The 56,412-nt window shown below is 72.3% G+C and carries 55 protein-coding genes and 2 riboswitches (2 of these 57 cut by a window edge); of the genes, 26 read left to right on the top strand and 29 right to left on the bottom strand.

Translation table 11 applies throughout. The features are described 5' to 3' along the window. Positions 1-273 carry the beginning of a folate-binding protein gene (locus AB0I89_RS20800; protein ID WP_357129046.1) on the bottom strand. 840 nt of this gene lie to the left of the window's left edge, so the window shows 273 of its 1,113 coding nt (coding positions 1-273); it begins with the start codon at positions 271-273; the stop codon falls past the left edge of the window. Continuing rightward, the gene (locus AB0I89_RS20795; protein ID WP_357129042.1) at positions 270-698 is read right to left on the bottom strand and encodes a Fur family transcriptional regulator; all 429 of its coding nucleotides are present in this window, start codon (positions 696-698) and stop codon (positions 270-272) included. Before AB0I89_RS20795 ends, AB0I89_RS20800 begins: the two co-directional genes overlap by 4 nt. Before the next feature lie 69 nt (positions 699-767). Here AB0I89_RS20795 and AB0I89_RS20790 point away from each other — a divergent pair, with 69 nt between their 5' ends. Then, complete coding sequence (locus tag AB0I89_RS20790) at positions 768-1,649, top strand: aminotransferase class IV (RefSeq protein WP_357129039.1); 882 nt, start codon at positions 768-770, stop codon at positions 1,647-1,649. A 4-nt stretch (positions 1,650-1,653) separates the two neighbouring features. Here AB0I89_RS20790 and AB0I89_RS20785 read toward each other — a convergent pair whose 3' ends face one another. Next, the gene (locus AB0I89_RS20785) at positions 1,654-2,244 is read right to left on the bottom strand and encodes an FABP family protein (RefSeq protein WP_355050865.1); all 591 of its coding nucleotides are present in this window, start codon (positions 2,242-2,244) and stop codon (positions 1,654-1,656) included. A 7-nt stretch (positions 2,245-2,251) separates the two neighbouring features. Continuing rightward, positions 2,252-2,356: a small membrane protein MtfM gene (gene mtfM / locus AB0I89_RS20780; RefSeq protein ID WP_267897534.1), complete on the bottom strand. Its 105-nt coding sequence runs from the start codon at positions 2,354-2,356 to the stop codon at positions 2,252-2,254. 12 nt (positions 2,357-2,368) lie between these two features. Here mtfM and AB0I89_RS20775 point away from each other — a divergent pair, with 12 nt between their 5' ends. From AB0I89_RS20775 to AB0I89_RS20765, 3 genes are all read left to right on the top strand, one after another. Further along, positions 2,369-2,743: a DsrE family protein gene (locus AB0I89_RS20775; RefSeq protein WP_357129035.1), complete on the top strand. Its 375-nt coding sequence runs from the start codon at positions 2,369-2,371 to the stop codon at positions 2,741-2,743. Between the two features lie 71 nt (positions 2,744-2,814). Continuing rightward, on the top strand, positions 2,815-3,195 hold the full coding sequence (locus AB0I89_RS20770) for an SCP2 sterol-binding domain-containing protein (RefSeq protein WP_357129032.1): 381 nt from the start codon (positions 2,815-2,817) through the stop codon (positions 3,193-3,195). Further along, positions 3,192-5,246: a glycogen debranching N-terminal domain-containing protein gene (locus AB0I89_RS20765; protein ID WP_357129029.1), complete on the top strand. Its 2,055-nt coding sequence runs from the start codon at positions 3,192-3,194 to the stop codon at positions 5,244-5,246. The genes AB0I89_RS20770 and AB0I89_RS20765 overlap by 4 nt, the downstream gene beginning before the upstream one ends. 9 nt (positions 5,247-5,255) lie before the next feature. Here AB0I89_RS20765 and AB0I89_RS20760 read toward each other — a convergent pair whose 3' ends face one another. After that, positions 5,256-6,116 (bottom strand): hypothetical protein, encoded by an 861-nt coding sequence (locus tag AB0I89_RS20760; RefSeq protein ID WP_357129026.1) that lies wholly within the window; start codon positions 6,114-6,116, stop codon positions 5,256-5,258. A gap of 151 nt (positions 6,117-6,267) precedes the next feature. On the opposite strand from AB0I89_RS20760, the gene AB0I89_RS20755 reads away from it, so the two are divergent. The 3 genes from AB0I89_RS20755 (at position 6,268) to AB0I89_RS20745 (ending at position 11,819) form a co-directional block, all read left to right on the top strand. After that, positions 6,268-10,653: a S8 family serine peptidase gene (locus AB0I89_RS20755; RefSeq protein WP_357129024.1), complete on the top strand. Its 4,386-nt coding sequence runs from the start codon at positions 6,268-6,270 to the stop codon at positions 10,651-10,653. A gap of 241 nt (positions 10,654-10,894) precedes the next feature. Beyond that, complete coding sequence (locus AB0I89_RS20750; RefSeq protein WP_357129021.1) at positions 10,895-11,080, top strand: hypothetical protein; 186 nt, start codon at positions 10,895-10,897, stop codon at positions 11,078-11,080. Continuing rightward, positions 11,070-11,819 carry a hypothetical protein gene (locus tag AB0I89_RS20745; RefSeq protein ID WP_357129018.1) on the top strand — a complete coding sequence of 250 codons (750 nt, stop codon included), beginning with the start codon at positions 11,070-11,072 and terminating at the stop codon, positions 11,817-11,819. Before AB0I89_RS20750 ends, AB0I89_RS20745 begins: the two co-directional genes overlap by 11 nt. Before the next feature lie 67 nt (positions 11,820-11,886). Here AB0I89_RS20745 and AB0I89_RS20740 read toward each other — a convergent pair whose 3' ends face one another. The 5 genes from AB0I89_RS20740 to AB0I89_RS20720 form a co-directional block, all read right to left on the bottom strand. Beyond that, on the bottom strand, positions 11,887-12,207 hold the full coding sequence (locus AB0I89_RS20740; protein WP_357129015.1) for a DUF1416 domain-containing protein: 321 nt from the start codon (positions 12,205-12,207) through the stop codon (positions 11,887-11,889). Positions 12,208-12,209: 2 nt separating this feature from the next. Continuing rightward, complete coding sequence (locus AB0I89_RS20735) at positions 12,210-13,058, bottom strand: sulfurtransferase (RefSeq protein WP_357129012.1); 849 nt, start codon at positions 13,056-13,058, stop codon at positions 12,210-12,212. A gap of 209 nt (positions 13,059-13,267) precedes the next feature. Continuing rightward, entirely contained in the window at positions 13,268-13,345 is a 78-nt protein-coding gene (locus AB0I89_RS20730; protein WP_310503780.1) for an Ms5788A family Cys-rich leader peptide, read from the bottom strand. Positions 13,346-13,461: 116 nt separating this feature from the next. Continuing rightward, complete coding sequence (locus AB0I89_RS20725; RefSeq protein WP_357129009.1) at positions 13,462-14,259, bottom strand: DUF2993 domain-containing protein; 798 nt, start codon at positions 14,257-14,259, stop codon at positions 13,462-13,464. 105 nt (positions 14,260-14,364) lie between these two features. Then, positions 14,365-15,417, bottom strand: a complete 1,053-nt coding sequence (locus tag AB0I89_RS20720; RefSeq protein ID WP_357129006.1) for a hypothetical protein — start codon at positions 15,415-15,417, stop codon at positions 14,365-14,367. 241 nt (positions 15,418-15,658) lie between these two features. On the opposite strand from AB0I89_RS20720, the gene AB0I89_RS20715 reads away from it, so the two are divergent. The 7 genes from AB0I89_RS20715 (at position 15,659) to pstB (ending at position 22,746) form a co-directional block, all read left to right on the top strand. Next, a complete protein-coding gene (locus AB0I89_RS20715) occupies positions 15,659-16,378 on the top strand; it encodes a response regulator transcription factor (protein WP_357129003.1) in 720 nt (239 codons plus the stop codon). Positions 16,379-16,560: 182 nt separating this feature from the next. After that, positions 16,561-17,394: a polysaccharide deacetylase family protein gene (locus AB0I89_RS20710; RefSeq protein WP_357129000.1), complete on the top strand. Its 834-nt coding sequence runs from the start codon at positions 16,561-16,563 to the stop codon at positions 17,392-17,394. 87 nt (positions 17,395-17,481) lie between these two features. Continuing rightward, positions 17,482-18,408: a mycothiol synthase gene (gene mshD / locus AB0I89_RS20705; RefSeq protein ID WP_357128997.1), complete on the top strand. Its 927-nt coding sequence runs from the start codon at positions 17,482-17,484 to the stop codon at positions 18,406-18,408. Positions 18,409-18,621: 213 nt separating this feature from the next. Beyond that, positions 18,622-19,731: a phosphate ABC transporter substrate-binding protein PstS gene (gene pstS, locus AB0I89_RS20700; protein ID WP_357128994.1), complete on the top strand. Its 1,110-nt coding sequence runs from the start codon at positions 18,622-18,624 to the stop codon at positions 19,729-19,731. A 41-nt stretch (positions 19,732-19,772) separates the two neighbouring features. Further along, a complete protein-coding gene (gene pstC, locus AB0I89_RS20695; RefSeq protein WP_357128991.1) occupies positions 19,773-20,867 on the top strand; it encodes a phosphate ABC transporter permease subunit PstC in 1,095 nt (364 codons plus the stop codon). Beyond that, the gene (pstA, locus tag AB0I89_RS20690) at positions 20,864-21,952 is read left to right on the top strand and encodes a phosphate ABC transporter permease PstA (RefSeq protein ID WP_357128988.1); all 1,089 of its coding nucleotides are present in this window, start codon (positions 20,864-20,866) and stop codon (positions 21,950-21,952) included. Before pstC ends, pstA begins: the two co-directional genes overlap by 4 nt. A gap of 17 nt (positions 21,953-21,969) precedes the next feature. Next, positions 21,970-22,746 carry a phosphate ABC transporter ATP-binding protein PstB gene (pstB, locus tag AB0I89_RS20685; protein WP_099848932.1) on the top strand — a complete coding sequence of 259 codons (777 nt, stop codon included), beginning with the start codon at positions 21,970-21,972 and terminating at the stop codon, positions 22,744-22,746. 36 nt (positions 22,747-22,782) lie between these two features. Here the strand turns inward: pstB and AB0I89_RS20680 are convergent, their stop codons facing one another. Next, a complete protein-coding gene (locus tag AB0I89_RS20680; protein WP_357128985.1) occupies positions 22,783-23,616 on the bottom strand; it encodes an NUDIX hydrolase in 834 nt (277 codons plus the stop codon). Between the two features lie 232 nt (positions 23,617-23,848). Between AB0I89_RS20680 and AB0I89_RS20675 the strand changes: the two genes are divergently transcribed. Next, complete coding sequence (locus AB0I89_RS20675; RefSeq protein WP_357128982.1) at positions 23,849-24,817, top strand: Gfo/Idh/MocA family oxidoreductase; 969 nt, start codon at positions 23,849-23,851, stop codon at positions 24,815-24,817. A gap of 51 nt (positions 24,818-24,868) precedes the next feature. Here AB0I89_RS20675 and AB0I89_RS20670 read toward each other — a convergent pair whose 3' ends face one another. The 4 genes from AB0I89_RS20670 to AB0I89_RS20655 all read right to left on the bottom strand — a co-directional run bounded on the left by AB0I89_RS20670 (position 24,869) and on the right by AB0I89_RS20655 (position 28,147). After that, on the bottom strand, positions 24,869-25,876 hold the full coding sequence (locus AB0I89_RS20670) for an inorganic phosphate transporter (RefSeq protein ID WP_357128979.1): 1,008 nt from the start codon (positions 25,874-25,876) through the stop codon (positions 24,869-24,871). Between the two features lie 4 nt (positions 25,877-25,880). Then, entirely contained in the window at positions 25,881-26,507 is a 627-nt protein-coding gene (locus AB0I89_RS20665) for a DUF47 family protein (protein WP_355050883.1), read from the bottom strand. 127 nt (positions 26,508-26,634) lie between these two features. Further along, on the bottom strand, positions 26,635-27,585 hold the full coding sequence (locus AB0I89_RS20660) for a PPK2 family polyphosphate kinase (protein WP_357128975.1): 951 nt from the start codon (positions 27,583-27,585) through the stop codon (positions 26,635-26,637). A gap of 55 nt (positions 27,586-27,640) precedes the next feature. Continuing rightward, positions 27,641-28,147, bottom strand: a complete 507-nt coding sequence (locus AB0I89_RS20655) for a DUF402 domain-containing protein (protein ID WP_357128972.1) — start codon at positions 28,145-28,147, stop codon at positions 27,641-27,643. 88 nt (positions 28,148-28,235) lie between these two features. Here AB0I89_RS20655 and AB0I89_RS20650 point away from each other — a divergent pair, with 88 nt between their 5' ends. Beyond that, positions 28,236-30,425, top strand: coding sequence for an ATP-dependent DNA helicase (locus AB0I89_RS20650; RefSeq protein WP_357128969.1), 2,190 nt, complete (start codon positions 28,236-28,238; stop codon positions 30,423-30,425). Between the two features lie 133 nt (positions 30,426-30,558). Here the strand turns inward: AB0I89_RS20650 and AB0I89_RS20645 are convergent, their stop codons facing one another. Next, a complete protein-coding gene (locus AB0I89_RS20645) occupies positions 30,559-31,857 on the bottom strand; it encodes an AI-2E family transporter (protein WP_357128966.1) in 1,299 nt (432 codons plus the stop codon). 158 nt (positions 31,858-32,015) lie between these two features. On the opposite strand from AB0I89_RS20645, the gene AB0I89_RS20640 reads away from it, so the two are divergent. Continuing rightward, complete coding sequence (locus AB0I89_RS20640) at positions 32,016-32,354, top strand: co-chaperone GroES (protein ID WP_357128963.1); 339 nt, start codon at positions 32,016-32,018, stop codon at positions 32,352-32,354. 84 nt (positions 32,355-32,438) lie between these two features. Then, positions 32,439-32,606: a hypothetical protein gene (locus AB0I89_RS20635; protein ID WP_355050889.1), complete on the top strand. Its 168-nt coding sequence runs from the start codon at positions 32,439-32,441 to the stop codon at positions 32,604-32,606. A 36-nt stretch (positions 32,607-32,642) separates the two neighbouring features. On the opposite strand, the gene AB0I89_RS20630 is transcribed toward AB0I89_RS20635, so the two are convergent. Beyond that, positions 32,643-34,124 (bottom strand): PrsW family intramembrane metalloprotease, encoded by a 1,482-nt coding sequence (locus AB0I89_RS20630; RefSeq protein ID WP_357128960.1) that lies wholly within the window; start codon positions 34,122-34,124, stop codon positions 32,643-32,645. Between the two features lie 23 nt (positions 34,125-34,147). After that, positions 34,148-34,268: riboswitch (SAM riboswitch) on the top strand. 70 nt (positions 34,269-34,338) lie between these two features. On the opposite strand from AB0I89_RS20630, the gene AB0I89_RS20625 reads away from it, so the two are divergent. Continuing rightward, on the top strand, positions 34,339-35,583 hold the full coding sequence (locus AB0I89_RS20625; RefSeq protein ID WP_357129248.1) for an aminotransferase class V-fold PLP-dependent enzyme: 1,245 nt from the start codon (positions 34,339-34,341) through the stop codon (positions 35,581-35,583). 9 nt (positions 35,584-35,592) lie between these two features. On the opposite strand, the gene AB0I89_RS20620 is transcribed toward AB0I89_RS20625, so the two are convergent. Further along, positions 35,593-36,795: an FUSC family protein gene (locus AB0I89_RS20620; RefSeq protein WP_357129244.1), complete on the bottom strand. Its 1,203-nt coding sequence runs from the start codon at positions 36,793-36,795 to the stop codon at positions 35,593-35,595. Between the two features lie 140 nt (positions 36,796-36,935). Between AB0I89_RS20620 and AB0I89_RS20615 the strand changes: the two genes are divergently transcribed. Next, positions 36,936-37,586, top strand: a complete 651-nt coding sequence (locus AB0I89_RS20615; protein ID WP_357128957.1) for a metal-dependent phosphohydrolase — start codon at positions 36,936-36,938, stop codon at positions 37,584-37,586. Here the strand turns inward: AB0I89_RS20615 and AB0I89_RS20610 are convergent. Next, complete coding sequence (locus AB0I89_RS20610) at positions 37,564-37,839, bottom strand: DUF4031 domain-containing protein (protein WP_357128955.1); 276 nt, start codon at positions 37,837-37,839, stop codon at positions 37,564-37,566. The genes AB0I89_RS20615 and AB0I89_RS20610 overlap by 23 nt on opposite strands. Before the next feature lie 56 nt (positions 37,840-37,895). Here AB0I89_RS20610 and AB0I89_RS20605 point away from each other — a divergent pair, with 56 nt between their 5' ends. Beyond that, positions 37,896-39,296, top strand: coding sequence for an FAD-linked oxidase C-terminal domain-containing protein (locus tag AB0I89_RS20605; RefSeq protein WP_357128952.1), 1,401 nt, complete (start codon positions 37,896-37,898; stop codon positions 39,294-39,296). 10 nt (positions 39,297-39,306) lie between these two features. Here the strand turns inward: AB0I89_RS20605 and AB0I89_RS20600 are convergent, their stop codons facing one another. Beyond that, the gene (locus AB0I89_RS20600) at positions 39,307-39,843 is read right to left on the bottom strand and encodes a hypothetical protein (protein ID WP_357128949.1); all 537 of its coding nucleotides are present in this window, start codon (positions 39,841-39,843) and stop codon (positions 39,307-39,309) included. An 89-nt stretch (positions 39,844-39,932) separates the two neighbouring features. Further along, entirely contained in the window at positions 39,933-41,762 is a 1,830-nt protein-coding gene (locus tag AB0I89_RS20595; RefSeq protein ID WP_357128946.1) for a glycerol-3-phosphate dehydrogenase/oxidase, read from the bottom strand. Positions 41,763-41,917: 155 nt separating this feature from the next. Here AB0I89_RS20595 and AB0I89_RS20590 point away from each other — a divergent pair, with 155 nt between their 5' ends. The 3 genes from AB0I89_RS20590 (at position 41,918) to AB0I89_RS20580 (ending at position 45,854) form a co-directional block, all read left to right on the top strand. Next, positions 41,918-44,557, top strand: coding sequence for a S8 family serine peptidase (locus AB0I89_RS20590; RefSeq protein WP_357128943.1), 2,640 nt, complete (start codon positions 41,918-41,920; stop codon positions 44,555-44,557). A 39-nt stretch (positions 44,558-44,596) separates the two neighbouring features. Next, the gene (locus AB0I89_RS20585; RefSeq protein WP_357128940.1) at positions 44,597-45,532 is read left to right on the top strand and encodes a GNAT family N-acetyltransferase; all 936 of its coding nucleotides are present in this window, start codon (positions 44,597-44,599) and stop codon (positions 45,530-45,532) included. A 76-nt stretch (positions 45,533-45,608) separates the two neighbouring features. Continuing rightward, positions 45,609-45,854: a hypothetical protein gene (locus AB0I89_RS20580; RefSeq protein ID WP_357128937.1), complete on the top strand. Its 246-nt coding sequence runs from the start codon at positions 45,609-45,611 to the stop codon at positions 45,852-45,854. A gap of 58 nt (positions 45,855-45,912) precedes the next feature. On the opposite strand, the gene groL is transcribed toward AB0I89_RS20580, so the two are convergent. From groL to AB0I89_RS20565, 3 genes are all read right to left on the bottom strand, one after another. Next, positions 45,913-47,535 carry a chaperonin GroEL gene (groL, locus tag AB0I89_RS20575; RefSeq protein ID WP_357128934.1) on the bottom strand — a complete coding sequence of 541 codons (1,623 nt, stop codon included), beginning with the start codon at positions 47,533-47,535 and terminating at the stop codon, positions 45,913-45,915. Positions 47,536-47,807: 272 nt separating this feature from the next. Next, a complete protein-coding gene (locus AB0I89_RS20570) occupies positions 47,808-49,025 on the bottom strand; it encodes a hypothetical protein (RefSeq protein ID WP_357128931.1) in 1,218 nt (405 codons plus the stop codon). Between the two features lie 114 nt (positions 49,026-49,139). After that, positions 49,140-49,343, bottom strand: a complete 204-nt coding sequence (locus AB0I89_RS20565) for a cold-shock protein (RefSeq protein WP_124815530.1) — start codon at positions 49,341-49,343, stop codon at positions 49,140-49,142. A gap of 284 nt (positions 49,344-49,627) precedes the next feature. Between AB0I89_RS20565 and AB0I89_RS20560 the strand changes: the two genes are divergently transcribed. Then, positions 49,628-50,158 carry a GNAT family N-acetyltransferase gene (locus AB0I89_RS20560; RefSeq protein WP_357128927.1) on the top strand — a complete coding sequence of 177 codons (531 nt, stop codon included), beginning with the start codon at positions 49,628-49,630 and terminating at the stop codon, positions 50,156-50,158. A 91-nt stretch (positions 50,159-50,249) separates the two neighbouring features. On the opposite strand, the gene paaN is transcribed toward AB0I89_RS20560, so the two are convergent. The 4 genes from paaN to AB0I89_RS20540 all read right to left on the bottom strand — a co-directional run bounded on the left by paaN (position 50,250) and on the right by AB0I89_RS20540 (position 55,698). Next, positions 50,250-51,923, bottom strand: a complete 1,674-nt coding sequence (gene paaN, locus AB0I89_RS20555) for a phenylacetic acid degradation protein PaaN (RefSeq protein WP_357128924.1) — start codon at positions 51,921-51,923, stop codon at positions 50,250-50,252. A gap of 50 nt (positions 51,924-51,973) precedes the next feature. Then, entirely contained in the window at positions 51,974-52,993 is a 1,020-nt protein-coding gene (locus AB0I89_RS20550) for a GNAT family N-acetyltransferase (protein ID WP_357128921.1), read from the bottom strand. Between the two features lie 236 nt (positions 52,994-53,229). Next, entirely contained in the window at positions 53,230-54,516 is a 1,287-nt protein-coding gene (gene thrC, locus AB0I89_RS20545; protein ID WP_357128918.1) for a threonine synthase, read from the bottom strand. Positions 54,517-54,526: 10 nt separating this feature from the next. Continuing rightward, positions 54,527-54,662: riboswitch (SAM riboswitch) on the bottom strand. Positions 54,663-54,729: 67 nt separating this feature from the next. After that, on the bottom strand, positions 54,730-55,698 hold the full coding sequence (locus tag AB0I89_RS20540) for a DMT family transporter (RefSeq protein ID WP_357128915.1): 969 nt from the start codon (positions 55,696-55,698) through the stop codon (positions 54,730-54,732). 91 nt (positions 55,699-55,789) lie between these two features. On the opposite strand from AB0I89_RS20540, the gene AB0I89_RS20535 reads away from it, so the two are divergent. Continuing rightward, positions 55,790-56,095: a metalloregulator ArsR/SmtB family transcription factor gene (locus tag AB0I89_RS20535; protein WP_357128912.1), complete on the top strand. Its 306-nt coding sequence runs from the start codon at positions 55,790-55,792 to the stop codon at positions 56,093-56,095. Positions 56,096-56,203: 108 nt separating this feature from the next. On the opposite strand, the gene AB0I89_RS20530 is transcribed toward AB0I89_RS20535, so the two are convergent. Next, on the bottom strand, positions 56,204-56,412 hold the final stretch of the coding sequence (locus AB0I89_RS20530; protein ID WP_357128909.1) for a DoxX family protein. The gene runs 235 nt beyond the window's last position; only the last 209 of its 444 coding nucleotides appear in the window; its start codon lies beyond the right edge, outside the window; its stop codon occupies positions 56,204-56,206.

Here is a 56,412-nt window from a genome sequence, read left to right as displayed (position 1 = left end):
TTCGGTGCCCTCACCGGCGGACAGCGTCGACAGGTGCTGCGAGGTGATCGTGTGCAGCCAACCGGCGCGCTCCTCGCCGGGCACCGCGACGATCCCCCGGTGCGACCTGTCGACCAGGCCGACCTCGGTGTCAAGTACGCGCTGCTCGCGCAGCGGATCGCCGTAGTGCGCGGCCACGCCCCGCACCCCGGCGGCGACGTGCGCCGGGTCCGGCTGATCGCGGCTGGCCTCGTCGATGCTCTCGACGGCCACCGCGCCCGCGATGTCGATCATTTGTGGTCCCCGTTCTCGCACCGGCCGCAGACGCCGAAGAGTGACACGTGCCCGATGTCCACCCGGAAGCCCCGCTGCGCGACCAACTGGTCGGCGAGCGGGCGGAGCAGCTCCGGATCGATCTCGTCGATCGCGCCGCACTCCCGGCAGACCAGGTGGACGTGTTGGTGCTCACCCGCCGCGTGGTACGTCGGTGATCCGTGCGACAGGTGGGTATGCGTCACCAGGCCGAGCCGTTCCAGCAGCTCCAGCGTGCGGTAGATGGTGGTGATGTTGACCCCGGCGGCGACCTCCCGCACGGCGGCGTGCACCCGCTCCGGGGTGGCGTGGCCCAGATCGAGCACCGCCTGCAGGACGAGCTGCCGTTGCGCCGTCAGCCGCAGCCCACGGGCCCGGAGCATTTCCGCGAGGGAGGATTCGGACACCGTCCGATCATAGTTCGACGAACGCGCCGACTCCCTACGCGCGGTTGTCCCCCGCTACGCTCGACGGTCATGGTGACGTCGTCCGTCGGCAATGTCCCGGCCACGCCGAGCGCGCGGATCGCCGTGCTGGGTCGGGGCCCGATCCCGGCGGACGAACCCGTGCTCCGCGGCGACGACCTGGGCGTCCTGCGCGGCGACGGCCTCTTCGAGTCGATGCACCTGCGCCACGGGCGACCGTGGCTCCGCGACGAGCACCTGGCCCGGCTGATCACCGCGGCGGCAGCCGTCGAGCTGGACCTGCCGCCGACCGACGCGCTGACCGATCTGCTCGACTCCGTGCTCGTGGGCTGGCCGGCGGAGGTGGAGGGCGCGTTACGGCTGGTCTGCACCCGGGGCTCGGAGGCCGGCGGTCCGCCGACCGTCTACGCCACGCTGACCGCCGTCCCGGCGTCGTCGCTGGCGGCGCGACGGAACGGGATAACCGTGGCCGTCCTGCCGCTGGGGGTGCCCGCCGACGCGCGTACCGGGCTGGACTGGCTACCGGCGGGCATCAAATCCACCTCGTACGCGGTCAACAGCGCCGCCCGCCGCTGGGCCCGACGGGCCGGGGTGGACGACGTGCTCTGGGTCTCGTCCGACGGGTACGCCCTGGAGGGGCCGATCGCCAACGTGGTGTGGCTCACCGGTGACACGATCTGCACGGTGCCCGCCGCCACCACCGGCATCCTGCCCGGCACGACCGTCGCCTGGCTGCTCGCCCACGCATACGAGCTGGGCCTGAACGGCGCCGAACGGATGGTGACGCCGGCGGAGCTGCACGCCGCCGACGGGCTCTGGTTCAGCTCCTCGGTACGCGGACTCGTCGAGGTGCGGATGCTGGACGGGGTACGCCGGGACCCCTGTCCGCGTACCCCCGCCCTGCACGAACTGCTGGGTTTCCCCGTCGACTGAGCCGTCAGCCGCCGACCCGGACGAGCCGCGCCGACAGGTGCGGGCTGAGCGGGTGACCCATCGCGGCCATCTCCTGCGCGTACAGCAGCGCGCCCTCGACGATGCCGAAGAGCCGGTGACCCCCGGTGACCTCCTTGGCGGTCGCCGTCCGCACCACCGCGTCGGTGGCGAACTCGACCTGGGTGCCGGTGCGCTTGCCGAGATGCAGCTCCATGACACCGGTCGGAGTCGTCAGCAGGGCCTCCAACTCGTCGGTGGCCCGGCCGTCCACCAGCACCGGCCGCCACCAGCCGACCTCACGCCCGGCCGGGCGGACGGGCCGGCTCTGCTCGTCGAGGATCCAGGCCCGCGACTCGTAGTGCAGGAACGGCCGGCCGTCGTGGCTGATCCGGATCTCCTGCGCGTAGTCGAAGTCCTCGATGGTGGGGAAGCCGCCCTTGCCCCGGCCCCGCCACAGACCGATGTACGGCAGCAGGCCGTCCAGCGCCGGGTGCAGCTTCGGCCCGACGCGCAGGTCGTGGCTCTCCTCGTACGGGTACTCCTCGACCGGCGGCGCGTTGAGCCACGGCGGTTGCAGCGGATTCTCGTCGCTCACTGTGCGCTCACCAACGTCCCCTTGAAATCCTTACCGCCAGATAGACCAGGCCACCGGCGAGCGCGCCCAGGCCGGCGACCAGCAGGCTGACGAACCCGATCTCGGTAACCATCCCGACCATCCTATGCTGGGCCCCATGGCCCGCTCTCTCGTCGTCAAGGTCACCGCCGGTGCGGACGCCCCGGAGCGGTGCGCGCAGGCGTTCACGGTCGCCGCCACGGCGGTCGCGGCCGGCGTGGACGTCTCGCTCTGGCTGACCGGGGAGTCGACCTGGTTCGCGCTGCCCGGCCGCGCCCAGGAATTCGAGCTGCCGCACTCCGCGCCGCTGGCCGAGCTGCTGCACGTCATCCTGACCAGCGCTCGGGTGACCGCCTGCACCCAGTGCGCGGCCCGGCGGGAGATCGGCCCGGAGGACGTACTGCCCGGTGTGCGGATCGCGGGCGCCGCGGTCTTCGTCGAGGAGGCGTTGGCCGAGGGCGCGCAGGCACTCGTGTACTGACCCCTGACTCAGCCGGATGGCGGAGTGCGAATACCGACCCGGCAACCCGAAGCGCTGCCTACGATTCGGATGTGACCGAGGCGACCCAGCGGTTCTTCGAATCCCTGCCGGCGCGGGCACCGACGGTCCTGCGCGGCCTGGCCGCCGGAACCCTCCAGATCGACCTCGGCATCAACCACCAGACCGAGCACTGGCTGGTCCGGATGCGGCCGGGCGAGGTGCGGGCCACCCGCGAGCGAGGCCCGGCCGACGCCATCTGGTACAGCAGCTCGGCCCTGTTCGACAGATTGATCGCCGGTGAAGCCCAGGCGCTCGCCGCCGTGCTGCGCAACGAGAGCACCTTCAGCGGCGACGTGGTGCTCTTCCTGGCCTTCCGCCGCTTCTTTCCGGACCCGCCGGGCACGAGGGACCCGCGCGAGGTCGCCCGCGAGGCAGTCGGGCGGCGTTCGTGAAGGATCTCGTCAGCATCCTGGACGGCAACACCTTCCTGGTCACCGACCACCGTGGGGACATCGAGCCGTCCTTCGACTTCCCGACGGGACTGTTCTCGTTCGACACCCGCTTCCTGTCGAGCTGGGTGCTCACCCTCGACGGGCAGCGGTTGCACGCTCTCTCCGTGGACACCAGTGAGTCGTACCGGACCACGTTCTTCCTCGCGCCCGGCGAACCCACCCACTACCTGGACGCCAAGGCGTCGGTGATCCGCAGCCGCGAGATCGGGGGTGGCTTCGACGAGGAGCTGACCGTCCTCAACCACTCCGGCGAGGAGGCCGATTTCATCGTCCGGGTCGAGATGGGCAGCGACTTCGCCGACCTGTTCGAGATCAAACACGCCCAACAGAAGGTGGGCCGGACGACGGTCGCGGTGACCGACAACGAGCTGCGCCTGACGTACCGGCGGGAGGCCTTCCACCGGGAGACCCGGATCCGCTCCACGGCACCGGCACAGGTCGACCCCGCCGGGATGACCTTCCGCGTCCGGGTCGACAGCAACGGCGAATGGACGACCCGGCTGCGCATCTCCACCACCGTCTTCGGCGCGCGGGGCGAGGACATCCGCACGACCCTGCCGTACGCGGGCGGCCGCGGCGGGGACGCCATCCGCGCCGAGCACCGGGAGCTGATCGACCGGGCGCCGAAGCTCGGCTGCGACTGCGAGCCGCTGGCCGGGGCGTACCGGCGCAGTCTCAACGACCTGGCCGCGCTGCGCTACGAGTCGATCGCCCTGGGCGTACGGCTGATCGCCGCCGGGCTGCCGTGGTTCATGACCCTCTTCGGTCGGGACAGCATCATCACCTCGTTGCAGGTGCTGCCGTTCCTGCCGGAGCTGATCCCGCCGACCGCGCAGATGCTGGGCGGCCTTCAGGGGCACCGGGTGGACGACTTCCGGGACGAGGAGCCGGGCAAGATCCTGCACGAGCTGCGGTACGGCGAGACCGCCGGCTTCGAGGAGCAGCCCCACTCGCCGTACTACGGCTCGGCCGACTCCACCCCGCTGTTCGTCATCCTGGTCGACGAGTACGAGCGCTGGACCGGCGACACCGCGCTGGTCCAGCGGTTGGAGCCGCAGGTCCGCGCCGCGTTGGACTGGATCGACACCTACGGCGACCTGCTCGGCACCGGTTACCTGTCGTACCGCACCCGCAACCCGGAGACCGGCCTGCAGAACCAGTGCTGGAAGGACTCCTGGGACGGCATCTCGTACGCCGACGGCCGGCTGCCCGGCTTCCCCCGGGCCACCTGCGAGTTGCAGGGCTACGCGTACGACGCGAAGGTCCGCGCCGCCCGGCTCGCCCGCGAGGTCTGGGACGACCCGGCGTACGCCGACCGGCTGGAACGGGAGGCGGCGGAGCTCAAGCAGCGGTTCAACCGCGACTTCTGGATCGCCGACCGCGGGTACTACGCGCTCGCCCTGGACGCCGACGGTCAGCAGGTCGACGCGCTGACGTCGAACATCGGGCACCTGCTGTGGAGCGGGATCGTGGACGAGCCACGGGCCGGCAAGGTGGCCGAACACCTCCTCGGGCCGCGGCTCTTCTCCGGCTGGGGGGTGCGGACCCTGGCCGAGGGCGAGGGCCGGTACAACCCCATCGGTTACCACGTGGGCACCGTCTGGCCGTTCGACAACTCGATCATCGCCTGGGGGTTGACCCGGTACGGCTACCGGGAGGAGGCCGGGCGAATCTGCGACGCCATGCTGGCCGCGTCGGAGTACTTCGGCGGGCGGCTGCCGGAGGCGTTCGCGGGCTACACCCGCAGCCGCACCGGTTACCCCGTGGAGTACCCCACCGCGTGCAGCCCGCAGGCCTGGTCGAGCGGCACGCCGCTGCTGTTGCTACGCGTGATGCTCGGCCTGGAACCGCAGGGTGAACATCTGATCATCGACCCGGCCGTGCCGCCGGGCATGGGCCGGGTGGAGCTGCTGGACATCCCGGGTCGCTGGGGCCACATCGACGCGTTGGGGCGCAGCCGCGATCCGGACGATCGAGGCACGGGCGGCTGACCCGCCTCCTCAGTCGGGGCAGCCGACGGTGGCGGCCACGCGTGCGGCGGCCGGACCGAGTTCGGCCAGCACGGTCACGTCACCCGCGCGGTACGCGTACACCGGCGGGTTGTCCAGCAGTGGGGTGCCGCCGGCCAGCGCGGCGAGGGCGCTGGTCTCGACCGGGCCGGGACCGGCGGCGGACCGTGCGGTACGGGCCAGGGTGCCGTCCGGGCAGGGCGCGGTGACCAGGTCCGGCGCGCTGCCGGTCGGCCGTCCCAGCGCGGTCAGGGCGGCCGTGAGCGCCGCCGCCTCCGGGCCGACGGCGGTGGCCGGCGGCGGGTCGTAGCCGGCGCCCGGCGGCCGGCACCCCGTGTCGACGGTCAACCGCAGCCGGCCGTCCCCGGTCGGCCGCCCCGCGACGGCGACGAACTCTCCGGCGTCGGCGCGTAGTTCCGGACCGTCCAGGCCGGGGCCGACGCCGGCCCGCCAGCTCGCGGGCAGCCGGTCGGCGATGCCGGTCAGTACGGCCCGCCCGGTGTCGGCGGGCGCCAACACGGCGATCTCGCGACGCAGCCGCGCGCCGTCGGCGAGCGGGGTGACGCGGCAGCCCGCGCTGACCCGCGCCGGTCCCAGCTCCAGCAGCCCGGTCGTGCCGGCGGCCCGGGCCAGCTCGCCGACCGCCCTGTCGACCACCGGAGCGGCCTCGGCGAGGGTGCGCTGCTCGCGCACCGTCGGTGGGTCGTCGCGGACCGACATCCAGGTGAGCCCGGCCAGCAGGAGGGCCCACAGGACGGTCGCGACCAGCAGCCAGCGCCGCCCGCGCCGGGCGGGCGCCGGCGGGGCGGGGTCGCTCGACGAGGGCCAACCCGTCTGGACAGCACCGCTCACCCGGCCATGGTGTCACGAGCCGTCCTCCGCTCTCGAAAGGCAGTGGTCGACGACCCGACAGCCCGCCTTTCGGCCGGCATAACGCCAGGTCACCGGCCGATCGTTAGGCATTGAGCACCGTCCGAGCAGGTCCCGGACCCAACGGGACCCGATGTGGGGAGGAACAGTGCTCCAACCACCACCGAACGCGAGATCCGTCCGCTGGCGAACGGCCGTGGCATGCGTCGCGGCCCTGCTGGCCCTCACCGCCCAACCCGCCGTCGCCGCCCGACCCGCGCCCACGCCCGCCCGCGTCGACCAGCGGCTGCTCCGCCAGCTCGGCGCGACGGGCACCGGCAGCTTCCTCGTCTACCTGCGCAGCACCGCACCGGTGGCGCGGACCGCCAAGCTGCGTGACCCGGACGACCGGGCCCGCGAGGTGCACCGGCTGCTCACCACGACCGCCACGCGCACCCAGAAGGGCCTACGCACGCTGCTCAGGAACCGCAAGGCGGCATACACCCCGTACTGGATCGCCAACGCGGTCCGTGTCACCGGGAATCGCGCGCTGCTCGACGAGATCGCCAAGCGGCCCGACGTGGCGAGGATCGAGCCGAGCCGCAGTTATCCCCTGCTGCGGCCCACCCCGGCCACCGGCAGCCACGCGGACGCGAACGGCCCGGAGTGGGGGCTCACCAACATCAACGCCCCGCAGGTGTGGAGCGAACTCGGCGACCGGGGCGACGGCGTGGTCGTCGCCACGATCGACAGCGGCGTCCAGTACGACCACCCGGCGCTGGTCGGGGCGTACCGCGGCAACCTCGGCGGTGGCGTCTTCAACCACGACCACAACTGGTACGACCCGGCCGGCGGGTGCCCCAGCGCCGCGCCCTGCGACAACGTCGGCCACGGCACGCACACCACCGGCACGATGGTCGGCGACGACGGCGCGGGCAACCAGATCGGCGTCGCTCCCGGCGCGAAGTGGATCGCCGCGAAGGGCTGCGAGACCGACTCCTGCACCGATGCCTCGCTGCTCGCCGCCGGCCAGTGGGTGCTGGCCCCGACCGACCTGAACGGGCAGAACCCCCGCCCCGACCTGCGCCCCGACGTGGTCAACAACTCGTGGGGCGGCGCCGGCGGCGACCCGTGGTTCGAGCAGACCATCGCGGCCTGGCGCGCTGCCGGCATCTTCGGGGTCTTCTCCGCCGGCAACGACGGCCCGGCCTGCGGCAGCGCCGGCTCACCCGGAGACAGCGCCAACGCGTACGCCGTCGGCTCGTACGACGTGCAGAACACCATCTCCGACTTCTCCGGGCGGGGCGCCGGCAGCGACGGGCGATCGTACAAGCCGAACGTGGCCGCGCCCGGCAGCAACGTGCGCTCCAGCGTTCCCGGCGACTCCTACGCCGCGTACGACGGCACCTCGATGGCCGCGCCGCACGTCTCCGGCACGGTGGCGCTGCTCTGGTCGGCCGCGCCGACCCTCCGGGGCGACGTCGCCGGAACCGAGGAGCTGCTGGACCGCACCGCCCGCGACGTCGACGCCACCGCCTGCGGAGGCACCGCCGCCGACAACAACGTGTTCGGCGAAGGTCGGCTGGACGCGTACGCGGCGACGCGGGCCGCGCCGCGCGGCGAGGTCGGACGGATCACCGGCACGGTCACCACGGCCGGCGGCGGCGACCCGATCGCCGGCGCGACCGTCGGCGACGGCGCCCGCAGCGTCACCACCGGCGCGGACGGCCGGTACGCGCTGACCGTGCCGGCCGGCGAGGCGACGGTCACCGTCAGCGCCTACGGGTACGCCGGACAGAGCGCCACCGTCACCGTCACCGAGGGCGGGGCGGTCACCCGGGACTTCGCCCTGACGGCCAACCCGACGGTCACCGTGGCCGGCCAGGTCACCGACGCCTCCGGGCACGGCTGGCCGCTCTACGCCCGGATCGAGGTCACCGGCCGTCCCGGTGGACCGGTGTTCACCGACCCGGCCACCGGCCGGTACTCGTTCACCGTGCCCGGCAACGCCACGTACCGGCTCACCGTCACCGCCCGCTATCCCGGCTACCGCACGGTCACCCGGGACGTGGTCACCGGCGGCGACCCGGTGACGGCCGACCTCGCCGTACCGGTCGAGACCGGATGCACGGCGGCCGGCTACACCGGCAGCTTCGGCAACCCGCTGCTGCGGGAGAGCTTCGACAGCGCCGCGACGCCGGACGGCTGGTCGGTACGGGACCGCACCGACGACGGCGGCTGGACCTTCACCGACGCGGGCGAGCGGGGCAACCTCACCGGCGGCAGCGGCGCCTTCGCCATCGCCGACAGCGACCGTCTCGGCTCCGGCCGGACCCAGGACACCGACCTGGTGACCCCGAGCGTCGACCTGCGCGGCACGCCGGCGCCGGTGCTGCGTTTCCACAGCGACTGGCGGGCGGTCGGCGTGAGCGACACCGCCGACGTGGACGTCTCCACCGACGGCGGCGCCACCTGGACCACGGTCTGGCACCAGACCACCAGCCGGCGCGGGCCGGTCGTCGAGGAGGTGCCACTCGACCCGGCGGCCGGGGCCGCCACGGTACGGGTCCGGTTCCGCTTCCACGGCAGCTTCGCCTGGTGGTGGCAGGTGGACGACGTGCAGGTGGTCAACCGCGACTGCGTACCCGCCCCGGGCGGGCTGGTGCTCGGGGTGACCACCGACCGCAACACCGACACGCCGCTCGACGGGGTCACCGTGGTCAGCGCCGACCGCCCGCAGGACCGGGGCAGGTCGGCGCCGACGCCGGACGACCCGACGATGCCGGACGGCTTCTACTGGCTGTTCTCCGGGCTGACCGGGGCACACCGGTTCACCGCCAGCCGGACGCCGTACCAGGTGGCCGCCGAGACGGCGAGCGTGCCGGCCGACGGTGTCCGCCGCCTGGACGTCGCGCTGGCGGCCGGTCGCCTCACCGTCACACCGACGACCGTCCGGTCGTCCCAGCCGTACGGCAGCACCCGGACCGCGAAGCTGACGGTACGCAACACCGGCAGCGCGCCGGCCGCCGTCAACCTGGTGGAGCGCAACGGGCGGTTCGATGCGCCGTCCAGAGCCGGAGCGCCCCTGCGGGAGCAGCGGATCAAGGGGATCAGCAAGACCCGTACGGGCACCGCGTACGGCGCGTCCGGGACCGGGACCGGGACGCAGGACGCCTGGACCGGTATCGCCACCCTTCCGGCGGCGGTCTACGACAACGCGGCGGCCACCCTCGACGGCAAGGTGTACTCCGTCGGCGGCGGTGGCGGCAGCGGGCTGGAGCGCAAGGCCTGGCGCTACGACCCCGACACGGACACCTGGGCGGCGCTGCCCGACCTGCCGAGCGGCCGGGCGAAGCCGGTCGCGGCGGCCGTCGGCGGCAAGCTGTACGTCCTCGGTGGCTGGGGCGTCGACGACGACACCGTCGCCTCCGTGGACGTGTTCGACCCGGCCACCGACACGTGGAGCACGCTGGCCGGGCCGGGCAACCCGTTCCCCGTGGCGGCGGCCGGCGGGGCGGTCACCGGCGGGAAGATCTACCTGGTCGGTGGCTGCCAGGACAACGACTGCGCCGAATCGGACCGGCTCGTCGTCCTCGACCCGACCACCGGCACGTTCCGCACCGGCGCGGCGTACCCGCACCCGGTGTCCTGGCTCTCCTGCGGCGGGATCGGCAGCGCGGTCTACTGCGCCGGTGGCACCGGCGACGCCGACTACACCGACGCCTACCGGTACGACCCGGCGGCCGACGCGTGGCATCCCCTGCCCGACCTGCCGGTGGACCTCTGGGGCGCCCAGTACGCGGCGGCCGGTGACCTCCTGGTCCTGGCCGGTGGAGTCACGGCGGCGTCCACCACGGTCACCAACCGGACCATCGCGTACGACCCGGTGGCGGGGAGTTGGCGCGACCTGCCCAACGTCCAGTCCGGTCGGTACCGGGGCGCTGCCGCCTGCGGCGCGTACCGGATCGGCGGTTCGCCGTCCCCCTTCGTCGGCTCCCCGGACGCCGAACGGCTCAGCGGCCTGGAGCTGTGCGCCGGGGAGGCGGACCTACCCTGGCTGACCACCAAGCCGGGCACGTTCACCCTCGCGCCGGGGGCCTCCCGGACGGTCACCGTCAAGATGCGTGCCACGGCCGCCGCCGATGTGGCCCAGCCGGGCACCTACTCAGGCGAGCTGGGTATCGCGTCCGACACGCCGTACCGGGTTCCGGCGGTGCCGGCGCGGATGACCGTCTCGCCGCCGGCGAGCTGGGGCCGGATCCAGGGCAGCGTCACCGGGGTCACCTGCACCGGCGCGACCGTCGGGGTCGCGGCGACGGTACGGGTCAACCGGGTGGGTAGGACGACCGGCTGGACCCTGACCGCGAACCCGCAGGGCCGGTACGTCTGGTGGCTGCCCAAGGGCCGCTACGAGGTGATCGTCGCCAAGGACGGGTGGATACCGCAGACGCGGCGCACCCGCATCAGGGCGGGCCTCGTCGAGACCGTCGACGTCGTCCTCGCCCCGGTCTCGTCCTGCACGAGAGCCACCGGCATCTGACCGTGCCTACGGGTGACCGGCGGCTACCAGGCCGCCGGTCACCCCGCACCGGTCGTCTTGTCGGACTCTCCCCCGGCACACTGTCATCTAACCGACACCGACACATCCACAAAGCCAATGCCATCGATGAACGGTGGGTAGTGGACTAGTGACGCGAGCATCCACGAGGTGGTCCGCGTCGTCGGAGGGAGGCAGTAGGGTGACGCCAATAGCGACGTCGTCGGCGGCGAGAGGACCAGCAATGGGCACCGCCATCGTCAAGACCCCGCAGGAGCTACGCGAGTGGCGAGAGCGTCTCCTGGAACGCGTCCACATGACCAAGGAAACGCTGTACGACCTGGGGCGCAACTTCGAGCTTCGAGCCGACGAACGCGGCATCTACGAGATGGTTCGCTCTATCGACTACCTGCTCGGCGATGACGACTGACGGCCTCGCCGTCCCTCCCGATCTCATCGCCAGAGCCAGCGCCTTCGCCGACGACATCACCGCCCGAGTGCACCGGGTGGTCAGAACGGAGAAGAGCCTGTCGGCACTGCTGATGCCCGGCCGAAACGGCGGCCGGGTCATGGTGGGCATCGTCGAGGGGGACAACTTCGGCACCTTCCCCCTGTACATCGACAACCGGCACCGCCTCGATTTGCTGGTCAAGTTCAACTGCTGCCTGGATTCGAGTGGCAAGCATCTGGCCACGGATTCGTCCTGGCTCCATGTCACCATGAAGGGCGACAAGGCACCGCTGTTCCGCTACGAGTACGTCCGAGAGGCCCAGAGCGGGGTGCCCTGCGCCCACCTGCACGTACACGGCCACCGCGACGAGTTCGCCTTCGTGATGCAGGACGGGGCACGAGGACGCCCCAAGGCGCGCAAAAGACGGCACGAAGTGCCCCGGCTGGCGAAGTTTCACTTCCCGCTCGGCGGACACCGCTTCCGGCCCTGCGTCGAGGACGTTCTCCAGGCCGTCGTGGAGGAGTTCTGCGTCGACACCGTGCCCGGATGGCGGGACGCAGTGGACGAGGGCCGCGAGGAGTGGCGCCGGCTACAACTGCTCGCCGCGGTCCGCGACGCCCCCGGCGTCGCGGTGCAGGCACTCGATGAGCTGGACTACAAGATCGCTCCGCCCGACTCGGTACCAGCCGACAACCCGGGCAGGATGCGCGCCTACTGACCGCTCCACGACGACCGGGGCCGGCCACCCAGGAGGGTGACCGGCCCCGGTCGATCAGAGCGGTGGGTCAGGCGACGGTGACGGACACCTCGTTGATGCCCCGGCCGGCGGTGACGGCGGTGTCGCCGTTGCCGTGCCGGGACAGCGCCCGCAGCGTCCAGGCGCCGGGTGCGGCGAAGAACCGGAACTGGCCGGCGGCCGAGGTGACCACCTCGGCGGTGAACTCGCCGGTCGAGTCGAGCAGCCGGACGTACGCGCCCGGCACGACCTCGTCCGCCGCCGACCGGACGACGCCGGTGATGACGGTCTCCTTCTCAAGGTCCAGGCTGGCCGGCAGGGGCGCGGCCTGGTCAGGTGCGGCGCAGCCCGCAGCGGTGGGAGCGGTCATCGTCAGGCCTCCCCTGGCTCGTCGCCGAGCGCGACCGGCACGCCGACCAGCGAGCCGTACTCGGTCCAGGAGCCGTCGTAGTTCTTCACGTTGCGGTGACCGAGCAGCTCCTGCAGCACGAACCAGGTGTGCGAGGAGCGCTCGCCGATCCGGCAGTACGCGATGGTCTCCTTGCTGTCGTCCAGCCCCGCGTCGCCGTAGATCTTGCGCAGCTCGTCGTCGGACCGGAAGGTGCCGTCCTCGTTGGCCGCCTTGGACCACGGGACGCTGATCGCCGTCGGGATGTGACCGGCCCGCTGCGCCTGCTCCTGCGGCAGGTGGGCGGGGGCCAGCAGCCGGCCGGCGAACTCGTCGGGGCTGCGCACGTCGACCAGGTTCTTGGTGCCGATCGCGGCGACGACCTCGTCGCGGAAGGCCCGGATGGAGGTGTCCGGCTCCTGCGCGACGTACTGGGTCGCCGGGCGGGGCGTCGTCTCGGTGACGAGCGGGCGGGCGTCCAACTCCCACTTCTTGCGACCACCGTCGAGCAGCTTGACGTCGCGGTGGCCGTAGAGCTTGAAGTACCAGTAGGCGTACGCCGCGAACCAGTTGTTGTTGCCGCCGTAGAGGATCACGGTGTCGTCGTTGCTGATGCCCCGCTCGGACAGCAGCGCCTCGAACTGGGCCTTGTTGACGAAGTCCCGGCGGACCGGGTCCTGGAGGTCGGTCTTCCAGTCGACCTTGATAGCGCCGGCGATGTGGCCGGTCTCGTAGGCCGAGGTGTCTTCGTCGACCTCGACGAAGACGACGCCCGGGGCGTCGAGGTTCTTCTCGGCCCACTCGGCCGAGACGAGTGCGGTGTCGCGACTCATCGATTCACTCCCTGGTGAGGATGGATGGTGAGCCAACGCGCGAATATCGATGGGTTGAACTGTCGCACCGCGCGCGGGACCCAGCGGAAGGACGGGATCACGGGTTCGTGCGACGGCGCCGCTGCCGGGCGTTCGGTGGGATCACCGGAAAGGGTCGAGGACCCTGCGTGCCGGTGGCCGCCGTCAGGCGGCCGAAAACAGCCCCGCCGTCAGATGACAGGGCGACACAGGCAGGTGGCCACGCGGCACAGGTCGACCGCGCGCCGTTTGGTGAGGTGGGTCCCCATGGTCAGGCAGCCTACCAGCGATCCGGAGGGCTGCCACCGTGCCGACCACCATCCGGGAATCGTCCGGCTGCCGGGCCGCCGTGGCGTCCCAGCGGACCGGGCTGTCGACGCACGACTCAGCTGACCGAGTTGATCGGTACGTTCTTCGCGTCGGCGGTGACGGCCAGCCCTTCGGGCAGCGGCTGGACCTTGCGGACCGTGAGTTGGAACGGCAGGTCGGGCAGCGGCACGTCGATGGAGATGCTCTTGGCGTAGTTGCTGAGGATCGTGCGGGCCAGCGGCAGGTTCGGGAGCCCGGCGGCGTCCAGGTTGTTGAAGCGCAGGGCGACCGCGCCGTTCTTGGCGACGGTGACGTCGGCGGTGCCGGCGACGGTGAACTTCGTGCCGAGGATGTCGACCGGGGCGCTGACGGCCAGCTTGCCGCCCTGCTCGCCGAGGGTGAGGCCGGGTCGCTTCAGCAGCGCGGCGAGGCTCTCGTAGCTGATCGTGCCGGTGCCGTCGACCGTGTCGGCCACGACGTCGCCCTGCCCGGTCCGCAGCGTGTCCAGCGACGCCCGCACGTTGCGGGCGTCGACGTCCAGCACCGGCAGCCGTACGGCGTCACCGTCGACTGAGGCCTGCACGTCCCGCAGCGAGATGGAGATCCGCTCGTACCGCCCGTCGAGCACCTGCGTGAGGAACGGCATTCCACCGACCTCGACGTCGGGCGCCGCGGACTGCGCGCCCTGGTTGCTGATCTCCTGGCTGACCCGTTCGGCGATGAGCCGCTCGGCCACCCCGACCGCCACCCGGTCGGCGACCACCAGCAGGCCCGCCACCACGAGGAGCAGGACGACCAGGCCGATGAGCAGCTTGCGTCCGCGCCGTCGGGGCCGGGCCTGCTGCTGGTCGTCGACCGGATACTCCTGGGCCACGCCGCCTCCTGTCTCCGCCCGCCGCGACACGGCGGGTCGTCCGAACCGGTGCCGCTGCGCGGCGCACCCGTAGGTACCCGAGCGGCACCGACCTCAACCGTGGGCTCAGAGGAAGAGCATGCACATGGCGTACGCGGCGGGCGCAGCCAGGGCGAACCCGCCGAGCGGCCCCTGCATGTGCCGGGCGACCCACATGGTGGGCGGCTCTCCGGCCATGAGGCGACCTGCCTCCGCGTACCCCACCGCGAGGTCGGTGAGGACGGCGGTGACGGCCGCGACCAGGCCGATCACCGCGGCCCTGGTCGGGGTGAAGGGTGCTACCAGATAGCCGCCGAGCAGCGCGCTGACCAGCGTGCCCACCATCGCGCCGCCGACGACGCCGGCCGCGCCCCGGGGCACCTGCGGGGCCAGCCGGGGCCACGGCAGCACCGCGTCGGTGAGCCGGGCGACGGTGAGCGCGACCCCGCTCGCGGTCAGGCAGACGGTGATCGCCTGGGTGCCGGCGGGGATGCGGCTGAGCACGATCAGGGTGCCGAAGGCCACGACGCCGACCACGATGAGCAGGGTGGCGCCGAGGGAGTCGGTGACCCGGACCCGGTCGACGCGGCGGACCAGTTGGCCGAGCACCGCGGCGAGGAAGCCACCGACGGCCAGGTAGCCCAGCGGCGCCAGGCCGGCGATGTCGCTCCGGACGGCGGCGACGTCGGCGGCCGCGGCGACGGCGGCGCTGATCCCGCCCACCAGCAGCAGCGCCGGTGGGCGCATGGCCATCGTCCAGGCGAGCACAAACAGCAGTTGGACGCCGAAGACGATGACGGCGAACGGCAGGCGGTGACCCGGGCCCGACGTCTGCGCGCCGAGCACCAAGCCCACGCCGAGCAGCGCGGCGAAGCCGGCGATGGTCAGCGCCAGCGGGCGGTGCACCTCGACCGGAGGGACGACCTCCTCCTCCGGCTCGTCGGTCTCTTCCTCGGTACGACGGGCCGGCTCACCGGCGCGGCGGGCCCGGCGCGGTCCACCTCCACGGCGCTCGCCGTCGGCGACAGCCGGCCCGGTGCGCGGCGCGGGTGGGTGGCCACGGGTCGGAGCGGCCGGACCCGGACGGGGTCCGTCGGTCCACGAGTCGCGGCCGGCGTCCGGCGAGGTGGAGGGAAACACGCCCCGATCGTGCCAGATCGACCGCCCGGTGCAGTGGTCGCGGGTTTCAGTAACGTTAAAACCTGTGCCACGATCAGGGGCAAGCTAGACAAACGGGAAATGGCCTGACGGTGCAGCCGAGGCGATCGGCTACGCTCAACGCGTTACCCGCCCGTCAGCGACGCCGGGACCACGCAATTTCTCAGCGCACTCCCTCACGAGTGTGTCTGGTCGCGTGCGGCGATGCGCCGCCGGGACGGAGGTGATCGTGGAAATCCTGCTGCTGGTGACTGCGCGCGCAGGCGAACCGTCGGCTGTGTTGCCGGCTCTCGACCTGCTGCCACACTCGGTGCGCACCGCGCCGCGCGACGTCCGCACCCTTGTTGCCGGGCCCAGCCCCGACGCGGTGCTGGTGGACGCCCGGTCGGAGTTGAGCGAAGCTCGGGCGACCTGCCGGATGTTGCACGCCACCGGGCTCGGGGTGCCGCTGGTCGCGGTCGTCACCGAGGCCGGCCTGATCGCGCTGAACGCGGACTGGGGCGTCGATGACGTCATCCTCGCCTCGGCCGGTCCCGCCGAGGTGGAGGCCCGGCTGCGGCTCGCGGTCGGCCGCCTGAGCAACGCGACGGCCGGCGCCGGCGGCTCGATCCGGGCCGGGGAACTCACCATCGACCCGGACACGTACGCGGCGAAGCTCAAGGGCCGCCCGCTCGACCTCACCTACAAGGAGTTCGAGCTGCTGAAGTTCCTGGCCCAGCACCCGGGCCGGGTGTTCACGCGCGACCAGCTGCTGCGCGAGGTCTGGGGATACGACTACTTCGGCGGCACCCGGACGGTGGACGTGCACGTCCGACGGCTGCGCGCCAAGCTCGGCTCGGAGTACGAGTCGATGATCGGCACGGTCCGCCAGGTGGGCTACAAGTTCGTCGTACCCCCGTCGCGTTCGCTGCCGGAGACGGAGCACGCGCCGTTGCCCGTCTAGCTTCGCCCGATTCCCCATATGCCCCTTTTGCGCAGCTTGGCAGTCCTATTCTGACTGCCGGGTTTGTCGCAAAAGGGGGCAAGGGTGCGCGCAGGTAACACGGGGGCGACGGGCCGGGGGCTCCGGCCGACCGGGTGGAAGCCGTGACGCGGGTCAGCTCGACCGCGCGCGTGGCAGGGATCGTGACAGTGGTGGTGGCGGCGCTGCTCGGCTCCGCGTACGTGCTGGGCCGTAGCCTCGTCCCGGACCAGACCCGGCAGCACGCCACGGGCGTCACCACCGACGCCACCGGGCCCCACTACGCCGACCAGCCTCCCGAGCAGCCGTCGACCGAACACCCGAGCACCAGCCAGAGCGCCGCCGGTCCCGCCGAGGCCAGCCAGGACGGCACGGGCCGGGACGCCGGGGGCGACAAGCTGTTCGGCGCCCACACGGACACCGGCACCGCCCGCCTCGCGCTGACCTTCGACGACGGGCCGGACCCGCGCTACACCCCCCAGGTCCTCGCGCTGCTGCGCGAGTACGACGTCAAGGCCACGTTCTGCGTGGTGGGCGAGAACGCCCAGGACCACCCCGACCTGATCCAGGCGATCGTGGCGGACGGCCACACGCTCTGCAACCACTCCTGGCACCACGACGTCTCGCTGGGCAACCGGTCCGCCGACCAGATCCGCACCGACCTGCTCCGCACCAACGAGGCCATCCGGGCAGCCGTGCCGGACGTCCCGGTCGTCTGGTACCGCCAACCCGGCGGCGCCTGGACCTACCCGGTGGTGTCGGTGTCCCGGCAACTCGGCATGACCCCGCTGCACTGGTCGGTGGACCCGTCAGACTGGCAGGCGCCCGGAGCCAACAAGATCGCCACCACGGTGCTCACGCAGGCGCAACCCGGGGCGGTCGTCCTCATGCACGACGCGGGCGGCGACCGGCAGGGCACGGTCGACGCGCTGCGCCGGATCCTGCCCGAACTCACCGCACGGTACGAGCTGGAGGCGCTGCCCACCGACCCCACGTGAGGCGGCCACCTTCCTCGGGCGACGGGTCCGGGACGCTACTCGGGCGACAGTCCGGGACGCGCCTGACGCAACGGCTACGGTGACGGGATGAGCAGCGCGGAACCGACCAGCGACCAGGTCACCCGGACCGACCGACTGTCCCCCGCGGAGATCGCCGGCGTACTGGCCCTGGCCCGAACGGCGGGCGACACCGACGGCGCGGACCCGCTGGACGAGCACGTCCTGCTCCGCCTGCGTGACGCGGACGCTCCGGCCGTACACCTGCTCGCCCGCGCCGACGACGGCACGCTGACCGGGTACGCGCACCTGGACACCACCGACCCGGTGGACGGGATCGGTGTCGAGTTGGTGGTGCACCCGGCGTACCGGCGGCGCGGCACCGGCCGCGCGCTGGCCCGGGGTGTGCTCGCGTCGGCGACCGGACCGCTGCGGGCGTGGGCGCACGGCGACCACCCGTCGGCGGCGGCGCTCGCCGTGGACCTGGGGTTCGCCCGTGCGCGGGTGCTCTGGCAGCTCCGCCGACCGTTGGCGGCTCCACTGGGCGAGCCGCGCCTGCCTGACGGGGTGGCGCTGCGCGCGTTCCGGCCGGGGGCGGACGACACGGCGTGGCTGGCCCTGAACGCGCGGGCCTTCGCCGAGCACCCCGAGCAGGGCCGGTGGACCCCGGACGACCTGCGGCTCCGGCTCGCCGAGCCGTGGTTCGACCCGGCCGGCTTCCTGCTCGCCGAGGAGACCTCGACCGGTCGACTGCTCGGCTTTCACTGGACGAAGGTGCACGAACGGCCCGGGTCGGCCCGGATCGGCGAGGTGTACGTGCTCGGGGTGGAGCCGACCGCGCACGGCGGCGGCCTGGGTCGGGCGCTGACCACGGCGGGGCTCGCGTACCTGCGGGACAGGCGGGGCCTGGACCGGGTGATGCTCTACGTCGACGACTCGAACACCGGGGCGGTCGCGCTGTACGAGCGGCTGGGCTTCGCCCGGTGGTCCGCGCACATCAACTACCACCTCGGCTGAGCGGCAACGGGCACTGAAGTGCCCCGGTTCACTTAACGGACAACTCACCCTCAGCGAGCGGTCACCTCGGGGGCCGGACCTGTTCACCCTGCGTTCACTTGCGACCGGCGAACCGGCTACCTGGCACTTCTAACTTTCGTGTCAGCCGGTCAGTGCCGGTCCTCGGGCCCCGGGATCGGGGCGCCAAGTCAGACGCGAAGGGAAACCCCTCAGGTGAAGCTCCAGCGGTACGGCACTATTGCCTGCCTCGCTCTTGCCGCGACGCTCGGCCTCAGTGCATGCGGCTCGGACAACAACGAGCCCACTTCCGGCGCCAGCGCCTCGGGCTCCGCCGCCGCGGTCGACTGCGGTACCGGCACGGTGAACGCACAGGGCTCGTCGGCCCAGAAGAACGCCATGGCCGAGTGGATCAAGGCGTACCAGCAGAAGTGCGCCGGCACCACCATCAACTACGAGGCTTCCGGTTCGGGCGCCGGCATCCAGGCGTTCATCGCCGGGACCGCCGACTTCGCGGGCTCCGACTCCGCGCTCAAGCCGGAGGAGCAGCCGCAGGCCGACGCCAAGTGCGCCGGCGGCAAGGCTCTCAACCTGCCCATGGTGATCGGCCCGGTCGCGGTCGTTTACAACGCCGGCAGCGGCGTGGACAACCTGCAGTTCAAGCCGGCCACCCTGGCGAAGATCTTCGCCGGCAAGGTCACCAAGTGGGACGACCCGGCCATCAAGGCGGACAACCCGGACGCAAAGCTTCCGTCCGCCGCCATCCAGACGGTCCACCGCTCGGACGAGTCGGGCACCACCGACAACTTCACCAAGTACCTGTCGAAGACCGCCGAGTCGGACTGGACCTTCAGCAACGCCAAGGCGTGGAAGGCCCCGGGTGGTATTGGTGCCGCCAAGTCCGACGGTGTGGCCAGCAAGGTCAAGAGCACGGTCGGCACGATCAGCTACGTCGAGTGGTCGTACGCCGAGAACTCCAGCCTGAACATGGCCAAGGTGCAGAACGGTGCCGGCGAGTGGGCCGCGCTGACCGCTGAGTCGGCCGGCAAGACCATCGCCGGGGCGAAGATCGAGGGCCAGGGCGACGACCTCAAGCTGTCGATCGACTACAACACCAAGGAGGCCGGGGCCTACCCGATCGTCCTGGCGACGTACGAGGTCGTCTGCAGCAAGGGCCTCGCGGCCGACAAGCTGAAGCTGGTCAAGGGTCTGCTGAGCCACGCCGCCAGCGCTGAGGGCCAGAACTCCCTGACCGACCTCGGCTACGCCCCGCTGCCCGAGACGGTCCGCACCAAGGTCGAGACCGCGGTCAAGAACCTCTCCTGATCCGAGACCACCACACCTCCGCAACCGAATCGAGCGAGCAGATGGGTGAAACCCCTCACCGCTCGGCCGACGCCGGCACCGGTGGGACGCGCGTGACCCAGAGTCACGAGTGGCCCGCCGGTGCCTCGGCGCGTGTGGCCGAGGCACCAGTCAGCACCCGTTTCCCGGGCGGCACCGGGCTGGGCGGCGGCGGCGACACGCTGCCCCGAAACCGGAAGTTCGGGGCCGAGCGGGCCTTCCGTGGCCTCACCCTGGCTGCCGGAACGACAGTGTTGGTCATCATCGTGGCCATCGCGGTCTTCCTGATCGCGAAGGCGATCCCGGCCCTACGCGCCAACTCCGCGAACTTCTGGACCTTCGAAGGCTGGTTTCCGAACGACAACCCGCCCACGTTCGGCATCGGCGCTCTCGCCTTCGGCACCGTGCTCACCGCCACCCTGGCGCTGCTCATGGCCGTACCTGTGGCAATGGGCATCGCGCTCTACCTCTCCCACTACGCTCCGCGCAGGCTTGGCAACAGCCTCGGCTTCCTGATCGACCTGCTGGCTGCCGTACCCAGCGTGGTGTTCGGCCTCTGGGGTCGCGACTACCTCATCGGCCCGGTGTCGGACCTCTCTGTCTGGCTCAACAAGTACTTCAGCTGGATCCCGATCTTCGGCGGCGACGGCCCCTACGGCAACTCGATCCTGCTCGGTTCTCTGGTACTGGCCATCATGATCCTGCCGATCGTCACCTCGCTCACCCGCGAGGTGTTCCTCCAGACGCCGAAGGCCAACGAGGAAGCCGCCATCGCCCTGGGCGCCACCCGTTGGGAGATGCTCCGCACTGCGGTGCTGCCGTACGGCCGTCCCGGCATCATCGCCGCGGTCATGCTCGGCCTGGGCCGAGCGCTGGGCGAGACCATCGCGCTGGCGTTGACCCTCGGCTCCACCTACGCCATCTCGTTCAACCTGCTCGAGTCCGGTGGTAACACCATCGCGGCCAACATCGCCAACCGATTCGCCGAGGCGAACGAGACCGGTCGGGGCGCCCTGATCGCCTCCGGCCTCGTGTTGTTCGCGATCACCTTGATCGTCAACATCATCGCGCGGGCGATCATCTACCGCCGCCGGGAGTTCACGGAGTCCGCCGCATGACCACAACCGTCACCTCCCACCGCACCCGGCCGCCGGCCCAGCCGGCTTCACTGCGGGCCCGGCGGCTGCCCTGGTACGCCGCACCGGTCATCGCCGTGGCGGCCCTCGCACTCTCCGCCGTGATCGTTTACGGCGGAGACATCGGCGGCCCGGTCCTCGTCGTCGTCCTCGGCGCGATCCTCTACCTGGCCGGGCTCTTCGCTGCGGCCAACGTGGTCGAGGGGCGTCGATCGGCCCGCAACCGTACCTGGAGCGCGCTGATCCACTCCGCGTTCGTGCTGGCGGTGCTGCCGCTCATCTCGGTCGTCTGGACGCTGGTCAGCAAGGGCACCGAGCGGCTGGACGGCAACTTCTTCCAGACCTCGATGAACAACATCGGGGCCCGGGACGCCAACGGCGGCGCGTACCACGCGATCATCGGCACGCTGGAGCAGGTCGGCATCGCCACCCTGATCACCGTCCCGCTCGGCATCCTCTGCGCCATCTACATCGTCGAGTACGGGCGGGGTCGGTTCGCCTTCGCGATCCGGTTCTTCGTGGACGTCATGACGGGCATCCCGTCGATCGTCACCGGCCTCTTCGTGCTGGCGTTCTGGGTGCTGATCGTGTCGCCCTGGTTCAACGACGGCCGGCCGAGCTTCTCCGGCTTCGCCGCCGCGCTGGCCCTTGCCGTACTGATGCTGCCCACGATCGTCCGGTCCACCGAGGAGATGCTCCGCCTCGTGCCGGCCCCCCTGCGCGAGGGCGCATACGCGCTCGGCGTACCCAAATGGAAGACGATCCTGCGGGTGGTCCTGCCGACGGCACTGCCCGGCATCGTCACGGGCGTCATGCTCGCCATCGCCCGCGCGGCCGGCGAGACCGCGCCGGTGCTCCTGGTCGCCGGCGGCGGCGCCGCGATCAACTTCAACCCCTTCGAGAACAACCAGTCGTCGCTGGCCCTCTTCGTCTACCAGCAGGCCGGCGAGGCGTCGAAGTATTCGCCGGCACGGGCGTGGACCGCGGCACTCACCCTGGTCGCCCTCGTGCTCATCCTGACGATCGCGGCGAAGCTGCTGGCCCGTCGCAACAGGCTCAGCCGATGAACCCCGGAGGTACCACCATGGCCAAGCGCGTCTCCGCCTCGAACGTCACCGCGTACTACGGCGGCTTCAAGGCGATCGAGAACATCAACCTGACCGTCGAGCCGAAGACCGTCACCGCTCTCATCGGGCCGTCCGGTTGCGGCAAGTCGACGTTCCTGCGGTCGATCAACCGGATGCACGAGGTGCTGCCGGGGGCCCGCGTCGAGGGCAGCCTGACCATCGACGACCAGGACATCTACGACCGGGACGTGGACGTCACCGCGGTCCGGCGCACGATCGGCATGGTCTTCCAGCGGCCGAACCCGTTCCCGACCATGAGCATCTTCGAGAACGTGGTGGCCGGGCTGAAGCTCAACGGGGTCCGCAAGAAGTCGATCCTGGAGGACGCGGCCGAGAAGGCCCTGCGTTCGGCGAACCTGTGGGACGAGGTCAAGGACCGCCTCGGCAAGCCGGGCGCGGGCCTCTCCGGCGGTCAGCAGCAGCGGCTCTGCATCGCCCGGACCATCGCGGTCGAGCCGCAGGTCGTGCTGATGGACGAGCCCTGCTCGGCCCTGGACCCGATCTCCACGCTGGCCATCGAGGACCTGATGTTCCAGCTCAAGGACAAGTTCACGATCATCATCGTGACCCACAACATGCAGCAGGCCGCCCGGGTGTCGGACCGGACCGCCTTCTTCTCGATCGAGAAGACCGGCGACCCGGGCCGGCTGATCGAGTACGACAACACCCAGAAGATCTTCAGCAACCCGAGCGTGAAGAAGACCGAGGACTACATCACCGGCCGCTTCGGCTGAGCCGCCGGACTGCACTCGACGACGCTGGCGGCGGGCTCAGCTCAGGACGAAGCGGGGCTCGCCGTTCGGCGGCAGGTCCAGGCGTGGGGTGACGGGGGTGGCGGCGTCGCGATCCGCCGCCGCGCTTGCCACTCCCGCCAGGTCGCCGGCCGCCGCAATCTGGGCCAGCGTTACCAGGGTCGGTGGCAGCATGGTCAGCTCGCCGGCCTGGGCCCGGGCCAGCGCGTCCGCCGGCCGGATCCACAGCGTGTGGTCGGCCTCGCCGGAGACGTCGCGGGTCCGCTGTCCGGCCGGCAGCAGGGCCACGAAGAAGTACGTGTCGAAGCGGCGCGGCTCGAACTCCGGAGTGATCCACCGGCTCCAGGGCAACAGCAGATCAGACCGCAGGGTGAGTCGGCGGTCGGCGAGCAGTGCGGCGAAGCCCAGCCGACGCCCCTCCAGGTCCTGCCGGGCCGTCTCCCAGTCGTCTCCGCTGACGTCACCCACCACCGTCGCCGGGCCGGGCCCGGCGAGCAGCACACCCGCCTCCTCGAAGACCTCCCGGGCGGCAGCGCAGACCACCGCCTGGGCGGCGTCCGCGCCCACTCCGAGCCGCCCCGCCCAGTCGGTCGGCGTCGGCCCAGCCCAGTCCAGGTGCGCGTCGGAGTCGGAGCGGTCCACCCCGCCGCCGGGGAAGGCGTACATCCCGCCGAAGGTCATGGCGGCGACCCGGCGGATGACGTACACCTCGAAGTCGGTGTCGGTCGGACGCAGCAGCAGCACGGTGGCCGCGACCCGCGGCGTCGCCGGGCTGCCGCCCTCGGCCTGGAACCGGCGGGCGTGCTCGACCAGGGCGGCCGGCGCGGCGAAGCCGTCGCTGTCGATCGTCATGCCCGCGAGCCTAGTGTCCGGCCCCGCTGTCGCCGGGCGAGCGTCAGGCGACGAGGCAGCCGGCTCGGTGCGACCGGTCGCCGCCGCGAGCGTGATGACTGTGTGGCATCAATATGCCGCACAGTCATCACGCTCATCGCGGCGTCAGGCCCGGGACCACCGCACCGCTGGCCGAGCAGAGACGGGCTGGGCAGCAGCGGGCCGTTCAGCTGGCTCGGCTAGCGTTCGACGCATGACTCGTTGGGGCATCCTGGCCACCGGCCACATCGCCAGCCGTTTCGCCGAAGACCTCCGGCTGGTGCCGGACGCCGAACTGGTCGCGGTCGGCTCCCGCTCCGCCGACAGCGCGCGGCGGTTCGCGGACACGTACGGCGCGCAGCGGGCGTACGGCTCCTGGGTGGAGCTGGCCGCCGACCCTGAGGTCGACGTGATCTACGTGGCCACTCCGCACGCCGCGCACCACGAGGCGGCGCTGACCTGCCTGACCGCCGGCCGCGCGGTGCTGCTGGAGAAGCCGTTCACCCTCGACCTGGCCACCAGCACCGAGCTGGTGGACACCGCCCGCGCCGCCGGGGTCTTCCTCATGGAGGCCATGTGGATGCGGACTAACCCGCTCATCCTCCGCGCGGTCGAGCTGATCGCCGAGGGCGCCATCGGCACGGTGCGCAACGTGCGGGCCGACTTCGGGGTGGCCGGGCCGTTCCCGCCGGAGCACCGGATGCGCAACCCGGCGCTGGGTGGGGGCGCGCTGCTCGACCTGGGGATCTACCCGATCAGCCTGGCGCACCTGCTGCTGGGCGTGCCGCAGCACATCCGCTCCTGGGCGCACCTGGGCCCGGAGGGGACCGACGAGAACACCGGCATCCTCCTCGGGTACGACAGCGGGGCAGTGGCCACGCTGAGCTGCGGCATGGTCGGCGCGAGTTCGTTGGCCGCCTCGATCACCGGCAGCGCCGGCCGTATCGACCTGCCGGAGCCGTTCTTCCGGCCGGCCTCGCTGACCCTGTACCGGGACGGCGCCGAGCCCGAGACGATCACCGCCGAGGAGGCCGGCAACGGCTACCAGTACGAGGCGATCGAGGTGGGGCGCTGCCTGGCCGCCGGGCTGACCGAGAGCCCGCTGGTGCCGCACACCACGACCCTCGAGGTGATGACCCTGCTGGACACGGTCCGGGAGCAGATCGGCGTGCGTTACGAGTGAACGCGAAACGGCCCCCGGACAGCCGGGGGCCGTTTCGGGCACGCGGACCGGTCAGCCGAAGAGCGGCCGGACCAGCAGGTAGGTGACGCAGGCGATCAGCGCGGCCGCCGGGAACGTGATGATCCAGGCGATCACGATGTTGCCGGCGACGTTCCAGCGGACCGCGGAGAGTCGCTTGGTCGCGCCCACGCCCATGATCGCCGAGGTGATCGTGTGGGTCGTGGAGATCGGGGCCTTGAGCACCAGGGCGTTGAAGTAGAGCACCGCGCTGGCCACCGTCTCGGCGGCGAAGCCCTCCGGCGGCCCGAGGTCGATGATCTTACGACCGAGGGTGCGGATGATCCGCCAACCACCGGCGTACGTGCCGAGGGCCAGCATGGTGGCCGAGGTCCAGAAGACCCAGCCCGGGATGTGGGTCTTGCTCTCCTGGAAGCCGCCGGTGTAGAGCGCCAGCACCACGATGCCCATCGTCTTGGCGGCGTCCTGCATGCCGTGGCCGACCGACATGGCGGCGGCGGAGACGGTCTGCGCGTGGCGGAAACCCCGGTTGAGCTTGCCCGGCTGACCCTTACGGAACAGCCAGAGGATCGCCAGCATCAGCAGGTAACCGAGGGTGAGGCCGACGATCGGCGAGAGCACCATCGGCAGGATGACCTTCTCGCCGATGTTGCCCCACTGCACGATGCCGCCGCTGGACAGCAGGGTCGCGCCGACCAGGCCGCCGAAGAGCGCGTGCGAGGACGACGACGGCAGGCCGAAGTACCAGGTGATCAGGTTCCAGGCGATGGCGCCCAGCACCCCGGCGAAGACCACCCCGAGGCTGCTCACCCCCGTGGGGAGGGTGACCAGGCCGTCGCCGACGGTCTTCGCGACGCCGGCGCCGAAGTGGGCGCCGATGAAGTTGCCGACCGCGGCGAGGCCGAGGGCGATCCGGGGTGTCAGCGCGCGGGTGGAGACGCTTGTCGCGATCGCGTTGGCGGCGTCGTGGAAGCCGTTGGTGTAGTCGAACGCCAGGGCCACCGCGATCACCGCCAGGACGGCGATGAGTTCGGTAGACACCGGTTCAGGACTCCTTGACCGCGATGGTCTCGACCGTGTTGGCCACGTGCTCGAAGGCGTCGCAGGCGGCTTCCAACTCGTCGGCGACCTCCTTCATCTTCAGCACCGTCAACGCGTCGTACTCGCCGGAGAAGAGCCGGACGAGGAGCTGCCGGTTGATCCGGTCGCCCTCGTTCTCCAGCCGGTTGCACTCGATCCAGTAGTCCTCGAGATCCTTCATCGACTGCAGCCGGGGCATCGCCTCGGCCGTCAGCTTGGCCTGCTGGTCGAGCACGTTGACCATCTCGTGCAGTTCGCGGGGCAGCGCCGGCAGCTCGGTGAGCCCGTACAGGTAGAGCAGGTCGCCGACCGCCTCCAGGTGGTCCATCACGTCGTCGAGCAGCGAGCCGAGCCGGTAGATGTCCTCCCGGTCGAAGGGCGTGATGAAGGTCGAGTTGATCTTCTTGTAAAGATCATGCGTGATCTGGTCGCTGTCGTGCTCGACCTCGGTCAGTCGCTCGCTGACCGACTGCACGTCGACACCGGGCAGGGCCAGTTCGTTCAGCAGCGTGGTGCCCCGGACCAGGTTCTGCGCGGCCCTGGTGAAGAGCTCGTAGAAGGCGCCCTCGGTGGGGCGGAAGGAAAACTTCACAGCACAGACCTCGTCGCGTCGGTGGAAGGGTGGCGGCGTCCGTGGGCGTCCGCTCGGTGAATGCTAGGAAACGCCAGATCCGCAAATTCGCCGGCCCACCCCTGGTCGGACCACATTCACCGCTCGTTCACCTAGTGTTCATCTCGGGCGTCCCAGCCGTCCCCGCTCCCCCAGCAGCCAACCGCTCGCGCTCGTGCGCCACGTCGAAATCGGCAGGCGGATACCCCAGCCGGAGCGTGTCGAACGTCTCCTTCAGCAGATGGGCCACCGCCCAGTCCCGGTACCACTTACGGTCCGCCGGCACCACGAACCACGGCGCGGCGTCCGTGCCACACCGGCTCAGGGCCTCGGCGTACGCGGCCTGGTAGTCGTCCCAGTGCGACCGGGAGTCGACGTCCGACGGGTTGTACTTCCAGTGCTTACGCGGGTCCGTGAGCCGTTCCAGCAGCCGCTCGCCCTGCTCGGCGTACGAGATGTGCAGCATCACCTTGATCACGGTCACGCCGTCCTCGGTCAACTCCCGCTCGAAGGAGTTGATCTCGTCGTACCGGGCCCGCCAGATCGCCTCCGGCACCAACGCGCCGACCCGGGCGATCAGCACGTCCTCGTAGTGCGACCGGTTGAACATGCCCACGTACCCCGCAGGCGGCAACTCCCGGCGGATCCGCCACAGGAAGTCGTGTTGCAACTCCTCCTCGGTCGGCGGCCCGAACGAACGGATGTGCAGGCCCAGCGGGTTCATCGCGCCCGCCACCCGCTTGATCGTGCCGTCCTTGCCACCGCAGTCCATCGCCTGGAGCACCAGCAGCACCCGGTGCGCGGGGCGCGTCGACCCGGCCTTCGCCATCGCGAACAGCATCTCCTGCTGGCGGCCCAACTCCTCGCCGATCAGCTCCACCTGCGCGCGGGCCCAGGTCTTGCGGCGTTCGCCCATCTCCTCGGCGGCCGGCAGGCCGGGCGTGGACCGGGGATCGATCGCGGCGAGATCCACCGGAGCGGTGACCCGCAACAGATCCCGCACGGACCCACCGCGCGGCGTCACGATCCGACCGCCCTGCTCCTGCCGGGATTCGCTCATCTGAGGATCATCGCCCACCCGCGCGCCATCCGCCCGGCGAGCCCGACGCGCCGGCTCAGACCACCAGGGCCAACCACTTGCGGTACGAGGTGGCGAACGGTTCGGTGCCGTCGCCGAGAGCGCCGTACAACCACCGGGCCGCCGCCTCGGCCTCGACCACCACGTCGTCCGGGTAGCCGAAGCGGGCCCGGTGCTCGGCGAACTCGTCCTCGTCCAGCAGCTCCACCACACCGGTGGCCCGCCGGCGGACCACGTCCAGGTCGAGATCGATCAGGTGGACGGTGTCGTCGGACTCCCAACGGGCCGGGGTGGCGATGTCGCAGTAGACCTCGCTGGTGCGCGGCGGGGGGTTGAACATGCACGTCCACCAGGCGTGGTGCGGCACCAGCAGGACGAAGGGGATCTTCTCCACCGACGGCCGGCCGTGGTAGACCGACTCGGTGCCGAACGGGACGCCGAGCCAGACGCCGAGGTCGTCCTCGGCGAGGCGGCGGGCCGGGTAGTCGCGGTGGGCGCTGCCGTCGTACTTGCGGTAGATCACTCGGACCACGTCGCTCGGCATGATTCGCACCCTAACCGATAGCGCCCACACGTCGTAGTGCCGCCGTAACCGGACGACGCCGGCCCGCCGGCACACGCCACGCGGGCGGATGGGCGCGGTCGGTGTCGGCGGCGACGGGTACCGTCGCACGGTGACTCCGCCCCGCACCGCCACCGGTTCCGCCACCCCCTCGGCCCGTGGCGCGGGCCGGCGGCGGGGCACCCGGCCCAGCGGCACGGAGCTGCTCGCGGCGGCGGTCGGCGCGGTCCCCGGCGGCACCGCGCGGCCCGGCCAGCAGCAGATGACCACCGCCATCGAGGATTGCGTGACCAGCGGCGAGCACCTGCTCGTGCAGGCCGGCACCGGCACCGGCAAGTCACTGGCCTATCTCGCGCCGGCCCTCACCGTGGACGGCCCGGTGGTGGTCTCCACGGCCACGCTGGCGTTGCAGTCCCAACTCGTCGACCACGACCTTCCCCGACTGGCCGACGCGGTCGAGCCGCTGCTCGGCCGCCGGCCCACGTTCGCGGTGCTCAAGGGTCGCCACCACTATCTCTGCCTGGCCCGACTGGACAACTCCACCGCCGACGAGCCGGAGGACACCCTCTTCGACGCCCCGGCCGCCCGCCCCGGCGGCGGCACCAAGTGGCTCGGCGAGGCCGGCCGGCTGGGCAAGCAGATCGAGCGCCTGCGTGACTGGGCCGAGAAGACCGACACCGGCGACCGCGACGAGCTGGACCCGGGCGTCGACGACCAGGCGTGGCGGCTGGTCTCCATGCCGTCGCGGGAGTGCGTCGGCGCGGCCCGCTGCCCGTTCGGCGCGGAGTGCTTCGCCGAGGCGTCCCGGGCCCGCGCCCGCGAGGCCGACATCGTGGTGACCAACCACAGCCTCCTCGCGGTGGACATGCTGGCCGAGCGGCACATCGTCCCGCCGCACAAGCTGCTGATCGTCGACGAGGCGCACGAGCTGGCCGACCGCGTCTCCTCCGCCGCCCAGGCCGAGCTGGTGCCGGAGATGATCGACCGGTCCACCCGGCGGGCCCGCCCGCTGCTGCGCCCGGAGACGGCCGACGCGCTCGTCGCCGCCGGTGACGCCCTCGCCGTCGGGCTGGCCGAGGCGCCGGCCGGTCGCCTCACCGCCGGTCTGCCGACACCGTTGCGCGAGGCGTGCACCCTGCTCGACTCGGCCACCCGCGCCGCCCTGGACGCCATCGGCGACATCAAGTCCGACGACCCCGATCCGGTGCGCAAGCAGCAGGCCAAGGCCGCGATGGACGACCTGTCCACCACCGCCCAACGGCTCCTCGAAGAGGCCGACCACGACGTGGCCTGGGTGGAGAAGAACGACAGCGGCAACCGACGGGCACTGGTGGTCGCACCGCTGTCGGTCGCCGGCACCCTCGCCGCCCACCTGTACGACGAACGCACCGTGGTCGCCACCTCGGCCACCCTGGCGCTCGGCGGCCGGTTCGACACGGTGGCCCGCGCCCTCGGCCTGGACGCGCCGCCGGTTCCGGCGTCGCCCGCCGCCGCCGCGCAGGCCGCCCGCACCGGCGCGGGCCGCCCGGCCGCCGAGACACCGGGCCGCCGGCTGGCCGACGCCACCACCATCCCGGCGACCGAGGGACCGGGCTGGCGCTCGCTGGACGTGGGCTCGCCGTTCGACTACGCACGGCAGGGCATCCTGTACGTCGCCGCGCACCTGCCCCGGCCCAGCGTCTCCGGGCTGCCCGACGCGGCCGGTGAGGAGCTGCTCGGGCTCGTCGAGGCGCTCGGTGGTCGTACTCTGGGGCTCTTCTCCTCCCGACGGGCCGCGACGCAGGCGGCGGAGCTGCTGCGCGCGCGGACCGACCTGCCGGTGTTGTTACAGGGCGAGGAGGCGCTGCCGCTGCTGGTCCGCCGGTTCCGCGAGGAGCGGTCGAGCTGCCTGTTCGGGGTGATGTCGCTCTGGCAGGGGGTGGACGTGCCGGGCGACGCCTGCCAGCTCGTGGTCATCGACCGGCTGCCCTTCCCCCGGCCCGACGAGCCGCTCGCGGCGGCCCGCGCCGCCGCCGTGGACGCGGGCGGCGGCTCCGGGTTCGCCGCCGTCAGCGTGCCGATCGCCGCGGTACGCCTCGCGCAGGGCGTGGGCCGGCTGATCCGAGCCACCGGCGACAAGGGGGTCGTCGCGGTGCTCGACTCACGCCTGGAGACCGCCCGAGGCTACGGACCCTTCCTGCGCCGTTCCCTGCCCCCGTTCTGGTACACGACCCGCCCCGAGGTGGCCCGCGGCGCCCTGAAGCGCCTAGCCACCACGTAAAAGCCCGCGCCCCGGACTCGGGCCCCGAACTCCGCGCCGATCTTGCAGTTTCGGTTGCCGATATGGTGCTTTTGGGCCCTATTGTCACCACCGAAAGTGCAAGATCGCGGAGTCCGGGGGTGGGGGCGGACGGTCAGGGGGCCTGCGAGGCGACGACCACGGCGTCGGGCGGGGTGTCGGGGACCGTCCGGGCGACGAGGCGGCGTACCGCGGTGTTCAGCACCGCGATCAGCGGGACGGAGACCAGCGCGCCGGTGATGCCCGCGAGCACCACGCCGGCCGCGATCCCGATGATCACCGCGAGCGGGTGGATGGCCACCGCCCGGCCCATGATGATGGGCTGGAGCACGTGCCCCTCGACCTGCTGCACGCCGATCACGGCGCCCAGGATGATCAGCGCGGTGACCGGGCCGCTGTCGACAAGTGCCACCAGCACGGCGACACCGCCGGAGAGCGCCGCACCGACGATCGGGATGAACGCGCCGAGGAACACCAGGGCGGCCAGCGGGAAGGCGAACGGCACGTCGAAGATGACCAGGAAGATGCCGATGCCGACGGCGTCGATGAAGGCGACCAGCACGGTCGCGCGGACGTACGCGACGAGGGTCTGCCAGGCGGCCCGCCCGGCGTCGTCGACCTTCCAGCGGGCGGCCACCGGCAGCAGCCGGACGACGAAACGCCAGATCTTGTTGCCGTCGCGCAGGAAGAAGAACGTCGCGAACAGCACCAGCAGCGTGCCGGTCAGCACCTCCGCCAGCGTCGCCGCGGTGCTCAGCGCGCCGCTGGTGAACTTCGAGGTGTTGTCGTTGATCCAGCCCTGCGCCTCGTCGATGTACCGGTCGAGCTGGGTGTCGGACAGGTGCAACGGGCCCGTCTTGAGCCAGTTCTGGATCTGCCGGACGCCCTGCGACGACTTCTCGCTCAGCTCCGGAACGCCCCGGATGAACTCGTTGACCACCAGGGTGAGCGTGCCGATGACCGCCGCCAGACCGCCGACCAGCACCACGGCCGTCGCCAGCGAACGGGGCAGCCGGGCCCGCAGCAGCCAACCCACGGCGGGCGCGAGCAGGGCCGAGAGCAGCAACGCGATGGCCAACGGGATGATCACGATCCGGACGGTGCCGACGATCCGGAGCAGCGCCCAGGCCACCACACCGATCACGATCAGCCGCCAGCACCAGGCGGCGGCGATCCGCAGGCCGTGCGGCACGTCGGCGTCGTCCCGGCTGGACGTCGAGCTGTGCAGGTCCACCGGGGGCTCCGCTCCGACGACCGTGGCCTGCGCCGGGGCGGCCGGCCCGGGGACGGCCGGCGAGGCGATGCCGGGCGTCTCCGGCGCGTCGCTCGGGGTCTCCTGGGCGGCGCGTACCGACTTCTTTTCTGACTGGTAGGCGCGGCGCAGCCGCCCGCGTACCCGCTCGAAGCGGCTCAAGCGCACCTCCTGGCAGAAGAATCGTCCGCCCACGGCGACAGGTCGGACAGCATACGTCCGTTCCCGACACCGTAGGGCAGTTCCGCCACACAATGCCCGCACGACCATGGGCGTAACCACCGGCGGACGGTCAGCTGCGACACGGTAGCGTCTGCCCCGTGACCGCCGACCAGGATCTCGACTCCGGCCTGCCGATCCGCCTGCTGCACGACCGCGTGCTGGTGCGGATGGAGGGCAGCGAGGGCGAGCGTCGCTCCACCGCAGGAATCGTCATCCCGGCGACCGCAGCGGTCGGCAAGCGCCTCGCGTGGGCCACCGCCGTGGGTGTGGGGCCGAACGTCCGCGCCATCGTCTCCGGCGACCGGGTGCTCTTCGACCCCGACGACCGCTCCGAGGTCGAGCTGCACGGCCGCGGGTACGTGCTGCTACGCGAGCGCGACGTGCACGCCGTGGCCGCCGAGCGGATCGAGAACGACCCCACCGGCCTCTACCTGTAGCCGCCCCGCCCCGGGCCCGACCGCTTCGTTTGTCGGACCGTACGCCGGGAAGCCAGCCGGCGACCGTTGCCCTGGGGAGGGACGATGCCGGTATTCGTGAAGAAACTGCTGACCTGGGGCAGCGTCGCGTTCCTGATCTACTTCATGGCGTTCCGGCCGGACGGCGCGGCGCAGTTGTTCAAGGGGATCGGGGCGGCGTTGATCGCCATGGCCCAGGGACTCGGCGACTTCCTCACCACCCTGATGACCTGACCCCGCCGGCCGCGCCGCGAGACCGCCCGCCCGCGCTCAGGCGTTACCGGGCGGCCACGGCGCGGCGGGGCGCAGGCCGTGCCAACCGGGCGGCGGATAGTTGCCGACCGGGGGCGGCGGGGCGAGCACCACCGGAATGGGCACCACCGGCTCGTCGGGCGCGGACACCGATCGCTGCGTGCCGTCCGGAAAGCGCAGGTGGTACTGGCTACCGTCCCAGACACCGACCGGGGCCTGCGGGTCGCGGCCCACGAAGTACGACCGGTACGCGGTGATCGCCTCCAGGAGCTGCCGCTCCTCGACGGCGGTCCGTTCCCGGTCGGACGGCTTACGGTCCAGACCGCGCAGCGTCCCGTCCCGCAGCAGGGCCAGCCGGGTCGCGGCGAGCTGGTACCCGCGCATGGCACGCGCACCGGCGTCGCCGCCGACGCGGCGTGCCCAGCTCCGGGCGGCGTGCCGACGACCCAGGCTGCTCAGGGCGGCCACCTCCGGTGGGCTCAACCAGCCGGCGCGTACGTAGTCCGGCAGCGTCCGTTCGGTGAGCCGCCCTTCCCAGGCGCGCAGCCACACGGCCAGCCCGACCACGCCGAAGAACACCGGCACCATCAGGCCCAGGAAGCCGTACAGCATGATCACGGCCTCGCCGGTGGCCTGGGTGAGCGTCGGCAGCAGGTTCCACGTGCCGTGCAGCATCATCGCGAGCAGCAGGCCGGCGATCGGGGCCAGCACCCGGACCCGCCGGTCGGCGCTCCGGGAGGCCACGCCGAGCCCCACGCCGGTCATCGAGGTGAAGAGGGGATGGGCGAACCCGAACAGGAGGATCCGCACGATGAAGATGGCGATCACCTGTTGGGTGCCGGTCGCCGGGCCGTACCGGTCGGCACCGGCCGCGTAGCCGTACCCGCCCAGGTAGAGGATGTTCTCCACCATGGCGAAGCCGACCGCGGAGAGCCCGCAGTAGACCAGGCCGTCGGTGATCCCGGACCACTCCCGGCGGCGGAACACCAGCAGCAGGATCGGGCCGAGCGCCTTGGTCAACTCCTCGATGAACGGCGCCACCAGTACGCCGGTCAGCGCGTCCGGCAGCCCCCAGTCGGCGAATCGTCCGGCGGCGAACTCGTTCACGTTCAGCGAGGCGGCGGTGGAGACGAACGCCCCCCAGGCGAAGCAGAAGACCAGGTATTTCAGGGGTTCCGGTTCGTACCGGTCGAGCCAGAGGAAGCAGGCGACCAGCACCGGAACCGGCAGGATCGCGGCGCCCACCCCGATGAGCAGCGCGTCGAGGCCGAGCGACTGACCGAGGCGGACGACCATGAAGACCGCGCACGCGGCGATGAGCAGCACCACCCCGGCCAGCACCAGGAACCGCAGCCAGCCGAAGCGGCGCGGCGGCATCCCGGGTGACGTGCCGGCGGGCGGAACCGCGGGCGGGTGCGGCGGCGACGGCAGGGGTGCACCGGGCGGGGTGTCGGCCATGCGGTCAGCGTAGCCATCCCCCGCCGGCTGGTCCGGTCGCATCCACAGCCGCTATGCTGCCGGCAGGTCACGAGCGCCAGCGTCAAGCCCCGGCTTGCTGGCCGGCAACCCTCGTCGAGTTCGCGGTGGGGTGCCCCGGGTGATGACCGGGCCCAGCCCGATCGGCGTGCTGGGCAAGCGCGGACCCCGTCCCGATGCCATACCCGGGGTCCCTGACCCCGGAGGTTCCGGCGTGTCCGTCACCCTCGTACCCTCGCTGCCCAGCCTGCCCGCTCTCGCGTCCCCGCCGTCGGCGGCGCTCGACGTGCTGGGCGTGCCCGGCGAGATCAACCTCGACTACGCGGCCACCGCGCCGTGCGCGCGGGCCGCGGCCGACGCGGTCACCGAACTGCTGCCCTGGTACGCCAGCGTGCACCGGGGCGCGGGAGCGCTGTCGCGGCGCTGCACGCTGGCCTACGAGCGGGCCCGGCAGACCGTCGGCGACTTCCTCGGCGCGGGCGCCGATGACCACGTGGTCTTCACCCGCAACACCACGGACGCGCTCAACCTGCTGGCCCGGTCGTTGCCGGCCGGCACGACGGTGGTCACCTTCGCCGGTGAGCACCACGCGAACCTGCTGCCCTGGCCGCGCGGCTCGGTACGCCTGCCGGTACCCGCCAACCCGGCCGGGGCGGTACGCGATCTCGCCGCCGCGCTGACCGAACTGCGCCGCGACAGCAACCCCGCGCTGCCGGTGCTGGTCGCGGTGACCGGGGCGAGCAACGTGACCGGTGAGCTGTGGCCGGTCGCCGAACTGGCCCGGGTGGCCCACCGGCACGGCGCCCGGATCGTCCTCGACGCGGCGCAGCTCGCCCCGCACGTCCCGGTCGACAGGCGCACGCTCGACGTGGACTACCTGGCCGTCTCCGGCCACAAGCTGTACGCCCCGTTCGGCGCGGGTGTGCTCGTCGGCCGGGCGGACTGGCTGGACGCGGCCCCGCCGTACCTCGCCGGTGGCGGGGCCACCAGCCACGTCGGGCCGGCCACCCACGACGTGACCTGGGCGACCGGTCCGGCCCGGCACGAGGGCGGCACCCCCAACCTGCTCGGCGCGGTGGCGCTGGCGGCGGTGTGCGCGGCGTTGACCGACGCCGACCGGGTCGCGCTCGCCGCCCGCGAGCAGGCGTTGCTGGCCCGGCTCCGCGCCGGCCTCGCGGCCCTGCCGCACGTCGTGGAGTTGCGGACCTTCGGCCCGGACGCGCCCCGGGTCGGCATCGTGTCGTTCGTGGTCGCCGGCCAGGACTCGGCCACGGTGGCCGCCCGGCTCGCCGCCGAGCACCACATCGGCGTACGGGACGGGTTGTTCTGCGCCCACCCGCTGGCCCGGCGGCTGCTCGACGAGGCTGCCTCGCGTACCGGCCGGAGGGATCTGCCGCCGACCGCGCTGCGTGCCAGCATCGGTCTGGGCAGCACCGCCGCCCAGGTGGACCGGCTCCTTGCGGCGCTCGCCGAGCTGGCCTGAGGCGCGTTCTCAGCCGACTGGCGGGGCGGTGGGTGGCTTCGGCGCGTCGCCCGGCTCGGCGGGCTCACCCACCGGCCGCTCCTGGTCCCCGAAGGAGGTGCGGATGCAGCGGTTCGCCTCCTCCTGCTCAATGCCGGAGGCCACCAGCAGGTCACTGGCCGTGGTGCGGATCTGGGCGATCACGACGCTGCCGGAGAAGCCCACCCCCTCCCCGTACGCGCGGCCGGCCTCGCTGACGGCCCGCAGCGACCGCTCCCGCGCCTTCTGCGGCTCCTCCCCCGCCGCGAACTCGTGTTTGAGCAGCCGGACCGACTCGGCGAGGTGGCCGATCGCGTCCGGCATGGGGTCGGGCACCGGCTCGTCGTCCTCGATCAGGGTGACGGACCGGCGGATCAGGGTGCCGGAGTTGCGCATCGCCCGGTCGATCGGGTCGGCCGCCTCCGCGTAGTGGACGAGTTCGTCCCGGCGGTGCCAGCGGGCCGGCGACAGGGTGGCGGTCTCCTTGGCGCCCTCGATCGCCTCGCTCAGGGTGGCCAGCTCGTCCTTGTTGTTGCGCAGCCGTTCCAGCGCCCGCTGGATGGTGGCGCGGTCCCCGGAGCGCAGGCCGTCGGCGGTGGCGTCGAGCTGCGCCGCGAGCAGGTCCAGCGCCGGCCGGGCGGCCCGGTTGATCACCCGGAGCGGGTTCAACGGCAGCAGCACCGCCGTCACCAGCAACGCGACGCCGCCGCCGAGGAACGCGTCGACGAAGCGGGGGATCTCCAGATTCTGGGTGGACGGGCTCAGCGTCACGATCAGCACCGCCGTGGCCGCCGCCTGGATGACGATGGCCACGCTCGCCCCGGCGAAGATGGTGAGCAGGATCGCCACGGTGACCACCAGACCGAGCTGCCACGCGCCGGTGCCGAGGAAGTAGATCAGCAGATCGCCGACGGCCACCCCGACGCCCACCCCGACGATCAGCTCCACGGTCCGGCGGAACCGCTGACCCACCGACGCGGCCAGGGTGCCGACCGCGGAGATCGGCGCGAAGACCGGCTGCGGGTTGCCGAGCACCTTGTGCGAGACGAGGTACGCCAGGCCGGCCGCCAACCCGGCCTGGACGGCGAGCCCACCGGCCATCCGCACCCGGTGCAGCCGGTCGTGCAGGGTGGCCCGGCTGCGATGCTTGAGTTGCTCGGTGGCCTCGGCGATACGCGCTCCGTCGACGTCCACCAGTCCGTCGCGCAGCGGCACACGCCGCACCGTCGGAGGTCTCTTGTCCCGGGCCACCGCCATGGGCGCGACTACCCGTGGCAGACCCGCTGAATCCTCCCGCCGGCGCGCGGTGCGGACGAATGCGGCAGACTCGGACGGTGGCCGATCTGCTGGAACGGTGGCGGGCGGCGGTCCGCGCCGCCGGCGCGGAAACCGACGAGCACGCGACTCTGGCCGGTGAGCGGCTGCTCGCCCGCTGGCGGGAGCCGCACCGGCAGTACCACACCGTCACGCACCTGGCCGCCGTACTCGATGTGGTGGACCGCCATGCCGGGCTGGCCGAACGGCCGAACCTGGTCCGGTTGGCAGCGTGGTGCCACGACGCGGTCTACGACCCCCGGGCCGCCGGTGACGCCAACGAACGGGACAGCGCGGAACTGGCCGGGAGCCTGCTCACCGGGCTCGGGGTACCCGAACCCGCGGTGGCCGAGGTCCGTCGGCTGGTCCTGCTCACCGCCGGGCACCGGGTGACGGCGGACGACGACGACGGCGCGCTGCTCTGCGACGCCGACCTCGCCGTGCTGGCCGGCCCGCCGGCCGCCTACGACCGCTACGCGGCGGCCATCCGACGGGAGTACGCGCACGTGCCCGACCCGGCCTTCCGCACCGGTCGGGCCCGCGTTCTCACCGGGCTGCTGGAACTGCCCGCGCTGTTCCGGCTGCCGCCGCTGGCGCAACGGTGGGAGGCCTCGGCCCGCGACAATCTTCGTCGTGAGCTGGTAACTCTCACCGGGCCGGCGAACCGCTGAGGTGCTTCGGGCGGCGCAGCCCGGCGTCGCGCAGCAGCCGGACCAGTTCCCGGCTCGGCACCACCCGGGCGCCGAGCCACACCGCCGCCGCGAACCGATCGGCCGGAATGTCGTAGTGGTCCCGGTCGAAAGCGCGTCGGGGTGCGCCCAAGGCCTCCGCGAAGGCGTGCAACTCGGCGTAGGAGACATCGCTGATCAGGTGCGACCAGAGCCGACCGCGCCACGGCCAGGCAGGCCGGTCCAGGTAGAGCATGTCGCCAAAGCTAACCCGCGTTGATGACCGCTGACACACGGCTTAGCCTCGGCGGCATGGCCCCCACCGGACTCCTCGACGACCTGCGCGCCGCCCTGGGCGAGAACGCCGTGCTCACCGACCCGGACCTGCTGCGCGGGCACCAGCGCGACGAGGCTGACCTCTGCGTCGCCGGCGTACCCCTCGTGGTGACCCGTCCCCGGACCACCGAGCAGGTGGTCGCGGTGGTCCGCGCGGCGGCCCGCCACGGCGTACCGGTCGTGCCGCAGGGCGCGCGAACCGGGCTGGCCGGCGCGGCTAACGCGGTGGACGGCTCGGTGGTGCTCAGCACCGTCGCGATGGACGAGATCCGGGAGATCGACCCGGTGAGCCGCATCGCGGTCGTCCAGCCGGGCGTCGTCAACGCCGCGCTCGCGGCGGCGGTCGCGAAGCAGGGCCTCTGGTACCCACCGGACCCCGGCTCCTGGGAGTCGTCCACGATCGGCGGCAACGTGGCCACCAACGCGGGCGGCATGTGCTGCGTGAAGTACGGCGTGACCACCGAGTACGTGCTGGGCCTGGAGGTGGTGCTCGCCTCCGGTGAGGTGCTGCGCACCGGCCGGCGTACCGCCAAGGGGGTGGCGGGCTACGACCTGACGCGGCTCTTCGTCGGCTCGGAGGGCACCCTCGGCGTGATCACCGAGGTGACCGTGGCGCTACGGCCCGCCCCGGCCGACTCGTTGACCCTGGTGGCGGTCTTCGGATCCACCGCGGCGGCGGGCACGGCGGTGGCCCAGATCGCCGCGCGGGGCCTCACCCCCAGCCTGTTGGAGTTGCTGGACCAGACCCACCTGCGGGCGATCGAGGCGTACCGGCCGATGGGCCTGCGGACCGACGCGCAGGCCCTGCTGCTGGCCGCCGCCGACACCGGTGACCGGGCCGCCGACGACCTGGCCGCCGTGGCGCAGGTGTGCGAAGCGGCCGGCGCCGAGGAGGTCTACGCGGCCACCGACGGGCTGGAGGCGGCGGCGTTGTTGCAGGCCCGTCGACTGGCCCATCCCGCGATGGAGAAGTTCGCCGCCGACACCCACCCCGGAGGCAGCGGCGGCCTGGTGATCGACGACGTGGCCGTGCCGCGCGGTGCGCTCGCCGCGCTGCTCGACGGGGTGGCCCGGATCGCGGCGGAGTGCGAGGTGCCGATCGGCGTGGTGGGGCACGCCGGGGACGGCAACATGCATCCGAACATCGTCGTCGACCGGGCCGACCCGGAGAGCGTGCAGCGAGGTCGGCGGGCGTTCGACGAGATCATGCGCCTCGGTCTGGACCTGGGCGGCACCTGCACCGGCGAGCACGGCGTGGGCCTGCTCAAGCGGGAGTGGTTGGCGCGGGAAATCGGCCCGGTCGGCGTCCGGGTGCACCAGGCGATCAAGTCGGCGCTGGACCCGGCCGGTCTGCTCAACCCCGGCAAGGTGCTCTGACGGGCTGTGCTCAGCCCTTGACCTCGGCGGGCGTGGCCTGGGTGAGCAGCAACAGGATCTCGCCGGCCACCGGCGGGCGCTCCTCACCCGGGCAGTCCTGCGAGGAGATCAGCCCGGACGAGGTGAGCAGGCTCGACGTGAGCGCGTCGATGCAGGTGGTCCGGTACCGCCGGGCCTGGTCGGTCTCCTCGGCGAGCCGGGGGTCGGCGAGCAGCACCTGCAGCCGCTCGGTCTGCTCCGGCGCCAGCCGGCCGCGGGAGGTGACCCCGTCACCGGCGCAGTCGAGGCACTGCCACGAGCCGTCCCGCTCGACGCTCAGGGTGCGCAGCGGAGCGTCCGCTCCGAGGCGTTGGAGCAGACTGACCTGCCCCTGGGCGACCGTCGTGGGGACCTCGGGGGTCGATTGGCCGGCCGCCGAGCCGGCCGGCGGAGGGGCGGCCGGCGTCTCGGCGTCGTCGCGACCGAGTAGCGAACACCCGGCCAGGGCACCGACGAGCACCACGGCGAGAACGGGGGCGAGCAGAAGGGGGCGCGCGCGGTACAGCACGCGCGGAAACCTACCCCACCGTAGGTAGCGTTCGAAACCACCATCCGGGCCGCTATAGCTAGTTACCCATCGGTAGCGTTACATACCGGTCATCTCGCCGTGGGTCGCAGCTCCGCCTGATCGTCGCCACCCCGGTCCGCGGCGTACCCCCGGGCGTCCGGCACGCCGAGTCGCGCGGCGTCCGCCCCGGCGTCATCCGGCATGAGCTGGGACCGGCGCTCCGCCTCGACCCGCGCGCGGTAGTGCTCGACCTCGGCGGCCCGGGTGGCCGCGTCCCACCCCAGCACCGAGCCCATCAACTCGGCCGCGTGCTCCGCCGACTCCAGGCCACGGTGACTGGTCTCGAACGAGATCCGGGTACGTCGGGTCAGCACGTCCTCCAGGTGCAGCGCCCCCTCGGCCCGCGCCGCGTAGGCGACCTCGGCCGCCAGGTACTCCGGAGCGCCGGCCAGCGGCGACGCGAGCAGCGGCTCGGCGTCGACAAGCGCCAGCAGGTCGAGGGTGAGGCTGCCGTACCGCTCCAGCAGGTGCTCCACCACCCCCACCGGAACGCCGTGCCGCCGGGCCAGGTCGGCCCGGTCCCGCCACAGCGCCGCGTACCCGTCCGCGCCCAGCAGCGGCAGGTCGGCCGTCCGCGACGCCCGGCCGCCCCCCAACCGGCGTACGGCCCGGTCGACCACGTCGGAGGCCATCACCCGGTACGTCGTGTACTTGCCACCGGCCACCAGCAGCAGCCCGAGCATCGGCTCGAACACCGCGTGTTCCCGGGACAGCTTCGAGGTGGAGTCGGCCTCCCCGGCCAGCAGCGGGCGCAGCCCGGCGTAGACGCCCTCGATGTCGGCGGTCGTCAGCGGCCGGTCCAAGACGGTGTTGACCTGCTGCAACAGGTAGTCGATGTCGCGTGCCGAAGCGGCCGGGTGGGACCGGTCCAACCGCCAGTCGGTGTCCGTCGTACCGATGATCCAGTGCCCGCCCCACGGGATGACGAAGAGCACCGACGTCGCCGTACGCAGGATCAGCCCCGTCTCCCCGGTGATCGCCGAGCGGGGCACCACCAGGTGCACGCCCTTCGAGGCGCGCACCCGGATGCCGGGCCGCAGGCCCACGTCGTTGAGCATCCGGGACATGTCGTCGCTCCACACGCCGGTGGCCGCGATGACGGTGCGGGCCTGCACCTCGAACTCCGCGTCCGGCGAGCCGGGCGGGGCCTCCAGGTCGCGGACCCGGACACCGGTGACCTCCCGCGCCTGGCGGATCAACCCGACGGCACGGGCGCTGCTCACCACCGTGGCGCCGAGGCTGGCCGCGGTGCGGGCCAGGGTGACGACCAACCGGGCGTCGTCGACCTGCCCGTCGTAGTAGCGGATCGCGCCGGCCAGGGTGTCGGCACGCAGGCTCGGGAAGATCCGCCGAGCGCCCTCCCGGGTGAGGTGCCGGTGCAGTGGCATGCCCCGGCCACCGCCGAAGAGACCGGCGAAGGCGTCGTACGCGGCCACGCCCGCGCCGTAGTACGAACGGCGGAAGACGCGCGCCGGCAGGTCCCGCAGACCCCGGCCGGCGGGCAGCGGCACGAGGAACGGCACCGGACGGACCAGGTGCGGCGCGAGCCGGGTCGCCAGCAGACCGCGCTCGGTCAGCGCCTCGTGGACCAGATGGAACTCCAACTGCTCCAGGTAACGCAGCCCGCCGTGGATCAGCTTGCTGGATCGGCTCGACGTGCCCGACGCGAGGTCGCGCGCCTCGACCAGGGCCACCTTCAGGCCCCGGGACGCCGCGTCCAGGGCGGCACCGGCACCGGTCACCCCACCCCCGATGACCAGGACGTCGAAGCGTTCGGCGCGGAGTCGGCGCAGGTCTGCCGCACGACGGATCGGCGAGAGCTGCCCGGCGACGGACCGGGAGACATTGGGATCACGCACTCATCCACCGTAACCGCCGTACCAGCCGGTCGACACGTGCCGCCAGCTCCGCCCCGCCCGCGTTCCACCTCGACCGGCCGCAGATCTCGGACAGTTCCCGTTGGCGGCCACCGGGAAGTGTCCAAAGATTTTCCGGGTAGCCGTAGGGTTCCTGGATGCATGGTCATCCTGGAGTCGACGACCGCAGCTCCCCGTGGCCGGTGGTCGCGGCCGTCTTCGTCGGCTGCTGGACCGTCGCGGTCACGGTGGCCAGCCAGACCGGTGGCTGGCTGACCGATCAGGTGCTGCTGGGCTTCGGACGGGACCGGGTGGGCTGGCTCTGGCCGGTGCTCGGCCTGGCCGCCGTCGTGCTGGCCGGCACGCCCGCCCTGCTGCTGGCTGTCCTGCCCCGCTCGGCCGCTGTCCGGGCCACCGGACGGGTGTGGCTGCTCGGTGCGCTGACCCTCGGTGTGCTCACCCTGCTGCGGGTGGTGCCGCCCGTGCACCACGAGGCCTACCTCGCCGCGCTGGCCGCGACGGCGCTGCTCGGCGCGCTCGCCGTCAGGTGGTCGGGACGTCGGCGGACGTACCCCGGGCCGGCTGGCCTGGTCGACGGCCCGGCGCCCGGCGGCGAAGGCGACGCCGCGCGGACCGATGCCGCCCCGACCGACGCCGCCCCGACCGTCGCCGCGCGGACCGATGCCGCCCCGACCGTCGCCGCGCGGACCGAATCCGACCCGGGGCGGGCCGACGCCGTGCGGACGGGGGCCACCGGTGACGCGGAGCTGGCGGGGCGCGGCTCGCGTCGGCCGGGCGCGGTGCCGCTGCTGGCGGTCGCCGCCGGGTTGGCGCTGTTGCTGCCGTGGGCCTGGCTGGGCGCGCTCGGCGGCCTGCTGGAGACCGTCCTCGCGGTCCTGGCAGCCGCCTCGCTGGGCGGGCTGGCCGCCATGCTGCTGGACGCCACCTTCTGGTCCCGGTTCGCGGTCGGCCGGCCACCCCGACCGGCCCGCCTGGTGCTGGTCGGTGGCCTCGTCGCCGGGTTGGCGCTGCTGCTGCTCGCGGCCGGGACGGGCCAGTCCGGCGCGCAGCTGCCCGCCCTGCTGACGCTGCCGCCGACCGGTTTCGTGCTCGCCGCGCTCTGGGCCGCGACCTGGCGGCCGGCCACCGGGAGACTGGTCGCGGCCTCGCAGCCCGGCGTCGACACGACCGATCCGGTCCGCGTGGGCCGGGTCGCGACCGGCTGGCTGGTGGGCCTGGCCGCCCTCGGGCCGCTGGCCTTCACCGATCCGGAAGAGATCACTCTGCTGCTGGTCGGCACCCGCGACGTGCCGTTCTGGGTTGCGGCCGCCGCCGGCGTCGGCCTCGCCGTCGCGGTCGTCCTCGCCATCGGGTACGCGGTGCTGCTGGCCCGCCCGGCGGCACGTACCCCGAGTCGCCGGGTGGCCACGCTGGCGGCGGCGGTCCTGCTGGTGGCGGTGGGCGTGGTCGACGCCGGGCCCGGTCAGCCCGGCCTGTACGGCGAGCGGCTGCTGGTGGTGCTGCGCGAGCAGGCCGACCTGAGCGGCATCCCGGCCGGCGCAACGGGACAGGCCGGGCGGGATACCCGGGCAACGGAGGTCTACCGGCGGCTGGTGGCGACCGCCGACCGTACGCAGGCCGACCTGCGCCGCACGGCGGGGCGGCTACGGCTCGACCCGGTGCCGTACTACCTGGTCAACGCGGTCGAGGTGGACGGTGGTCCGGCCGTGCGCGCCTGGCTCGCCCGTCGGCCCGAGGTGGCCCGGGTGCTGATCAGCCAGCGTCTACGGCCCCTGCCCGCCCCGGCGGGGCAGACCCGGGGCACCGCGCCGGCACCGACCGGCCCGGAGTGGAACATCCGTCAGCTCGGCGCGGACCGGGTCTGGTCCCAGCTCGGGGCGACCGGCGCGGGGATCGTGGTCGGCAGTTCCGATTCCGGCGTGGACGGCAGCCATCCAGCGCTGCGGCCCGGGTTCCGGGGCGGTGACGACTCCTGGTACGACCCGTGGGACGGCACCCGGGCACCGAACGACCAGGGCGGGCACGGCACCCACACGGTGGGCAGCGCGGTCGGGCGCAACGGCATCGGCGTGGCCCCGGACGCGCAGTGGGTGGGCTGCGTCAACCTGGACCGCAACCTGGGCAGCCCGGGGCACTACCTGGACTGCCTCCAGTTCATGCTGGCGCCGTTCCCCGCGGGGGGTGACCCGTTCACCGACGGCCGGCCGGAGCGCGCCCCGCAGGTGCTGACCAACTCGTGGAGCTGCCCCTCGATCGAGGGTTGCGACCGGGGCGCGTTGCTGCCGGCCACCACGGCGCTGGACGCGGCCGGGATCTTCGTGGTCGCCGCCGCCGGGAACAGCGGCCCGTGGTGCGCGTCGATCGACGAACCACCCGCGCCGTACGCGAACGTGCTGACCGTGGGCGCGGTGGACGCGCAGCGACGCGTCGCGGAGTTCTCCTCGCGCGGGCCGGTGGAGGGCGGCGCGGGCAAGCCGGACGTGCTGGCCCCCGGGGTGGGGGTCGTCTCGGCCATGCCCGGCGGCGGGTACGCGGCGCTGGACGGCACGTCGATGGCGACCCCGCAGGTGGCGGGAGTGGTCGCGCTCATGTGGTCGGCGAACCCGGCGCTGATCGGCGATCTGACCCGGACCCGGCAGATCCTGCGGGACACCGCCACGCCGGCCGAGCCGACGTACCGCTCACGCAATCCGAGTGACGCCTGCGGCACCCCGGCGAACGTCACCGGCGCCGGGCAGGTCGACGCGTACGCCGCCGTCCGCGCCGCCCGGGGGTGAGCAGGGCGGGAGGCGGCGGGTGATCTAGGGTCGGCACCCATGGACGCCGAGATCACCGTCACCGAGCTGGCCCTCGATCTCGCGCCCGCCGTGGCGCGGCTCTGCGCGCAGGCCCTCGACCTGCCCGAGGACGCCGCCGAGGCGGACGCCGTCGTGGACGTCCTCTGGCCGCGGGCCGCCGTCGACCGGACGGTGATCGGGCTGGGGGCGTACCGGGCCGGCGACCTGGTCGGGGTGCTGCTCTGCTCGGTGTCGCCGACGGAGCCGGGCATCGGGCACGTGGACCTGGTCGCCGTACTGCCGGGGCAGCGTCGCCGGGGCGTGGGCCGCAGCCTGGTCGCCCGGGCCGAGCGGGCGCTCGCCGAGCACGGCGTGACCGAGGTGCTGCTGGCCGGAAACCCGCCGTACTACGCCTGGCCGGGCATCGACGTGCGGTACACGCCGGCGGTGTGCGCGGCCCTCGCGCTCGGCTACCAGCAGGACCGGACCGCCTGGAACATGACGGCGGACCTGTCGTACGACGAGTCCCCGGCGCTGCGGTCGACGGAGGCCGCCGAGCGGCGGCTGGCCGGGCAGGGCATCACGGTACGGCGGGCCGAGCCCGCTGACCTGCCGGCGCTGACCGCGTTCGCCCGGTCCACCTTCGGCGGCGCCTGGGACGGTGAGCTGGCCGGATCGGTGGGCCGCGAGGGGGCCGGCTGCCACCTGGCGGAGCGGGCCGGCGAGGTGCTGGGCTTCGCCGCCTACGGATCGTCCCGGCCGAGCTGGTTCGGGCCGATGGGCACCGCCCCGGCCGCCGAGGGCTCGGGCATCGGCGGAGTGCTGCTGCGACGCTGCCTGCGGGATCAGCGTGCGGCGGGACTGGACCGGGCGGAGATCGGCTGGGTGGGGCCGGTGCCGTTCTACTCGGGCAGCGCGGGTGCGCGGATCGAGCGGGTCTTCTTCCTGTACCGGCGACGGCTTGGGGCCGAATAGCGGTCAAATGGGACATTGACCCATTCGTCCGCGTCGGGCATCGACGCCCCCTACCGTTTCGGTAGAGGAGGCAGCCATGACCACGGATGACGACCAGACCGAGGACGGCCCGCCGATCACCTGGAAACCGGCCGACGAACTGCCCGGCCAACTGCCGTTCGACCGGTTGGACTACGGCGACGCCGAACAACTGGCCGAGATGAGCACCGACGGCCGACCGGCGACCGAGGAACCGCAGGAGATGGTGGACGCGCCGATCCGGTCGCTGCCGCCGTACGACCGGGCGCAGAAGCGCCGCAACCAGCGTCCACTGCCCACCTGACGACGAACGGGGCGGACCACGTCAGCGGCCCGCCCCGTTCGGTGTGTCGGAACTGGACTCAGAAGTCCATGTCCCCGCCACCCGGGCCAGCCGGGGCAGCCGGGGTCTTCTCCGGCTTGTCCGCGACGACGGCCTCGGTGGTGAGGAACAGCGCGGCGATCGACGACGCGTTCTGCAGCGCCGAGCGCGTCACCTTGGCCGGGTCGATGATGCCCGCGGCCAGCAGGTCGACGTACTCGCCGTTGGCGGCGTTGAGGCCGTGACCCGCTTCGAGGTTACGGACCTTCTCCACCACGACGCCGCCCTCGAGGCCGGCGTTAACGGCGATCTGCCGCAGCGGGGCGTCCAGCGCGACCTTGACGATGTTGGCACCGGTCGCCTCGTCGCCGACCAGGTCCAGCTTGTCGAAGGCGGTCTTGCCGGCCTGCACCAGCGCGACGCCACCACCGGGGACGATGCCCTCCTCGACGGCCGCCTTCGCGTTGCGAACGGCGTCCTCGATGCGGTGCTTGCGCTCCTTCAGCTCGACCTCGGTGGCCGCGCCGACCTTGATGACCGCAACGCCACCGGCCAGCTTGGCCAGCCGCTCCTGCAGCTTCTCGCGGTCGTAGTCGGAGTCGCTCTTGTCGATCTCGGCCCGGATCTGGTTGACCCGGCCCTGGATCTGCTCGGCGTCACCGGCACCGTCGACGATGGTGGTCTCGTCCTTGGTGACGACGACCTTGCGGGCGTGGCCCAGCATGTCGACGCTGACGGCGTCGAGCTTGAGACCGACCTCCTCGCTGATGACCTGGCCGCCGGTGAGGATGGCGATGTCGCCCAGCATGGCCTTGCGGCGGTCACCGAAGCCCGGCGCCTTGACGGCGACCGACTTGAAGGTGCCCCGGACCTTGTTGACGACCAGGGTGGCCAGGGCCTCGCCCTCGATGTCCTCGGCGATGATCAGCAGCGGCTTGCCGCCCTGCATGACCTTCTCCAGGATCGGGAGCAGGTCCTTCACCGACGAGATCTTGCTGTTGACGATCAGGATGTACGGGTCGTCGAAGACGGCCTCCATACGCTCCGGGTCGGTCATGAAGTAGGCCGAGATGTAGCCCTTGTCGAAGCGCATACCCTCGGTGAGCTCCAGCTCCAGCCCGAAGGTGTTGCTCTCCTCGACGGTGATGACGCCTTCCTTGCCGACCTTGTCCATCGCCTCGGCGATGATCTCGCCGACAGTGCTGTCGCCAGCGGAGATGGAGGCGGTGGAGGCGATCTGCTCCTTGGTCTCGACGTCCTTGGCGAGCTTGGACAGCTCCTCCGAGACGCTCGCGACCGCGGCCTCGATGCCCCGCTTCAGGGCCATCGGGTTGGCGCCGGCGGCCACGTTGCGCAGGCCCTCGCGAACCAGGGCCTGGGCCAGGACGGTCGCCGTCGTCGTGCCGTCACCGGCAACGTCGTCGGTCTTCTTGGCGACCTCCTTGACCAGCTCAGCGCCGATCTTCTCGTACGGGTCCTCGAGCTCGATCTCCTTGGCGATGCTCACACCATCGTTGGTGATGGTGGGGGCACCCCACTTCTTCTCGAGCACGACGTTGCGGCCCTTGGGGCCGAGGGTCACCTTTACGGCGTCGGCGAGCTGGTTCATGCCCCGCTCGAGGCCGCGGCGCGCCTCTTCGTCGAACGCGATCATCTTGGCCATACGGCGTTGTCCTCCTGGACACTCACGGGCCACCCGAGATGTGTGCCCCGGATGGGCCGCCTGGTGTACGCACCTTGGGACGTCGCCACCTGGCGACGACGACGTCCTTCGGCCGGGCCGGATAGCCCGCGACGACCGGCCATGTGCTGCCCCGGTGTCTCCACACCGGCGCAACCAGGCCCCACCGTCCCGACCATTGGCACTCACGGTATGCGAGTGCCAATGACTTGTTTAGCACTCTCACCTGCCGAGTGCAAGCACGATGAGCCCGGTCAGTCGAGTTCCGCGGCCAGTGTGGCCCCGTTCACGGGCCCCTCATGAGCCCGTTGCTCGGCGTACGTGATCAGCAGACCGACCAACTGGGCGAGGTGGGCCGGCAGGGCCAGCACCGCCGTGACGGCGATGACCACCACCACCCCGACCGCAGGGCCCGGGGACGCGAACGGATCCTCGCCGAACGCGCCGGTGCCGGCGGACTCCAGGATGCCGGGCACCACGGTTCCGATGATCACCGCCGCGCCCACCAGGGCCACCCGGCCGAGCAGCATTCCGAGCCGGTCGTGGAACATCCGGAACGACCGGCCGATCGGGTTGTCCCGCTCGAACAGGTAGACCGGGCCGGCCATGCTCAACGCGAACGCCAGGTAGATCCCCGGCAGCACGCAGAAGCAGACTCCGATGCCGATGAGCAGGCTGACCAGCAGCGTCCAACCCCACAGGCCGACGGCCCGGCGCAGCCCGTACCGCAGCGCCGCGTCGAGCCGGGCGGGCCGGCCGGCCGCCTGCTGGGTGATCACCCAACTGCCCGCGGCCCAGCCCAGCGCCTGCACCAGGCCGATCAGCAGGCTGCCGCCGACCAGCACGACGACGAGGGTCAACAGGCTGGTGGCGAAGTTGTCCGGCAGCCCGGCCGACGGGTCCGTCTCGGCCTGCGCCGCCCAGGTGGGCGACGGGTCCAGACCGAACGAGATGACCGACAGCACCGCCGCCGGCAGGACCTGGGTGAGCAGCATGATCGGCACCAACTGCCGCCAGCCCCGACGCAGCGCGCCCCAGAACCGGTCGAACCAGCCCCCGATACCGGCGCCGGGCGGAGTGACCAGGGCGTCGTTCGGGTCGAGGCCGTAACCCGGCGGGTACCAGCCGACCGGTGCCCCCGGATACCACGGCTGACCGCCGTAGGGACCGGCCCCCGGCGGGTAGCCGCCGGTGGGCGGAAAGGCCCAGCCCTGCGGCGGCGGACCACCGGGCTGACCCCATGCTCCCTGGGCGGGACCCCAGCCCGGCGGCGGACCGGCGGGCTGACCCCACGCCTGCGCCGGGTCCCCGCTCTGCGGCGGCGGGCCCGCGTGCGGCAGGCCAGCGTCCGGGACGGGCGGGGTGCCCGGAACTGGTGACGCGCCGGAGCCGTCGCCGGGTGACGTCGGGTCGGGCCGGCTCGGCTCACCCGGCCCGGAGGGCGTGGCGGGTGGCGGCGGCTGGTCGGTCATGAACCCTCCTCAGCATCGGCTGGAACGGTTCACGATCTTCCCGGGCCGGCGTCCGCGCCGCAGCCCCGACTCGCCAGCCGGTCGCGCAACAGCCGGCGAGCAGATCGGGATCGGTCAGCCGATGACGCGGACGTGCTCCGCCTGCGGGCCCTTCTGACCCTGGGCGATCTCGAACTCGACCCGCTGACCGTCGTCGAGCGCCTTGTAGCCGTCCATCTCGATCGCGGAGAAGTGGACGAACACGTCCTGACCGCCGTCGACGGCGATGAAGCCGTAACCCTTCTCGGCGTTGAACCACTTCACAGAACCCTGTGCCACGGTGCACTTCCCTCACTCTGCGCGGCGTTGCCTGCCCGGCCGTCCGGCACCGCCGGACACCCACGAACCACCACCTCAGCGATCGACGGCGACCGTTGAAGGAGGTGATCGAAATCGCACGCTACACGAGGAGTGACGGGAGCGCACGACCACAAATCGGGCATAGTTCGTAGCGATCCGAGGCTCCGTCGGATTCATGACGATGGTTGCGTTTGGACCGGATGGAGGGGGTCTGGCGGCACGGGTCACCGGTGCGCGTCCGCCCCTGTGGTAGGCATGCGGTCATGAGCACCGACACGGGCTCCGCGCCCCTGCGGCAGGCGCGGATCCACCGGGTACGACCGCAGGACGCCGCCCGGATGCGGGCGCTGCGACTGGAGATGCTCGCCGACGCGCCGTTGGCCTTCCTGGAGACGTTGGCGGATGCCGCGGCCCGACCGCACAACGAGTTCGCCGCCCGGGTGGCGTTCACGTCGACCGGTCCGCACACCGCGCAGTTCGTCGCGGATCCGGGCGGCCGGCTCGTCGGGCACGCCGGTGGAACGGTCGCCCCGAACGAGCCGGGCCTCACCGTGATCTACGCCGTGTACGTCACGCCGGCCTGGCGGGGCAGCGGGCTGCTCGGCGAGCTGATCGACGGGGTGGCCGCCTGGTCGCGGGACTGCGGCCGGCCGGAGCTGCTGTTGGAGGTGGTGGTCGGCAACGACCGCGCCTACCGGGCCTACCAGCGGCTCGGCTTCAAGGACACCGGCGTACGGGTCCCCCACCCCACCATCCCCGCCCTAACCGAACTACAAATGCGCCGAACAGCCTAACCCCCCCTCCCCCCACCGACCCCGGTGATCAAGAGGTTCGCGTCAAGAACAGCGTGATTTCTGACGCGAACCTCTTGATCACCACGAGAGGTCAGGCGTGGCGGCGGGACTGCACGATCCGGAACCGGTTGGCCACGTAGGCGCCGTCGGTCAGGGCGGAGTTGGCCGCCGCGTTGGCGCCGCTGCCGTGGAAGTCGGAGAAGGCCGCCGACTGGTTCACGAAGACACCGCCGGTGAGGTTGGCGGACAGGTGCACACCGACCTCGACCGCGACCGCCTCGGCGGCGTCCAGCACCGCCTCGTCGGTCGAGTAGACCCCGGCGGTCAGCGCGCCCTTCTCGCCGATGGTCCGGCGCATCAGCTCCAGACTGTGCGCGGTGGAGTCGGTCGCGATGGCGAACGAGATCGGCCCGAACCACTCCCGGCCGTACGTCTGGGCGTCGTCCGCGGTCAGCTTCACGACCGTCGGGGTACGCACCACCGCGTCGGCGTACGACGGGTGCGCCACCGTCCGCGACTCCAGCACCGGCTCGCCAACCTTGGTGACCTCGGCCAGCCGCTCCAGCACCCCGTCGTTGACGATGGCGCCGGTCAGCTCGACCCCCCGGGCCGGGTCGGCGGTCAGCTTGCCGATCGCCGCCGCGATCCCGCCGGCCACCTCGTCGAAGCTCTTGTGCCCCTGGTCGGTCTCGATGCCGCCGGCCGGGATGAGGATGTTCTGCGACGTGGTGCACATCTGCCCGCTGTAGAGGGTCAGCGTGAAACCGAGGTTGCGGCACATGCCGGCGAAGTCGTCGGTGGAGTCGATGACGACCGTGTTCAGGCCGGCCTTCTCGGTGTAGACCGACGCCTGCCGGGCGTGCGTCTCCAGCCAGTCGCCGTACTCGGTGGAACCGGTGAAGTCGACGATCTTGACGGCCTGGTGCAGGGCCAGGTCGCTGGCGAGCTTCTCACCGGGGGCCTCGGCCGCCAGCAGGACCAGGTTCGGGTCGAAGCCGGCCTCGGCCAGCACCTCCCGGGCGTACTTCACGGTGATCGCCAGCGGCAGCACCGCGCGCGGGTGCGGCTTCACGATCACCGGGTTACCGGTGACCAGCGACGCGAACAGCCCGGGGTACGAGTTCCAGGTCGGGAAGGTGTTGCACCCGATCACCAGCGCCACGCCACGCGGGACCACGTGGAACGTCTTGATCATCCGCAGCGGGTCGCCCTTGCCGGCGGCCTTCTCCCAGCCGGCCGTGCCCGGGTGCCGGGTCATCTCGGCGTACGCGTACGCCAGCGCCTCCAGCGCCCGGTCCAGCGCGTGCGCGCCACCGGCCTGGAAGGCCATCACGAACGCCTGCCCGCTGGTGAACTGCACCGCGTTGGCCAGCTCGAAGATGTGCTTGTGCAGCCGGTCGAGGATCTCCAGGCAGACGCCCACCCGGGCCTGCGGGCCGGCGTCGCGCCAGGCCGGCAACGCGGCGGACGCGGCGGCGACCAACTCGTCGGTGCCGGCGTGCGGGTACCGCACCGCCAGGTCGACGCCGAACGGGCTCGTCTCGGTGGCGATCCGCTCGCCAGCGGCGGGCTGGTCGAGGGGAAAGTCAGCACCGAGGTACGCCTCGAAGGCGGCCTTGCCGTCGGCGGCGGCGGTCTCGCCGTACACCCGAGGGCTGGGGGACTCGGGATAGGCGGACCAGTAGCCCCGCTCCGTGATCGCGGTCAGCGCACGGTTGAGGGTGTCGGCGTGCCTGTCGTACAGGGGATGCGGGGTCTCCGTCATGCCGCCATCATGCCTGAGCAAGGTCCGCGAGCAGTAGCGGCGGATACCCGTCAGAGAGTGAGCTGCCAGTTGTCCCAGGCGTCCACCGGGCGGAATCCGAGCTGCTCGTTGATCGCCACCATGTAGCTGTTGCTCGCCGCGTTCCAGGTGTCGATGACGCGTACGGCGGGCTCGTGGGTGAGCAGGTGGTGCAGGTTCTCCGCCTTGGCGATGAGGCCCAGCCGGTGACCACGGTGGGCCGGGTCGACGAGGGTGATCTGCTGGTACGCGTGCCAGTCGACGAAGGCGCCCACGTCGAGCAGGGTCCAGGCGACCAGCCGGCCGGACGCCTCGTGTCGCATCGCGAGGTGGTAGCGCCGCCGACCCCGGGCGTCCAGGGCGCGTTCGTTGCCCCGGATGCGCTCGGCGTCGACCTGCTCGGGTTCCCACTGCACGTCGCCCATGGGCGCGTCCGTCATGAGCCGGCCGTCCAGGTAGGCGATGTCCGCCAGGTACTCCGGCGGGGTGGTGCCCTGCCAGGAGACGGACCGGTAGCCCTCGGCGCGGGGCTGGGCCTCGGCCAGCGCCGCTCGCAGCGCGACCCGGTCGATGTCGGCGATGGCCAGCCGGCGGCGCACCTCGGCCAGCGCGGAGTGCGCGCCCATCGCGGTGGCGAACGCCGCGCCCGCCGCCGGTCGGGCCGGACCGCCGGGTAGCGCGGCGACAGCCATCACGACGACCCGTTTGCGGTCGTGCTCGCGGAGCAGGCGTACCCCGTACTCGTGCAGGGCCCGGCCGACGCCCCGGCGACGCAGGTCCGGACGGACCGTCAGCTCGGCGGTGGCGTTGTCGGTGTTGTCGAGCTGCGGCAGGTCGAGCTGAAGGTAACCGGCGGGCACCCCGTCCAGCCGGGCCAGCGCCCAGAGGGAGCGGGTGCCGGGCATCGGGGTGTGAAATTGGGCGTCGAAGCGTTGCCGGCAGGACGGCGGGAAGTCGGGCAGGTCGGCCTCGGTGGCCGCCGCTCCGATCCGGTACGCCTCGTCGACCGCGGTCCGGTCGGTGCCGTCGAACGGCGCGATCGTGATGCTCATGTGGGCGAGCCTGGCAGGTGCAAAAGCGACAGGGCCAGCGAATTTTCGCTGGCCCTGTCGGACGTGGTCGGGAGGGACACTCGCACAACGCCTCCGGCGTTGGGTCGCAAGAACTTCAAAAGTCTTCGGCGAAATGCCCTCCCGCACGGAGCATCTTGCGCCGTCCGGTTCCTGCCGTCAAGTCCTGCGCGGCGGGTTTTCCACACTCACAGCGAAAATCCAGTCACCCGGTGGATTCAGCCGAGCAGGCCGGCGTCGCGGGCGGCACGCAGGGACGGCTTGATCTGGTGGGTCGGGCCGACCTGGGCGGCCACCGCGTCGATCGTCTTCAGTCCTTCGCCGGTGTTGAAGATGACCGTCTCCGCCGTGGGGTCGAGCCGGCCGGACTCGACCAGCTTGCGCAGCACCGCCGCGGTGACGCCGCCCGCCGTCTCGGCGAACACCCCGGTGGTACGGGCCAGGTCGCGGATGCCGGCGCGGATCTCGTCGTCGTCGGCGTACTCCATCCACCCGCCGGTGCGGCGCACCGCCTCCAGGGCGTAGAGGCCGGCGGCCGGGTCGCCGATGTTGAGCGACTTGGCGATGCCGGTGGGCTTGACCGGGATGATCGTGTCGGTGTCGGCGTGCAGGGCCGTCGCGATCGGGTTGCAGCCGGCCGACTGCGCCCCGAACACCTTCCAGCCGCCCGCCGGGGCCTCGACCAGGCCGATCTCGACCAGCTCGGAGAACGCCTTGTCAATCTTGGTGAGCAGTTCGCCGCTGGCCATCGGGATGACCACCTGGGCGGGGATCCGCCAGCCGAGCTGCTCGGCCACCTCGTACCCGAGGGTCTTGGAGCCTTCCGCGTAGTACGGCCGGACGTTCACGTTGACGAACGCCGTGTCCTCGAACTCGTCGGTCTCCACCAGCTCGCCGCAGAGCCGGTTGACGTCGTCGTACGAGCCGTCGATGGCGACCAGTTCGCCGCCGTACACAGCGGTGGTGATGACCTTGCCCTGCTCCAGGTCGCTGGGGATGAAGACGATCGAGGGCACGCCGGCGCGGGCGGCGTGCGCGGCCACCGAGTTGGCCAGGTTGCCGGTGGAGGCGCAGGCGAACCGGGTGAACCCGAGCGCCTTCGCGGCGGTCAACGCCACCGAGACGACCCGGTCCTTGAACGAGTGGGTCGGGTTGGCGCTGTCGTCCTTGACCCAGAGCGGCGCGGTGATGCCCAGCTCGGCGGCGAGGTGCGGGGCCGCCACCAGCGGGGTCAGCCCCGGGTCGAGGGTGACCCGGGTGGCCGGGTCCTGCCCGGCGGGCAGCAGCGCGGCGTACCGCCAGATGTTGTCCGGGCCGGCCTCGATCTGCTCGCGGGTGACCGTGGCGAGGGCCGCGGTGTCGTAGTCGACTTCCAGCGGACCGAAACACTCGTAACAGGCGTGCTGGGCGGCGAGCGGGTAGCGGGCCGAACAGGCGCGGCAGACGAGGGCGCGGGCGGGGCTGGCGGAGGTGTCGATGCCGGAGGCGGCGAGCGTCGACGTCATGTCGAGAGTCCTCTCATCTTTCCCCGCATCGCACGGTGCGGCGGGGACGGAATTGGCACCTGCCCCGCGGGTCGCTCAGCGGTGAGCGCGCGGGGTGGTTGCCGGGGCGTCGTCGGGCCGTATCCCTCAGCCCCTCTGGATGAGGTATGTAGTTGTGCCGTCAAGTCTAGGCAACGTTGCCCGGCGCCTCCACCGGGCATCCCAGCCAGTGGGTCAGCGGGCCGCCACCGCCACCGGGTCGACTACCGCGACGGGATCGGTGACCGCCGTCGACCGGGGCGACGACGAGGGCCGGGTGCGGGTGCGCGCCGCGAGGTTCGCGGCGACCAGGGCGGCGATGGTGATCGCCGCGCCGACCAGTTCAACCCCCTCCGGCCGGTAGCCACGGGCGATCTGCACGACGAACGTGGTCACCGGGACGAGGTTCATGAACAGGGCGGCGTTGGCCGCGCCCAGCCGCTGCACGCCGGTGTTCCAGGCCAGCACCGCGACGACGGCGGCGACGAGCACCGCGTACGCCAGTTGGGGGGTGACCGCCACCAGGTCGGCGGCGGCCGGCGCGTGCTGCCACCCGACGGCGTCGGCGCCGATGCTCGCGACCACCATGGCGGCCGTGCCGGCGAGCGCGGTCAGCGTGGTGAAGCGCAGCGGTGACCACGCGCCGAACCGGGTCGCGCCGTGGGTGTAGATGGCCCAGCCGAGCACCGCGCCGATCATCATGAGGCCGCCGAGACCGAACTGGCCGAGCCCGGCCAGGCTTCCGCGGGTGATCACCAGGCCGACGCCGAGGAGCGCCACCAGGGAGAGGGTCAGCAGGGCAGGCTTCGGCCGTACGCCGTCCCGGGCCCACCGGACCAGTTGGGTGATGATCGGGGTGGTCGCCACGAACAGGGAGATCTGCTGCGGGGCGGCGTGTTCGAGGGCCAGGTTGGTGAGCAGGTTGAAGCCGGCGAAGCCGACGACACCCAGCACCACCACCTCGACTCCCCGGCCGCCGAGGCGCAGCGCGGCAGACCCCTCGCGAAGCAGCAGGATGCCGACCAGGATGACGGCGGCGAACAGATAGCGGGCGGTGGTCAGGTTGAGCGGGTCGACCCTCGCCAGCGCGGTGGCCAGGATCGGGAACATCGCACCCCAGGCGAGCGCGGCGAGCAGCGGGTAGGCGGCGGCGCGGGATCGCATCGTCAGCTCCAATGTTCGAGTATCTTCGAACCAACGACACCGACCTTAGGGTGTTGTTCGATCGTTGTCGAACAAGGGTTAGGCTGGTCACATGGAGCTGCACGAACCCGACCTGACCGCCGTACCGGTCACCGCCGTACTGGCCGCGCTCGCCGATGACGTGCGGTTGCAGATCGTCCGGGCGCTCGCCGAGGGCGGCGAGGCGGCCTGCGGCAGCTTCGACTTCGGCGTCTCGAAGGCGACCCGGAGCCACCACCTGAAGGTGCTGCGCGAGGCCGGCCTGACGCGTACCCGGGCCGCCGGCACGAGCCGCCTGGTCCGACTGCGCCGCGACGAGGTGGACAAGCTCTACCCCGGCCTCCTGGACGCGGTCCTCACTCCCCGCCCTGCGGCCTGACCCGTCCACGCCCTTGACTGACCTGTCCACGCCCTTTGGCTGACCCGTCCGCGCACGCGTCGCCGGAGCCGACACGCCGAGGCTCCGGCGACGCGCGTTACGGGTCGGTCAGGCGTTGACCGGGCTGGGCTCGGCCATCGACGGCACCTCGGCACGCCGCTTGAAGAGCACCGAGTCGAGCGCCCACGGGCCCGCGCCGAGCGTCGCGACCAGCAGGAACGACCAGCAGAAGAGGGCTGCCAGCTCACCGCCGTTGCGCAGCGGCAGCAGGTCGTCCGGCTGGTGCACGACGAAGTAGGCGTACGCCATCGAGCCGG

The organism is Micromonospora sp. NPDC049801, from assembly GCF_040656575.1.
Lineage (GTDB): Bacteria > Actinomycetota > Actinomycetes > Mycobacteriales > Micromonosporaceae > Micromonospora.
This window is presented reverse-complemented; position numbering and strand designations above follow the sequence as displayed.

Bases quoted from the DNA above. Each gene is read 5' to 3' on its own strand.
- AB0I89_RS20755 (WP_357129024.1), top strand. From the start codon at position 6,268: ATGTGGGGAGGAACAGTGCTCCAACCACCACCGAACGCGAGATCCGTC.
- pstB (WP_099848932.1), top strand. From the start codon at position 21,970: ATGGCCAAGCGCGTCTCCGCCTCGAACGTCACCGCGTACTACGGCGGC.
- AB0I89_RS20570 (WP_357128931.1), bottom strand. From the start codon at position 49,025: ATGACCGACCAGCCGCCGCCACCCGCCACGCCCTCCGGGCCGGGTGAG.
- AB0I89_RS20680 (WP_357128985.1), bottom strand. From the start codon at position 23,616: ATGACGATCGACAGCGACGGCTTCGCCGCGCCGGCCGCCCTGGTCGAG.
- AB0I89_RS20585 (WP_357128940.1), top strand. From the start codon at position 44,597: ATGGACGCCGAGATCACCGTCACCGAGCTGGCCCTCGATCTCGCGCCC.
- AB0I89_RS20610 (WP_357128955.1), bottom strand. From the start codon at position 37,839: ATGCTCTACCTGGACCGGCCTGCCTGGCCGTGGCGCGGTCGGCTCTGG.
- AB0I89_RS20635 (WP_355050889.1), top strand. From the start codon at position 32,439: ATGCCGGTATTCGTGAAGAAACTGCTGACCTGGGGCAGCGTCGCGTTC.
- AB0I89_RS20590 (WP_357128943.1), top strand. From the start codon at position 41,918: ATGCATGGTCATCCTGGAGTCGACGACCGCAGCTCCCCGTGGCCGGTG.
- mtfM (WP_267897534.1), bottom strand. From the start codon at position 2,356: ATGGTTACCGAGATCGGGTTCGTCAGCCTGCTGGTCGCCGGCCTGGGC.
- AB0I89_RS20560 (WP_357128927.1), top strand. From the start codon at position 49,628: ATGAGCACCGACACGGGCTCCGCGCCCCTGCGGCAGGCGCGGATCCAC.
- AB0I89_RS20775 (WP_357129035.1), top strand. From the start codon at position 2,369: ATGCTGGGCCCCATGGCCCGCTCTCTCGTCGTCAAGGTCACCGCCGGT.
- AB0I89_RS20740 (WP_357129015.1), bottom strand. From the start codon at position 12,207: ATGACCGCTCCCACCGCTGCGGGCTGCGCCGCACCTGACCAGGCCGCG.
- groL (WP_357128934.1), bottom strand. From the start codon at position 47,535: ATGGCCAAGATGATCGCGTTCGACGAAGAGGCGCGCCGCGGCCTCGAG.
- AB0I89_RS20790 (WP_357129039.1), top strand. From the start codon at position 768: ATGGTGACGTCGTCCGTCGGCAATGTCCCGGCCACGCCGAGCGCGCGG.
- AB0I89_RS20655 (WP_357128972.1), bottom strand. From the start codon at position 28,147: ATGCCGAGCGACGTGGTCCGAGTGATCTACCGCAAGTACGACGGCAGC.
- AB0I89_RS20550 (WP_357128921.1), bottom strand. From the start codon at position 52,993: ATGAGCATCACGATCGCGCCGTTCGACGGCACCGACCGGACCGCGGTC.
- AB0I89_RS20750 (WP_357129021.1), top strand. From the start codon at position 10,895: ATGGGCACCGCCATCGTCAAGACCCCGCAGGAGCTACGCGAGTGGCGA.
- paaN (WP_357128924.1), bottom strand. From the start codon at position 51,923: ATGACGGAGACCCCGCATCCCCTGTACGACAGGCACGCCGACACCCTC.
- AB0I89_RS20735 (WP_357129012.1), bottom strand. From the start codon at position 13,058: ATGAGTCGCGACACCGCACTCGTCTCGGCCGAGTGGGCCGAGAAGAAC.
- pstC (WP_357128991.1), top strand. From the start codon at position 19,773: ATGGGTGAAACCCCTCACCGCTCGGCCGACGCCGGCACCGGTGGGACG.
- AB0I89_RS20675 (WP_357128982.1), top strand. From the start codon at position 23,849: ATGACTCGTTGGGGCATCCTGGCCACCGGCCACATCGCCAGCCGTTTC.
- mshD (WP_357128997.1), top strand. From the start codon at position 17,482: ATGAGCAGCGCGGAACCGACCAGCGACCAGGTCACCCGGACCGACCGA.
- AB0I89_RS20535 (WP_357128912.1), top strand. From the start codon at position 55,790: ATGGAGCTGCACGAACCCGACCTGACCGCCGTACCGGTCACCGCCGTA.
- pstA (WP_357128988.1), top strand. From the start codon at position 20,864: ATGACCACAACCGTCACCTCCCACCGCACCCGGCCGCCGGCCCAGCCG.
- AB0I89_RS20660 (WP_357128975.1), bottom strand. From the start codon at position 27,585: ATGAGCGAATCCCGGCAGGAGCAGGGCGGTCGGATCGTGACGCCGCGC.
- AB0I89_RS20745 (WP_357129018.1), top strand. From the start codon at position 11,070: ATGACGACTGACGGCCTCGCCGTCCCTCCCGATCTCATCGCCAGAGCC.
- AB0I89_RS20580 (WP_357128937.1), top strand. From the start codon at position 45,609: ATGACCACGGATGACGACCAGACCGAGGACGGCCCGCCGATCACCTGG.
- AB0I89_RS20730 (WP_310503780.1), bottom strand. From the start codon at position 13,345: ATGGGGACCCACCTCACCAAACGGCGCGCGGTCGACCTGTGCCGCGTG.
- AB0I89_RS20630 (WP_357128960.1), bottom strand. From the start codon at position 34,124: ATGCGACCGGACCAGCCGGCGGGGGATGGCTACGCTGACCGCATGGCC.
- AB0I89_RS20650 (WP_357128969.1), top strand. From the start codon at position 28,236: ATGGGCGCGGTCGGTGTCGGCGGCGACGGGTACCGTCGCACGGTGACT.
- AB0I89_RS20540 (WP_357128915.1), bottom strand. From the start codon at position 55,698: ATGCGATCCCGCGCCGCCGCCTACCCGCTGCTCGCCGCGCTCGCCTGG.
- AB0I89_RS20605 (WP_357128952.1), top strand. From the start codon at position 37,896: ATGGCCCCCACCGGACTCCTCGACGACCTGCGCGCCGCCCTGGGCGAG.
- thrC (WP_357128918.1), bottom strand. From the start codon at position 54,516: ATGACGTCGACGCTCGCCGCCTCCGGCATCGACACCTCCGCCAGCCCC.